This is a genomic window from Bacillus sp. 05T21 (assembly GCF_056396785.1).
Genome location: NZ_JBFTMD010000031.1, coordinates 1 through 46,389 on the forward strand (window position 1 = coordinate 1; position 46,389 = coordinate 46,389).

Annotated in this window: 43 protein-coding genes and 2 riboswitches; of the genes, 11 read left to right on the top strand and 32 right to left on the bottom strand. The window is 37.0% G+C overall.

Annotated features, from left to right (window positions below; translation table 11 throughout):
• The first annotated feature begins 13 nt into the window (after positions 1 to 13).
• Entirely contained in the window at positions 14 to 100 is an 87-nt protein-coding gene (locus AC1DKZ_RS28735) for an IS3 family transposase (protein WP_078030485.1), read from the top strand.
• Between the two features lie 80 nt (positions 101 to 180).
• Here AC1DKZ_RS28735 and AC1DKZ_RS28740 read toward each other — a convergent pair whose 3' ends face one another.
• Complete coding sequence (locus AC1DKZ_RS28740; protein WP_476997580.1) at positions 181 to 888, bottom strand: hypothetical protein; 708 nt, start codon at positions 886 to 888, stop codon at positions 181 to 183.
• Between the two features lie 504 nt (positions 889 to 1,392).
• On the opposite strand from AC1DKZ_RS28740, the gene AC1DKZ_RS28745 reads away from it, so the two are divergent.
• A complete protein-coding gene (locus AC1DKZ_RS28745) occupies positions 1,393 to 2,475 on the top strand; it encodes a polysaccharide deacetylase family protein (protein WP_476997581.1) in 1,083 nt (360 codons plus the stop codon).
• Positions 2,476 to 2,591: 116 nt separating this feature from the next.
• A complete protein-coding gene (locus AC1DKZ_RS28750) occupies positions 2,592 to 3,821 on the top strand; it encodes an aminopeptidase (protein WP_002169285.1) in 1,230 nt (409 codons plus the stop codon).
• A gap of 40 nt (positions 3,822 to 3,861) precedes the next feature.
• Here AC1DKZ_RS28750 and AC1DKZ_RS28755 read toward each other — a convergent pair whose 3' ends face one another.
• The 10 genes from AC1DKZ_RS28755 to AC1DKZ_RS28800 form a co-directional block, all read right to left on the bottom strand.
• Positions 3,862 to 4,185, bottom strand: coding sequence for a DMT family transporter (locus AC1DKZ_RS28755; RefSeq protein ID WP_000263259.1), 324 nt, complete (start codon positions 4,183 to 4,185; stop codon positions 3,862 to 3,864).
• Between the two features lie 47 nt (positions 4,186 to 4,232).
• Positions 4,233 to 5,684 (bottom strand): NADP-dependent succinate-semialdehyde dehydrogenase, encoded by a 1,452-nt coding sequence (gabD, locus tag AC1DKZ_RS28760; RefSeq protein WP_476997582.1) that lies wholly within the window; start codon positions 5,682 to 5,684, stop codon positions 4,233 to 4,235.
• A complete protein-coding gene (locus AC1DKZ_RS28765; protein ID WP_113938031.1) occupies positions 5,677 to 7,044 on the bottom strand; it encodes a sigma-54 interaction domain-containing protein in 1,368 nt (455 codons plus the stop codon). The genes gabD and AC1DKZ_RS28765 overlap by 8 nt, the downstream gene beginning before the upstream one ends.
• 306 nt (positions 7,045 to 7,350) lie before the next feature.
• A complete protein-coding gene (gabT, locus tag AC1DKZ_RS28770) occupies positions 7,351 to 8,715 on the bottom strand; it encodes a 4-aminobutyrate--2-oxoglutarate transaminase (RefSeq protein ID WP_002124901.1) in 1,365 nt (454 codons plus the stop codon).
• Between the two features lie 156 nt (positions 8,716 to 8,871).
• Complete coding sequence (locus AC1DKZ_RS28775) at positions 8,872 to 9,618, bottom strand: HAD family hydrolase (RefSeq protein ID WP_002010052.1); 747 nt, start codon at positions 9,616 to 9,618, stop codon at positions 8,872 to 8,874.
• A 194-nt stretch (positions 9,619 to 9,812) separates the two neighbouring features.
• The gene (locus tag AC1DKZ_RS28780; protein ID WP_002010051.1) at positions 9,813 to 10,718 is read right to left on the bottom strand and encodes a diacylglycerol kinase; all 906 of its coding nucleotides are present in this window, start codon (positions 10,716 to 10,718) and stop codon (positions 9,813 to 9,815) included.
• Between the two features lie 662 nt (positions 10,719 to 11,380).
• Entirely contained in the window at positions 11,381 to 12,808 is a 1,428-nt protein-coding gene (gene gatB, locus AC1DKZ_RS28785) for an Asp-tRNA(Asn)/Glu-tRNA(Gln) amidotransferase subunit GatB (protein ID WP_476997583.1), read from the bottom strand.
• A 14-nt stretch (positions 12,809 to 12,822) separates the two neighbouring features.
• On the bottom strand, positions 12,823 to 14,280 hold the full coding sequence (gatA, locus tag AC1DKZ_RS28790) for an Asp-tRNA(Asn)/Glu-tRNA(Gln) amidotransferase subunit GatA (protein WP_002010048.1): 1,458 nt from the start codon (positions 14,278 to 14,280) through the stop codon (positions 12,823 to 12,825).
• A 14-nt stretch (positions 14,281 to 14,294) separates the two neighbouring features.
• Positions 14,295 to 14,585: an Asp-tRNA(Asn)/Glu-tRNA(Gln) amidotransferase subunit GatC gene (gene gatC, locus AC1DKZ_RS28795; RefSeq protein WP_000086999.1), complete on the bottom strand. Its 291-nt coding sequence runs from the start codon at positions 14,583 to 14,585 to the stop codon at positions 14,295 to 14,297.
• 141 nt (positions 14,586 to 14,726) lie between these two features.
• Positions 14,727 to 14,963: a YiaA/YiaB family inner membrane protein gene (locus tag AC1DKZ_RS28800; protein WP_002029490.1), complete on the bottom strand. Its 237-nt coding sequence runs from the start codon at positions 14,961 to 14,963 to the stop codon at positions 14,727 to 14,729.
• 231 nt (positions 14,964 to 15,194) lie between these two features.
• On the opposite strand from AC1DKZ_RS28800, the gene AC1DKZ_RS28805 reads away from it, so the two are divergent.
• The 4 genes from AC1DKZ_RS28805 (at position 15,195) to AC1DKZ_RS28820 (ending at position 17,665) form a co-directional block, all read left to right on the top strand.
• A complete protein-coding gene (locus AC1DKZ_RS28805; RefSeq protein WP_000942491.1) occupies positions 15,195 to 15,677 on the top strand; it encodes a MarR family winged helix-turn-helix transcriptional regulator in 483 nt (160 codons plus the stop codon).
• Between the two features lie 76 nt (positions 15,678 to 15,753).
• A complete protein-coding gene (locus AC1DKZ_RS28810; protein WP_476997584.1) occupies positions 15,754 to 16,935 on the top strand; it encodes an ArsA family ATPase in 1,182 nt (393 codons plus the stop codon).
• Complete coding sequence (locus AC1DKZ_RS28815) at positions 16,928 to 17,119, top strand: DUF3926 domain-containing protein (RefSeq protein ID WP_002091335.1); 192 nt, start codon at positions 16,928 to 16,930, stop codon at positions 17,117 to 17,119. Before AC1DKZ_RS28810 ends, AC1DKZ_RS28815 begins: the two co-directional genes overlap by 8 nt.
• Before the next feature lie 63 nt (positions 17,120 to 17,182).
• Positions 17,183 to 17,665, top strand: coding sequence for an HXXEE domain-containing protein (locus AC1DKZ_RS28820; RefSeq protein ID WP_476997585.1), 483 nt, complete (start codon positions 17,183 to 17,185; stop codon positions 17,663 to 17,665).
• A 167-nt stretch (positions 17,666 to 17,832) separates the two neighbouring features.
• Here the strand turns inward: AC1DKZ_RS28820 and AC1DKZ_RS28825 are convergent, their stop codons facing one another.
• From AC1DKZ_RS28825 to AC1DKZ_RS28835, 3 genes are read right to left on the bottom strand one after another with little or no spacing between them, the layout of a single operon-like run.
• On the bottom strand, positions 17,833 to 18,687 hold the full coding sequence (locus tag AC1DKZ_RS28825) for a MetQ/NlpA family ABC transporter substrate-binding protein (protein ID WP_219300544.1): 855 nt from the start codon (positions 18,685 to 18,687) through the stop codon (positions 17,833 to 17,835).
• A gap of 21 nt (positions 18,688 to 18,708) precedes the next feature.
• Entirely contained in the window at positions 18,709 to 19,374 is a 666-nt protein-coding gene (locus AC1DKZ_RS28830) for a methionine ABC transporter permease (protein ID WP_002091343.1), read from the bottom strand.
• Positions 19,364 to 20,383: a methionine ABC transporter ATP-binding protein gene (locus AC1DKZ_RS28835; protein WP_002029486.1), complete on the bottom strand. Its 1,020-nt coding sequence runs from the start codon at positions 20,381 to 20,383 to the stop codon at positions 19,364 to 19,366. Before AC1DKZ_RS28835 ends, AC1DKZ_RS28830 begins: the two co-directional genes overlap by 11 nt.
• A 126-nt stretch (positions 20,384 to 20,509) precedes the next feature.
• A riboswitch (SAM riboswitch) is annotated at positions 20,510 to 20,614 on the bottom strand.
• Positions 20,615 to 20,856: 242 nt separating this feature from the next.
• Here AC1DKZ_RS28835 and AC1DKZ_RS28840 point away from each other — a divergent pair.
• Positions 20,857 to 21,402, top strand: a complete 546-nt coding sequence (locus AC1DKZ_RS28840) for a cysteine hydrolase family protein (RefSeq protein WP_002091344.1) — start codon at positions 20,857 to 20,859, stop codon at positions 21,400 to 21,402.
• Positions 21,403 to 21,715: 313 nt separating this feature from the next.
• Here AC1DKZ_RS28840 and pruA read toward each other — a convergent pair whose 3' ends face one another.
• From pruA to pcrB, 6 genes are all read right to left on the bottom strand, one after another.
• On the bottom strand, positions 21,716 to 23,263 hold the full coding sequence (gene pruA / locus AC1DKZ_RS28845) for an L-glutamate gamma-semialdehyde dehydrogenase (RefSeq protein WP_476997586.1): 1,548 nt from the start codon (positions 23,261 to 23,263) through the stop codon (positions 21,716 to 21,718).
• A gap of 153 nt (positions 23,264 to 23,416) precedes the next feature.
• Positions 23,417 to 24,187, bottom strand: coding sequence for a TSUP family transporter (locus tag AC1DKZ_RS28850; RefSeq protein WP_002029466.1), 771 nt, complete (start codon positions 24,185 to 24,187; stop codon positions 23,417 to 23,419).
• Positions 24,188 to 24,281: 94 nt separating this feature from the next.
• Complete coding sequence (locus AC1DKZ_RS28855; protein WP_476997587.1) at positions 24,282 to 25,478, bottom strand: CamS family sex pheromone protein; 1,197 nt, start codon at positions 25,476 to 25,478, stop codon at positions 24,282 to 24,284.
• A gap of 16 nt (positions 25,479 to 25,494) precedes the next feature.
• Positions 25,495 to 27,504 carry an NAD-dependent DNA ligase LigA gene (gene ligA / locus AC1DKZ_RS28860; RefSeq protein WP_476997588.1) on the bottom strand — a complete coding sequence of 670 codons (2,010 nt, stop codon included), beginning with the start codon at positions 27,502 to 27,504 and terminating at the stop codon, positions 25,495 to 25,497.
• A 15-nt stretch (positions 27,505 to 27,519) separates the two neighbouring features.
• A complete protein-coding gene (pcrA, locus tag AC1DKZ_RS28865) occupies positions 27,520 to 29,751 on the bottom strand; it encodes a DNA helicase PcrA (protein WP_219300552.1) in 2,232 nt (743 codons plus the stop codon).
• Positions 29,752 to 29,763: 12 nt separating this feature from the next.
• Complete coding sequence (pcrB, locus tag AC1DKZ_RS28870; RefSeq protein WP_113735433.1) at positions 29,764 to 30,453, bottom strand: heptaprenylglyceryl phosphate synthase; 690 nt, start codon at positions 30,451 to 30,453, stop codon at positions 29,764 to 29,766.
• Between the two features lie 325 nt (positions 30,454 to 30,778).
• On the opposite strand from pcrB, the gene AC1DKZ_RS28875 reads away from it, so the two are divergent.
• From AC1DKZ_RS28875 to AC1DKZ_RS28885, 3 genes are all read left to right on the top strand, one after another.
• Positions 30,779 to 31,162 carry a YgaP family membrane protein gene (locus AC1DKZ_RS28875; RefSeq protein ID WP_219300554.1) on the top strand — a complete coding sequence of 128 codons (384 nt, stop codon included), beginning with the start codon at positions 30,779 to 30,781 and terminating at the stop codon, positions 31,160 to 31,162.
• A 221-nt stretch (positions 31,163 to 31,383) separates the two neighbouring features.
• Complete coding sequence (locus tag AC1DKZ_RS28880) at positions 31,384 to 32,229, top strand: SPFH domain-containing protein (RefSeq protein ID WP_219300556.1); 846 nt, start codon at positions 31,384 to 31,386, stop codon at positions 32,227 to 32,229.
• A 15-nt stretch (positions 32,230 to 32,244) separates the two neighbouring features.
• Positions 32,245 to 32,409 (top strand): type II toxin-antitoxin system antitoxin, encoded by a 165-nt coding sequence (locus AC1DKZ_RS28885; RefSeq protein WP_001085171.1) that lies wholly within the window; start codon positions 32,245 to 32,247, stop codon positions 32,407 to 32,409.
• A gap of 36 nt (positions 32,410 to 32,445) precedes the next feature.
• On the opposite strand, the gene purD is transcribed toward AC1DKZ_RS28885, so the two are convergent.
• The 12 genes from purD to purE all read right to left on the bottom strand — a co-directional run bounded on the left by purD (position 32,446) and on the right by purE (position 45,656).
• A complete protein-coding gene (purD, locus tag AC1DKZ_RS28890) occupies positions 32,446 to 33,717 on the bottom strand; it encodes a phosphoribosylamine--glycine ligase (RefSeq protein WP_242310906.1) in 1,272 nt (423 codons plus the stop codon).
• Positions 33,718 to 34,095: 378 nt separating this feature from the next.
• A complete protein-coding gene (purH, locus tag AC1DKZ_RS28895; protein WP_476997589.1) occupies positions 34,096 to 35,631 on the bottom strand; it encodes a bifunctional phosphoribosylaminoimidazolecarboxamide formyltransferase/IMP cyclohydrolase in 1,536 nt (511 codons plus the stop codon).
• Between the two features lie 24 nt (positions 35,632 to 35,655).
• Positions 35,656 to 36,243: a phosphoribosylglycinamide formyltransferase gene (purN, locus tag AC1DKZ_RS28900; protein ID WP_002124872.1), complete on the bottom strand. Its 588-nt coding sequence runs from the start codon at positions 36,241 to 36,243 to the stop codon at positions 35,656 to 35,658.
• A complete protein-coding gene (purM, locus tag AC1DKZ_RS28905; protein ID WP_476997590.1) occupies positions 36,240 to 37,280 on the bottom strand; it encodes a phosphoribosylformylglycinamidine cyclo-ligase in 1,041 nt (346 codons plus the stop codon). Before purM ends, purN begins: the two co-directional genes overlap by 4 nt.
• 100 nt (positions 37,281 to 37,380) lie before the next feature.
• A complete protein-coding gene (purF, locus tag AC1DKZ_RS28910) occupies positions 37,381 to 38,796 on the bottom strand; it encodes an amidophosphoribosyltransferase (RefSeq protein ID WP_002091359.1) in 1,416 nt (471 codons plus the stop codon).
• Positions 38,781 to 41,000 (bottom strand): phosphoribosylformylglycinamidine synthase II, encoded by a 2,220-nt coding sequence (purL, locus tag AC1DKZ_RS28915; RefSeq protein WP_113938629.1) that lies wholly within the window; start codon positions 40,998 to 41,000, stop codon positions 38,781 to 38,783. Before purL ends, purF begins: the two co-directional genes overlap by 16 nt.
• Positions 40,984 to 41,667: a phosphoribosylformylglycinamidine synthase subunit PurQ gene (purQ, locus tag AC1DKZ_RS28920; protein ID WP_000666771.1), complete on the bottom strand. Its 684-nt coding sequence runs from the start codon at positions 41,665 to 41,667 to the stop codon at positions 40,984 to 40,986. The genes purL and purQ overlap by 17 nt, the downstream gene beginning before the upstream one ends.
• The gene (purS, locus tag AC1DKZ_RS28925) at positions 41,664 to 41,918 is read right to left on the bottom strand and encodes a phosphoribosylformylglycinamidine synthase subunit PurS (RefSeq protein ID WP_000278823.1); all 255 of its coding nucleotides are present in this window, start codon (positions 41,916 to 41,918) and stop codon (positions 41,664 to 41,666) included. Before purS ends, purQ begins: the two co-directional genes overlap by 4 nt.
• The gene (purC, locus tag AC1DKZ_RS28930) at positions 41,911 to 42,630 is read right to left on the bottom strand and encodes a phosphoribosylaminoimidazolesuccinocarboxamide synthase (RefSeq protein WP_002029482.1); all 720 of its coding nucleotides are present in this window, start codon (positions 42,628 to 42,630) and stop codon (positions 41,911 to 41,913) included. Before purC ends, purS begins: the two co-directional genes overlap by 8 nt.
• A gap of 88 nt (positions 42,631 to 42,718) precedes the next feature.
• Positions 42,719 to 44,026, bottom strand: coding sequence for an adenylosuccinate lyase (gene purB / locus AC1DKZ_RS28935; protein ID WP_476997591.1), 1,308 nt, complete (start codon positions 44,024 to 44,026; stop codon positions 42,719 to 42,721).
• Positions 44,023 to 45,174, bottom strand: coding sequence for a 5-(carboxyamino)imidazole ribonucleotide synthase (gene purK, locus AC1DKZ_RS28940; RefSeq protein ID WP_219300564.1), 1,152 nt, complete (start codon positions 45,172 to 45,174; stop codon positions 44,023 to 44,025). Before purK ends, purB begins: the two co-directional genes overlap by 4 nt.
• The gene (purE, locus tag AC1DKZ_RS28945; RefSeq protein WP_002010008.1) at positions 45,171 to 45,656 is read right to left on the bottom strand and encodes a 5-(carboxyamino)imidazole ribonucleotide mutase; all 486 of its coding nucleotides are present in this window, start codon (positions 45,654 to 45,656) and stop codon (positions 45,171 to 45,173) included. Before purE ends, purK begins: the two co-directional genes overlap by 4 nt.
• Before the next feature lie 110 nt (positions 45,657 to 45,766).
• Positions 45,767 to 45,868, bottom strand: a riboswitch (purine riboswitch).
• Between the last annotated feature and the right edge of the window lie 521 nt (positions 45,869 to 46,389).

The following is a 46,389-nucleotide window of genomic DNA, read 5'->3' on the forward strand; positions in this document are numbered from 1 at the left end:
CATAAAGGATTATATGGAGGAGTATAATTATAATCGTTATCAGTGGACATTAAAAAAGATGGCTCCGATCGAATATCGGAACCACCTTTTAAGTGCTTGATTTTTCAGGGCTTTTTTATTAAACTGTCCATTTTATAGGGTACAGTTCAGACAGCAAGGTGATTTTTTTATTATCATCATTTAAGAAACTGAAGAAAACTCTAATACCTCTTCCTTATTAATAATTTCTCCCTTATATTCACCTTTCACCGAAATATCAATAATTGATTTATTTCCTGTTTCCATTTTCCCTAAAGAGAACATATATATTAAGTCATCTTTTTTTAACATCCATTGTTTTCCGTGCCAAGGACCAGTTAACTTCTGTTCTGGCGATGCCAGTATTTCTCCAAAATATTCACATTCGCCTAGAGATGTTTTTACTGTATTCTTCTCCGTATCAATAACTATATATTTAAGAAATTTTATACTTTCACTTGAAAAAATCTCTACTTCATGGTCACTTTTTTTCTTGAATTTCAGCTTTCCATCCTTTGTATTAACCAATTTACTTTGATCAATTGCATTTAGTACAAACTCATACTCTTCTTTTGTAACACCGAAATTAGGATGATATGGAAAACTTTTTTTCTCTGCATGCTCTTCTACGTATTTTAAATACCATTCCATATTATTCACTAGATGCTCTCTCATTCTTTGACCAATATTCCCTACCTTTTTAAGAGCATCTGGATCCATCTCTAATGTCATAATATCCGCCGTCACTTCCGCATTCATAAGATGCGGCGGAATATACTCTTCCACACTATTCGCTTTACTCGTTTCACTTTGACAACCGACTATGAATAGCGATATGAGCAGGATATATACTAATTTTTTATACTTCATCTCTGTTCTCCACTCCGTACATCATTCTTGCTTACATTTATAGCGGTTCTTATTATAGTCCAAAGTCCTGATATTTCAATAGAAACTACTCTACATATGCAAAATTACATATTAATAAACCTTTCTCTTACTTTAAAATTAACTTAAATCATTTACAAAAATATACAAATTACAAATGAAAAATGTTATAATTTGTAAAAATATATTGGAGGATATTATGAAAGCCCACGCCCTTTTCGACTTCTTACATTTACTAGTCTTGACCATGAAAAGCTATTATTTATGGGGAATGCCTATCTATGTCTTCATTATTCCTCTTATCTTTGTAGTCGGTTATATCATTATCAATTCTAATAAAAAACGAAAGAATACATCTATTCAGAGTCACTAACCTATCCCATATCTAAAAATGATATGATGAACAAGGGTATATCCCCACCTCTCTTATAGCGGTGGGGATTTTAATGTAAGTATGCAACATAATACACAATAGAAGGTGATTTCATGAGAAAATATGCAGCAATTGCTTTATGTACGTCTGCCATTCTAGCAGGCTGTAACACAAATAATGCTAGCCCAGAACCTGCAAAAGAGAAAAAGGTACAAGAAGTAAAAAAACAAGAAGAGACTGTACAAACACAAGGTAAAATTTCTTATAATCCAATTACGCACGAATCTACAAACGTAAATATTCATATTACGGACATAAAGGATTCTTTAACCGAAGTACAATATAAAATTTGGCGCACAGCTGATGGAAAGGAACACGCTAAATCTTTTTCTTCTAAAGAAAAGGAGAAACAATTTACACTTCCTTTTGATATAAAAGAATTTGAAGGAAAACGCGGTGAATATCAAATTGAAGCAACAGGAATTAAAGAAGATGGGAAAACGATCCCGCTCACGAAATCTACCCTTACTTTCGAGCAAAAAGTTCCTGTTCTTATGTATCACGCAATTGATGATTATCATGGAAAAGGTATTAAAGATTTATTCGTATCGCCTGCTAACTTTGAAGCACAAATGAAATATTTAAAAGAAAACGGTTATACATTATTAACGTTTGAACGCTGGGGCGATATAAATAAAGTGAATAAGCCGATTTTCGTTACATTTGATGACGGTATGAAAAATAATATGAATGCATTTCACATTTTACAAAAGCTAAAAGATGATACTTTTAAACCAGCAGCAACAGAATATATGATTGCTGATAACGTTGATGTAGAAGGCGCCCTTTCTACATCTGAAATAAAAGAAATGGTTGATTCAGGTATTTTTTCTGTACAATCTCACACAGCATCACATGCAGACTTGCCGAAAATTACAAACTATGACGAAGAGTTAAAAGGATCAAAAGAAAAGCTAGAGAAAATAACAGGTAAGCCTGTTATCGCAATTGCTTATCCATTCGGTCATGTAGATGATAAAGTTGTCGCAGAAACAAAGAAACACTATCAATTTGCAACAACAACGAAGCCTGGACAATTCATTACGAAGGGTGAACCTGATGAGTTGTTAAAAATGAAGCGTGTTCGCATACACCATACAACGACTGTAGAACAATTTGCTTCTTCGATTAAATAACTATTAGAGCTCAATACATTTTGAGCTCTCTTTTTACGTTATATTTATATATATTTTTAGAATTTTCTTGTATTATATATAGTAAGAAATCTTTCAAACTAAAGGAGATTATACATATGTCATTTGAACAAACGTTAGAGAAATATGCTGCCCTTGCAGTCAATGTTGGTGTTAATATTCAACCCGGACAAACTTTATCAATCAGTGCACCTCTTGAGGCTGTACAGTTTGTACGCCTCGTTACAGAAAAAGCATATAAATCTGGTGCAAAACACGTATATGTTGATTGGAATGATGAGACGTTAACACGCTTAAAGTTCGATCTAGCTCCTGAAGAAGCTTTCTCTGAATTCCCTTCTTGGAAAGCACATGCTCGTGAAGAATTAGCAAAAGAAGGCGCTGCATTTATGTCCATCTATGCAGAGAATCCTGATCTATTAAAAGGTGTAGAACCAAAGAAAATTGCAACAGCTCATAAAGTAGCTGGAGAAGCGATGAAAGTATACCGTGATTATGTACAAGCAGATAAAGTAAGCTGGTGCGTAATTTCTGTTCCTACGAAAGAATGGGCTGCAAAAGTATTCCCTGACGTAGCGCCAGAAGAACAAGAAACAAAACTATGGGATGCTATCTTCAAAGCTACTCGTGCTGATTTAGAAAATCCTGTGGAAGCATGGAAAGAACATGATGAAACACTACATACAAAAGTAGATTACTTAAACGAAAAACATTATAAAGCTCTTCACTATACAGGCCCTGGAACAGACTTAACAATCGAACTTCCAGAGAAGCATGTATGGGCTGGTGCTGGTAGCTTAAATGAAAAGAACGTAGCATTTATGGCTAACATTCCAACTGAAGAGGTATTTACAATGCCTCTTAAAACAGGTGTGAACGGCCAAGTATCTAGCACAAAACCGTTAGCATTTGCAGGTAATATTATCGATAACTTTACATTAACATTCGAAAACGGACGTATCGTAGACTATAAAGCTGAATCTGGTGAAGAGGCTTTAAAACATTTAGTAGAAACAGATGAAGGTTCTCACTTCTTAGGCGAAGTAGCCTTAGTACCTCATGATTCACCAATTTCAAACACAAATATTTTATTCTACAATACGCTATTTGATGAAAATGCATCTTGCCACCTTGCAATCGGAAATGCTTATGCATTTAACTTAATTGGCGGAAAAACAATGTCTAAAGAAGAACTTGCTGAAAATGGCGCAAACGCTAGTATTACACACGAAGACTTCATGATTGGATCAGCTGAGCTTGATATCGACGGCATTACAGCTGATGGAAGACATGAGCCGATCTTCCGCAAAGGGAACTGGGCGTTTTAATAAAAATAAAAGGCTATCTTCCACGCCGGAAGATAGCCTTTTATGATGCCGATGACACTTTCAGTCCAATTACGCCTAAAACAATAAAGAGAATACAAAATGCTTGGAATAAATTAATATGCTCTTTAAAAAAGTACACACTAATGATTGTAATAAGTAGCGTTCCCACACCAGACCAAATTGCATAAGCAATGCTTAAATGAATCTTTTTAACAACGATAGCAAACACGCTGAAACAAATTCCATAGAATACGAAAATAAGTACACTTGGAACAAGCTTTGTTAAACCGTTCGATAACTTCATCGCAATCGTTCCAGCTACTTCAAAAATAATTGTTACGAGTAATAATAGCCAATATACCATACTAGAATCTCCTTCTCTGTTACCTTATAGAGATTCTAGTATACTACTTATAGTCCTAACGAAATATATTTAATTTCTAAATATTCCTCGATACCGAAATGGCCTCCCTCACGGCCGATACCACTTTCTTTAAAGCCACCAAATGGTGCTTGTGCAACTGATGGAAGTCCATCATTTAAACCGATAATACCGTACTCTAACGCTTCGCTAATTTGGAATGCTTGACTAATATCTTTTGTGAAAATATAAGCAGCCAAGCCATATGGTGTATTATTTGCTCGCTCGATTACTTCTTCAACCGTTTTAAATTTAGCAACTGGTGCAACCGGTCCAAATGTTTCTTCATTCATACAAAGCATCGTGTCATTTGCCAATCCAATTACTGTTGGCTGAATGAAATAACCATCTAACTCTGCAAATTTATGGCCACCGTATAAAACTTCTCCGCCCTTTTGAATTGCATCTTCAATATGTTCTTGTACTTTCGAAACTGCATTCGCATCAATAAGTGGACCTACAGTTGTTCCTTCGCCGAATCCATCTCCGACTTTAAGCTGTTCTACAGCTTTTGTGAACTTCCCTGCAAATTCTTCATACACTTCTTCTTGAACAAAGATGCGGTTTGTACATATACACGTTTGTCCTGCGTTACGGAATTTCGAACCAATTACCGCTTCTACCGCCTTATCTAAATCAGCATCATTCATAACAATAAATGGAGCGTGACCACCTAATTCAAGCGAAACCTTTTTCATCGTTTGCGCAGCGCTAGCCATTAATTCTTTTCCAATTTCAGTTGATCCTGTAAAGGAAACTTTTCGAACGCGCTCATCTTCCATCCACGTATCAGCAATTGCTTTTGCACTACCTGTTACAATATTTATTACACCTTTTGGAATGTCTGCTTCATGTGCTAATTCAACTAACTTCAATGCAGTTAATGGCGTTTGACTCGCTGGTTTCACAACTGCCGTACAGCCTGCTGCAAGTGCTGGAGCTACCTTTCTCGTAATCATAGCAGCCGGGAAATTCCAAGGCGTAATAGCTGCCATAACCCCAACTGGTTGCTTCATAACTAAAATACGCTTATTCGGATGAGAAGCAGGAATCATTTCACCGTATATTCTCTTTCCTTCTTCTGCGTACCATTCAACAAAACTATTTGCATAATTCACTTCACCAAGTGCTTCTGCAAACGGCTTCCCTTGCTCTCTCGTCATGATTGCTGCAATTTCTTCTTTATTTTCATCAATGAGTGTGAACCATTTTTTTAACTTTACTGCGCGATCCGCTGCCGTTAATTTTGACCATAATTTAAAAGCCTCATGTGCAGCATCAACTGCTTGCTTTGCCTCTGTAATCCCGCCCTTTGGTACAGTTGCAAATACTTCCTTTGTCGCTGGATTATTCACTTCGATTTGTTCTTGCAGTGTAATCCACTCACCATTTATATACATCGCCTTTTTCTCTAAGTTTACGAACGTCGCTTTTTTATCCAATGTTTTCTTCCTCCTCTATAAACTTCTTAATTTTCCTAGTAGCAGCAGATTGACTTATTTGCAAAAACTCAGCCACTTTATAACTTGATCCATACGTTTTATACGCTTTAAGAATAATATTTCTCTCTACCTCTTCCAGCATTCTATAAAGACTTTGTCCAGATTGTTCAACTGTTGCCTCTTGCATAGATAGTGGCAAATCTTCTACCGTTACAAAATCATCAACAGTGATAACAATTCGTTCAATTACATTTTCAATCTCTCTATTATTTCCTTCCCAAGGGTACCCTACAAACATTTGTAACGTACTAGGTGCTAACTTCACATCACGTCCGTACTTTTTATTAAAATGCTGTAAATAATGATAGATGAGCGGCAAAATGTCTTCTGTTCTCTCCCGAAGTGGCGGAATTGAAATTGGAATGACATTCAGACGATAGTATAAATCTTTCCGGAATGTTCCTTGTTTCACCATCGTACTTAAATCTCTATTTGTTGCCGCTACAATTCTAACGTCCACCTTTTTTAATTCTCTTCCGCCTATAGGACGAAACGTTTTTTCTTGCAATACTTGCAAAAGCTTCGCTTGAATTTCAAGCGGCATTTCACCAATTTCATCTAAGAAAAGAGTTCCTTTATGCGCTGATTCTAATAGTCCTTTTTTCCCTTCGCGATTTGCACCTGTAAAAGACCCACCTGAATATCCAAAAAGCTCAGATTCGATTAAATTCGTCGGCAATGCCGCACAATTAATTTCATAGAAACTTTCATTCTTCCGGTGACTCACTTCATGCAAATGGCGTACTAATCGGCTTTTCCCAACTCCAGTCTCACCTAATACGAGAACAGTACTATCTACTACAGATACTTTTTTTATTGTTTCGATTATTTTTTGCATAGCGATACTTTTAAAAATAAGTCCTTCGTGTTCATATGTTTCTCTTAATTCTTTTTTATATGTTTTTAACTGATTATCCATTTCCTCTACCTTTTGACGTAATTGATAGAGTTCTGTAAGATCACGAGAATAACTAATCACTCTTCTTAAATTTCCCTCATCATCAAAAACAGGCCTTGTACGAACATGCAAATACTCTCCTGATTTCGTTGTTTGAACAAGTTCAACTGGCCTTTTCTTTTCAATTACTTCTAACGTTGCAGATGGATAAAAAATCCCTTCTTTTTGTAGTTCTTTTACATGCTTTCCTACTAATTCCTTAGCAGAGAGCTGGTAATGTCTTTCACACATGCTATTTACACGTACAACGATTCCTTTATCATCCGTAACAAAAATTTCGTCAAATGCATATTCAAATACATCTTGTAAATCCATCAACACTCGTTCCTTTTCTGCAACCATCCTAGCCACCCCTTACTTCAAATCCATCGATTCACTTCACTACCTTTATTATAAAGTGAATTTTCTGCATTTTATATAGAGTAAGCTAGAATGTTTTCAATTTGTTATTTATACAAATCTATTTATATTTTTCAACACATAATTCGCTGCCTTGAAAAATACAGAATGCCATCGCAACCACACCCTCACTTTGTTTTAGCTTAGCATGGGGCAGGAAAAGGGGCTGACCGATTCTATGCATGGCCAGATGCTCTCTTCCGCCTAAAAAGAAAAGCTTTATGCCCTTTTTTAAGTTATCCCAATTCTTTAAACACGAGCGATATTTGCTTGCTCATAACAAGCTTGCAATGATTCTTCAATTATTGTTAAACCTTCCTCAAGTTGCTCATCCGTAATCACTAATGGCATTAACACACGAATAACATTTCCATATGTTCCTGCTGATAGTAGAAGTAATCCATGCTTATTTGCTTCTGCACATAAATTAGACGCTAATGTTTTATCAGGCGCTTTCGTCTTGCGATCTTGAACGAGCTCGAATGCACACATTGCCCCTAAGCCGCGCACATCACCGATGCAATTGTATTTGTTTTTCATCTCTTGGAATCGGTTCATTACAACTTTCCCTACTTCTATCGCTCTATCATTTAATTTCTCTTTTTCTATTACATCAAGCACAGCTAATGCAGCCGCACATCCTAGTGGGCTTCCTGCATACGTTCCGCCCAGTTCTCCCGGTGCAGACTCATTCATAATTTCTTTACGCCCAATCACGCCACTTATCGGTACACCAGCACCTAATGATTTAGATACCGTAATTAAGTCTGGAACGACATCATAATGATCAATTGCAAAGTATTTTCCAGTACGACTAAAGCCTGTTTGAATTTCATCAGCTACAAATAAAATACCGTGCTCTGAACAAATGCTGCGTACTTCTTGAACGAATTTCTTACTTGGAACGATAAATCCGCCTTCCCCTTGAACAGGTTCCATTACAACTGCTGCAATTGTTTCTGGTGCTACTTCTGATATGAAGAAGTTCTTAAACTCTTCAATGATAAAGTCATCATACTGCTCTTCTGTTAACCCTTCTGGGCGACGGTATTCATATGGGAATGGCGCTTTATATACTTCTGGAGCAAATGGGCCAAATCCAAATTTATATGGTTTTACTTTACTTGTCATCGTCATTGTCATTAATGTACGCCCATGAAATCCTTTAGAAAATGCGATAATTCCAGGTCTCTTCGTATATTTACGAGCAATCTTCACTGCATTTTCAACCGCTTCTGCCCCACTATTTAAAAACAGCACTTGTTTATCGAAATTACCTGGTGCTAATGCGGCAAGCTTTTCCGCTAATTCAATATACGGCTCATACATCATCACATTAAATCCAGTATGAATATATTGATCTACTTGTTTATGAAGCGCTTCTTTAACAGCTGGATGACAGTGTCCTACATTAATTGTCCCAATTGCTCCTGCGAAATCAATGTACTGATTTCCATCCACATCTGTTACGAGTGCACCATTTGCAGACTGTACAAATGTTGGAATACCATTACTTACTCCTTTTGGTACTATATTTTGGCGGCGTTCTAATAAAGACGCTGCTTTCGGTCCTGGAATTTGTTCATTTACTTTAGCAAATTTTTTTGTGTTCATTGTGTACCCCATCCTTTTCTATACAATGTTTTCTCTTTATATTGCAAGATGTATGCCAACTTCCTCTTTCTAGTATTCATCCCATTCTCTTACTATCTCGGCATAAAAAAAATAAGTCTATAAAGACTCGTATAGAGTCTTTATAGACTTATTCATTTATACATTAGACTTTCCTTGTTCCCAAATAAACTCACCTGAATGAGAAATTAAATCTTCAACAGATTGCAATACTAAATCTGCAAGTGGTTCTAACGTTTGACGATCACCCGTACCAGATAGTACGCCAATCGCATAACAGTCGCCACCATTTTTCGCTAAATGTAAATCCGTCGGTGTATCCCCGATGACTGCTACTTCACATGTCTCTAAATTAAATCTCTCACAAAACGATTCTACAATTTTTTTATCTGGCTTCTGTGCTGGAAATGTATCTGAAGCTATAACACAATCAAAAAAAGCTTCCAATTGATATTGCTTTAAAAATAATTCTGTCGGCGCGAAATCATCAGCTGTAACGACACCTAGAATAAACCCTCTATCCTTTAATGCTTGTAAAACTTTCGGTAAATCTGCCGTCATTCTCATATGTGAACGATGCTCGTACATAAGAGCAAACAACTTTTCACTCACCCATTGATGCATCTCTTCTTCTCTAGATGATGCAATATACTTACAAAGCCCCTTGGCCACATCAAGACTTGTTCCAGCAGCGAGCGCACTACGCGGATGAACAAATGCTCCATCTACGCCAATCTCTTTTAATAAAGCCTGCTGCATTGACTGTGGGAGTTGATATAATTTTATACATTCAGCGACAAGCTCTTCAGCTACTTTTATCCAAATTGAATGAAAATCCATTAATGTCCCATCTTTATCAAATAGTATTGCTTTTACCTTCTCCATAGCATCCTACCTCTCATTTCTTATCTCTTCCAGTGTATCAATAAAATATGGATATAAAATAAACGGATTGTAAAAATACCATAAAAATCAAACTAACTTACAATTTACAATTCATCTGCACATAGAGAAACTTTAATCAGTGGGGGAATCTTATTGCTCACAAATAGTGAGGTGAAAGCAAAAAAAGGATGCCTTTACAGGGCATCCTCTTGATGTTCAGGAACAAATAGTTCCAGACAATGATATATATTTTCAAATTCCATTGGTGCATCTCCGCCATATTCACCATCTAAGTTGATCATTAATTTATCAGGTGAATGCACTTTAATACGATTCGCTTGTGTATATAGTACTTTCGGATTGTTAATATGTTCCCCACGCTGCGCTTGTGTTGCTGCTTTAATTAAATCAGCGATAGAACCTTTTTTCAGTACTAATAAATCAAATAATCCATCGTTAATAGATGCATATGGTGCTACTTTTTCGAATCCACCAACTGAACGAGTATTCGTAATTAAAAACATCGTAATTTCTTCTTGTAGCAGTTTCCCATCATACTCAATTTCAACATATGTTGGATGTAATGATGGTAACATTTCGATTCCTTTTAAATAGTAAGCAAGTTGGCCTAATACCGTTTTTAGCTTGCTTGGTACTTCATATGTTAATTCTGTAATACGGCCGCCACCAGCGATATTAATGAAATATGTATCATTCGCTCTACCAAGATCTAACGGTACCGTTGTTCCTTCACAAATAATATCCGCAGCCTCTTCAATAACACGAGGTACACCGATCGCACGCGCAAAATCATTTGTCGTTCCAACTGGAATAATTCCAAACTTTGGACGATGCTCATGTCCTACTAAACCGTTCACTACTTCATTTAATGTACCATCACCACCAGCTGCGATAACAACATCAAACTTACGATCCGCAGCTTGCCTCGCTGCCACAGTCGCATCTCCAGGACCAGTTGTCGCATGACAAGACGCTTCATATCCAGCTTGTTCTAATTTTTGTAATACTTCTGGTAAGCTCTTCTTAAATAGCTCGCGCCCAGAAGTAGGATTATAAATAATTCTTGCTCGCTTCATCATTTATTAGCACAGGAAATTCCTTATTCATTGAAAAACGAATACACCGAACCCTTATCCAGTATCCCTATGCTTACCTCCTCTCATCTTCCTATCCTTCTTTAATTCCGCTCAAACAGGCAGTAAGAACCCGATTCGTGTAGCCCATCAAAAGTAACTATTCACTCCTGATAGTTTTGCTTTATTTAACCAAGAAATTTATCCCGCTATTTGCGGGCAGTAAAACTCCCACCTCAAAATTCGGCTGGGGCAAAGAAGTTATGTGGGAGTCGGGCTGCCCGTAAATGCCCGATTGGTGAAGGCTAATAATCAGTGGGGGATGAACACCCCCCCACTGATTAAAGTTTCACTTTATGTCTATCCATTCTCTCACATCAATTTACATATAATGAATAATAATTATCTATTATTTCATGAGATGAAAAAACTCTCTATGTCTAGATTTATCATTATTCCCACCTTTTTGCAACTATCATACCATAGTTGCTATACAAACATTTTTTCACTTTTGACAGTTAATCAAACGTTTGTTTAAATTATTTTTCACCATTTAAACAAACGTTTGATTAACTCAGAAAAAACACCCAAATACGGGTGTTTTTTCTGTTTAATCTTTAAGAATCTATAATATTTTAGCGTTCAAAAATAAGAATTCTTCTCTTTTTTTAGCGCTTATTAATCTCTTCAAGTAAGATTTTATTAACAAGCGGTGGATTTGCTTGTCCTTTTGTAGCTTTCATAATTTGACCAACTAAGAAGCCAATTGCACGGTCTTTACCGTTTTTAAAGTCTTCAATAGATTGCTCATTATTATCAAGAATTTCTGTTACAACCTTACGAAGTGTTCCTTCGTCAGAAATTTGAACCAGACCTTTCGCTTTAACGATTTCGTCTGGGTCTCCACCTTTTTCAATTAATTCATTAAATACTTTCTTCGCGATTTTAGAAGAGATTGTACCTTTTTCAATTAATTGAACCATTTTAGATAAACCAGCAGGCGTTAATGCAACGTCTTTTAATTCTTTTTGTTGTTTGTTTAAGTATGCAAGTACTTCACCCATTAACCAGTTTGATGCTAATTTCGCATCAGCACCGTCTGCAACTGTTGCTTCAAAGAAATCAGACATCTCTTTCGTTAATGTCAATACATGCGCATCATAAGCTGGTAAGCCAACTTCTTCAACATAGCGAGCTTTACGTGCATCTGGAAGTTCTGGAATAGAAGCACGAATTTCTTCTTTCCACTCATCGTCGATGTAAAGTTCAACTAAGTCTGGCTCTGGGAAGTAACGGTAATCGTCAGATCCTTCTTTTATACGCATTAAGATTGTTTTCTTCGTTGCTTCATCATAACGACGTGTTTCTTGTTGGATGATACCACCAGATAATAATTCTTTTTCTTGGCGCACTTGCTCATGCTCAAGACCTTTTTGCACGTAAGTGAAAGAGTTTAAGTTTTTCAGTTCTGCTTTTGTACCGAACTTCTCTTGTCCAACTGGACGAAGTGAAATATTCGCATCACAACGAAGAGAACCTTCTTCCATCTTACAATCAGATACACCTGTATATTGAATGATTGATTTTAACTTCTCTAAGTACGCATATGCTTCTTCTGGAGTACGCATATCTGGCTCAGATACGATCTCGATTAAAGGCATACCTTGACGGTTGTAGTCTACTAATGAACCGTCAGCTGCATGCGTTGATTTACCAGCATCTTCTTCTAAATGAAGACGTGTAATACCGATACGTTTCTTTTTACCGTCTACTTCGATTTCAATCCAACCATTTTCACCAATTGGCTTATCAAATTGAGAGATTTGGTAAGCTTTCGGATTATCTGGGTAGAAATAGTTTTTACGGTCGAACTTCGTTTCCGTTGCGATTTCACAGTTTAATGCCATTGCGGCTTTCATTGCAAAGTTAACTGCTTCCTTATTTAAAGTAGGAAGTACCCCTGGGTATCCTAAGTCAATTACACTTGTTTGTGTATTTGGCTCCGCTCCGAATTCTGTTGGACTCGCAGAGAAAATTTTCGAATTTGTTTTTAACTCAACGTGAACCTCTAACCCAATAATTGTTTCTAAATTCATCTATGCTCGCCTCCTTACAGACTTGCTTTTTTTGTATGATAGTCTGTTGCTTGCTCAAACGCATGTGCAACGCGGTAAATCGTCGTTTCATCGAAGTGTTTACCAATGATTTGTAGACCAAGTGGCATGTTGTTAGCACCGAATCCACATGGAACAGAAATCGCTGGAACACCCGCTAAGTTTACTGGAATTGTTAAAATGTCATTTGCATACATTGTCATTGGATCGTCCACTTTTTCGCCTACTTTAAATGCTGGAGTTGGCGTTGTTGGTCCAATAATAACATCGTAGTTAGCAAATACATTTTCAAAGTCATTTTTAATTAATGTACGTACTTGTTGTGCTTTTTTGTAATATGCATCATAGTAACCAGAGCTAAGAGCAAATGTACCAAGCATAATACGACGTTTTACTTCATCACCGAAACCTTCGCTACGTGTGTTTTTGTAAAGATCTAATAAGTTATTTACATTATCAGAACGAACACCGTAACGTACGCCATCAAAGCGTGAAAGGTTCGCAGATGCTTCAGAAGAAGATAATAAGTAATACGTTGCTAGAGCGTATTTAGAGTGTGGAAGAGATACTTCCTCCCAAGTTGCGCCCATACCTTCTAACACTTTTAAAGCAGCTAGCACTGACTCACGAGCTTCTTCGCCAACACCTTCGCCTAAGTATTCTTTCGGTACAGCAATACGTAAACCTTTAACATCGCCTGTTAAACCAGCTAAGTAGTTTCCTACTTCAACGTTTGCAGAAGTTGCATCCATACGGTCAATACCTGAAATAGCTTGTAATAAGTATGCATTGTCTTCTACTGTACGTGTAATCGGTCCGATTTGGTCAAGTGAAGATGCGAATGCTACTAATCCGTAACGAGATACGCGTCCGTAAGTTGGTTTTAAACCTACAACGCCGCAATATGCAGCTGGCTGACGGATAGAACCACCCGTATCAGAACCTAGAGAGAATAATACTTCTCCTGCTGCTACTGCTGCTGCAGAACCACCACTAGATCCGCCTGGAACGTAATCTAAGTTCCATGGATTTTTTGTAGCGTAGAAGCCTGAGTTTTCATTTGAAGAACCCATTGCGAACTCGTCCATATTTAATTTACCAATTGTAACTGTGTCAGCAGCTTTTAGCTTTTGTACAACTGTCGCATCGTAAATTGGATCGAAGTTTGCTAATATTTTGCTCGCACAAGTTGTACGAAGACCGTTAGTTACAATGTTATCTTTTACACCAATTGGCATACCGAATAATAAACCATTATCCTCAGCACCAATCTTTGCATCTAATTCTTTCGCTTTCGCGCGTGCATTTTCTTCATCTAATGTAAGAAAAGCTTTTACGTTATCTTCAACATCCGAAATACGTTTGTAAGATTCTTCTACTAAATCCGTAACGGAAATTTCTTTGTTGTTTAACTTCTTATGTAACTCTGATACAGAATGATCAAATAATGACATCGAAATTCCCTCCTCTATTCTAATACTGCTGGAACACGGATTTGATTATCTTTGTGATCCGGTGCATTTTTTAATACTTCTTCTACTGGTAAACCTTTTTCTGGCACATCTTCACGCATAACATTTTTCATAGTTAATACATGAGTTGTTGGTTTTACATCAGTTGTATCTAATTCATTTAACTGTTCTGCAAATGTAACAATTGCATCTAGTTGTTTTTGAAATTTTTCTGCTTCTTGATCAGTAATTGCAAGACGTGCTAAATGTGCTACGTGCTTTACATTCTCAACGGAAATTCTTGACACGGCTAGGCCACCTCCATAATATATCGTTCAATCTACAATACTATTGATGATACCAAATTTTCAGTACTTCAAGCAAGTCAACACACGGCACTTACGGTATTTTTACATAAAAAAAGAAAGGCAAGTGCCTTTCTTTACAATTTACTCTTTATCTAACGATTTATTTTTCGGAAATCTTTCATTATCTTCCTCATTATCACGAATTGTTTTTTGTAATACAAAACAAGACATCGTTAAAAATAATGTTCCAATTAAATAGTACCCTTTTACACTAAGCGTTTCATCTAACGTGTAAATCCCAATTAGCATTCCTGAAAGCGCACAAACAAATGAAGTCCATGCTAAAAACGTGAACGCTTGCGTATTTCGTCTTCTCATCGTTCTCCCCCTCGTTAGCTGTACACCTATTATAGATAAATATATTTATCACAATGGGTTTTTATGTAAAATCACTTTTCTATTTATTAATCTATCACAAAAAATTTCTATTTTGAAGGTATTTTTCTTTCTAATCTGAAAAAACAGTTAAAAACATTGACATTTATTTCAATTCCACATAAAATAAAAAACAAATATTACGAACCTCGAAATATACGGGAGTGGAAATAATTGTTGCAATATGAACATTTTTTAGACTTACTGCTAGATAACGCCAAGAAACTTTTCTATCCTGAAGAATGGGTAAGCCTTGATTTAACACTTTCCAAGACAGAAGTATTTTGTTTACTTTGGATGGAGCGAAATACGGATATTACAATGACAAAAATTGCTGATCTTCTTGATATACCGATGAGTACAACAACGGGCGTTGTAAATCGCCTTGTAAAAAAGGGATATATTGAACGCTACCGGAATGAAAGCGATCGACGTATTGTATTAATTCGTTTAACAGAAAACGGCGTAATGCTCGTTCAAGAAGTAAAACAAAATGCGGCCCATTACTTTAGCCTAGTGACAGACGCATTGTCAGAAGAAGAAAAAGCATTCTTACTACAAATATTCCAAAAGATCATGAATCACATTGCTACGTCACAGCAAAAAACAGAAGAAAAGGTTTCTACACCTAAAATGAAAAACATTCCGATTGAATAAGACCCTAGTTGGGTTTTTATTCAATTAAATATTTCGACACTCGTAATATTCGACATTCGAAACAAAGGGGATATTAATGATGAGAATTATTCTGTATACAGGTAAAGGCGGCGTAGGAAAAACTAGCATTTCAGCAGCAACAGCAATCCAAAGTGCAAAACAAGGATTAAAAACCTTAGTAATGAGCACAGATCCTGCTCATAGTTTAGGGGATTCATTTGGCATAAAACTATCTTCTGAGCCACTAGAAATTCGTGAAAACTTGTGGGCACAAGAAATTAACACTATTTATGAAATGGAAAAAGGCTGGGGGAAATTGCAGAAATATATTACACTACTCTTCACTTCCAAAGCAGCCGATGATATTACAACAGAAGAATTAACAATGTTTCCTGGTATGGAAGATTTAATTAGCTTACTTCGAGTACTCGATTATTATAAACACAACACTTACGACGTCATCATTATTGATTGCGCACCGACTGGAGAAACTTTAGCAATGCTTAGCTTTCCAGACATGCTCGGCTGGTGGATGGAAAAACTCTTTCCTATTAAAAGGAAGATTTTAAAAGTTGTTCGTCCTGTAGCTCAACCACTTCTTGGTGTCCCCCTTCCAACCGATGATATTATGGATGAATTAACAAATACACTTGAACAGCTTGGAGAAATGAGAGCTATTTTATCAAACCGAGAAGTAACGAGTATTCGCGTTGTTGTAAATCCTGAAAAAATGGTCATTAAAGAAGCTCAGCGCAGCTTTACGTATTTAAACTTATACGATTATAACGTAGATGCCATTATGATTAACCGCGTCATCCCTAACACTGTTACCGACCCTTACTTTCAGGCATGGAAAGATACACAAAAGAAATATAAGGCGTTAATTAAAGATAGTTTTCAGCCACTTCCTATTTACGAAGCTCCCATGTTTGAACAAGAAGTTGTTGGTTTACCTATGTTAGAGCGTGTAGGAAATACTTTATTCAAATCAGACCCTTCTCCTACTGAAGTGAAATTTAATGGCCGCACACAATATGTAAAAAAAGATGGCGATGAGTATATTTTCGTTCTGTCCATTCCCTTCTCAAACAAAAGTGAACTTTCATTAAATCAAAAAGGTGATGAACTTATTATTCGAGCCGGCTCTATGAAGCGAAATATCACCTTACCAAAAACATTAACACACCTTTCTATTCAAGGAGCTAAGTTTGAAGATGATGTACTAAACATTCGGTTTGGAGGTGTAGTACATGCATGATGAATTACTAAGAAAGGTAATTCGTACAAAAATAAAAATCGGTATGCGTATATTAGAAGAGCTACCGAATCCGATTCAGCAATCAGCTAAGCACGCACTAAATATTTTGCAAGAGGAGCTCTCCTCTTATGCTGAAGAACAACCGCAACCTGAGAGTAATTTAAAAAGCATCATAATTGAATAACTATACCCTTGTAGAAAGCCTTTTCTTATAGGCTTTCTATCCCTTTATTGGAGCTGATATAAGTTGATAAACACATCTTCAACAAGACATTTCACCACTAATATAATCTGGCTAATCCCCCTTCTATTCTTTTTTCATAACCTTGAAGAAGCTTTCCAAATGCCACAATATATCGCTAATCGATTTTCGATCCATTTTATAACTAACAAACAATTTTTCATTGCAATTTCCATATTAACAACCTTCGTCTTACTCATAGTCATTCTATATCAATTAAGCATCATATCTTCTATTTACTTGATCATTTTTATACAGGGCTGTATCTTCTTTAACACCGTTCAACATATTATCTTGTATTTCATTTATCGTTCTTATAATCCAGGAGTAATCTCAGCATCTATCATTATCCTATTTTCTCTTTTCTTATTTTCATCAAAGAAACTATTAATCCCTAAAAAGAAATTAGCAAGTACACTCATTTTTAGTTTAATCTCTTACCCAATCATAATTTGGATTTCCTTATTATTAGCCAGCTGCTTTAATTAAAAAAAGACCAGGAAAACTCCTGGTCCATCACTCTACTTAACAAACATTGGATTCTATGTTATACAAAATTGGAAGGTACAGAATTAGGGTTTTGTTTGTTAAGTAGATTATATGTTGAACGAGCTAACAGCGGAGGGGTTCCTACTGCTAGTCCGTTAAACTCAATATTATTTTGCGATTTTTGCAAGCTCATCAAGTGAAAGATCTACTGAAATTGAACCATCATTCGTTTCTTTCTTAATTGCATCTGTTACTTCTTTTGAATGATACAATTCAATTACTTTTTTCAGCGTTGGATCATCTTTGTCTTTCGTACGAGCTGCGAAAATATTAATATAGGCCTTTGCATTTTCATTCTTTGGATCTTCTAAGAAAATAGGATCCTTCGCTGGATCTAATCCAGCTTGACCAGCAACACCGTTATTAATAACTGAAGCTGCTACATCTTTTAATACACGAGGTGTTTGCTGTGCGATAACCGGTGTGATTTTTAACTTCTTCGGATTTTCAGCGATACCGCTTGGATCCCCAAATAGACCAAAATCTTTCTTAAGCTTTAATAATCCAGCTGCATCAAGAAGTTTTAATGCACGTGCTTGGTTCGTTGGATCATTCGGAATAGCAATTTCCGAACCATCTGGGATTTCATTTGCTTTCTTATATTTTTCAGAGTATAAGCCCATCGGTGCAATTTGCGTTGTACCAACAGCTGTAATATCTAACTTATGCTCCTTTTTAAATTGCTCTAAGAAAGCGATGTGCTGGAATGAGTTTAGTTCAATATCTCCATCAGCTAACGCTTTGTTGGGTGTTGTGTAATCAGAGAACTCAACCAGTTTAATTTTAATCCCTTCTTTTTCAGCTTTTTTCTTTAAAATTTCCCAAACGTCTCCATCTGTTCCAGTTACACCGACGCGAACTACTTTCTCTTTCGCTCCTGCACCTGTGTCTCCACCTGAGCAGCCGCTTAACGCTGTAATTCCTACGATCGCTGATAATGCAAATGCTAAAATTTTCTTCATTTTCTTTTCCCCTCTTCCTTTTTATGATCTGCGTAAAAAAACTTTCGCAAAGTAGTTCCCTAAATTTTGAGCTACCTGTACAAGAATAATAAGTAAAACGACCGTTACAAACATAACTGACGTATCAAAGCGTTGATAACCATATGTCATTGCTAAGTCACCAAGACCGCCACCACCGACAAGCCCAGCAACTGCAGAAAATTCAATTAAACCAACCGTCATAAACGTGACACCTAAGATCAATGGTGCTAAAGCTTCTGGTACGAGGATTTCAAAAACAATTCTAAGTGGTGAAGCGCCCATTGCTTGTGCTGCTTCAATTACCCCTTTCGGAACGGAAACAAGATTTGTTTCAACCATTCTAGCAATACCAATTGATGCAACTAACGTCATTGGGAAGATTGCTGCAGCCGTTCCAATCGTCGTTCCAATAACACTTCTTGTTAGTGGGCTTAAAGCTACTAAAAAGATAATGAATGGAACCGGACGAATTGTATTAATTATGATATTAAGAATAGAAAAGACCCATTTATTTTCTAAAAAATTTCCTTTTCTCGTTACATACAATAGTAAACCTAGAGGTATACCAAGAATTGTAGCGAATATAAGGGTTACAATTACCATTAAAAGGGTATCCCCCGTCGCATCTAATATGCGAGGCCAAAATATACTCCAATCAACTCGCATGAGCTTCTACCTCCTTCAGCTGCACTTGCAGTCTTAGATGTTGTAATGCTTTTTGAATTTCTTTCTGTTCACCTTGTAGCTCTACAAGAAGATTTCCAAATAGCACATTTTGGAGTTCAATAATATTTCCATAAAGAACATTTACATCGACGTTATAGTTTTTCGCAATATATGATAGTACAGGCTGCCCTGTCTCTTCCCCAGTAAAAGTCAGGCGATAAATCTGACCTCCGTTTTGAATTTTCGCTAGAACACTTTCTGGTAAGTGATCATTAATAACAGAGCGTACAAAATTTTGAGTGGTCTTTGTTTTTGGTTGTGTGAAAACGTCAAACAGTTTTCCTTCTTCAATTACTTTTCCTTTTTCCATAACGGCTACACGGTGACAAATCTCTTTCACAACGTGCATTTCATGTGTAATAAGTAGAATCGTTAAATTGTACTCTCTATTTACCTTCTTTAATAAATTTAAGATTTCTGTCGTTGTTTCCGGATCTAAAGCTGATGTTGCCTCATCACATATGAGAATATCCGGTGATGTCGCAAGTGCTCTTGCAATCCCAACACGCTGCTTTTGCCCACCTGATAACTGTTCTGGATAATAGTTCGCTTTATCTTCTAAACCAACAAATTTTAGTAGTTCATTCACTCTTTCTTTTATCTCATTCTTCGGCAATTTCGCTAACCTTAATGGATAAGCAATGTTCCCAAACACCGTTCTTGAATTAAATAGATTAAAACTTTGGAAAATCATCCCAATTCTTTGTCTTAGTTTCCGTAATTCTTTCGCCGATAATGATGTAATATCTTTATCATCTATTGAAATTGTTCCTGCAGTTGGTCTTTCTAACATATTTACTAAACGTAATAACGTACTCTTTCCAGCACCACTAAATCCGATAATGCCAAAAATTTCGCCCTTTTCAACTGACAGCGTTACATCCTCAACCGCATGAACAGATTGCCCACCTGATTCATATACTTTACTTACATTGTTAAAAGAAATCATTTTCTTCCCTCCTATATGCTGTAAAAACTTGAAGTAGAGCTTTCGAGGTAAAATAAAAAGTGCTCTCCTTCTTATCAGTAATAAAAGATAAGAAGGAGAGCACTTTTATATGTACTCATTCACATCTTCTCATCTTCCAAGCCTTTATAGGCTTGCTGGAGTTAGCACGGTATTAAAAAATCCGTTGCTGAGGTATCGTAGGGCCAGTCCCTCCACCTCTCTGGATAAGAGTGTATCGATTTAATTGTCGTTTAATTAAGTCTTATTATAGAACTCAGAATAATGAGAGTCAATACAATTTTTAGAAAAAACATTAATTATTTCTCTATTTAAATTTTTAAATAAGAAGTAACAATACAATAGTGATTTTTAAAGTTATGTAAAATCCTTCTCACTCATACTTTTAAAAAGGAGAATCTTCTCTACTCATTGAATAACATTATTTGAATATGAAATCGGAGGAAGATAGATATATGAAAACAGCTCTTTTGCTCGTCGACATTCAAAATGATTATTTTCCAAGCGGAATGATGGAATTACGTAATCCAGTAGAAGCAAGTGAATATGCTAGTCAGCTACTACAACATTTTAGAATAAGAAACGAACCTATTTTTCATATCCAACATGTAGCTATAAAAGATAGCGCTACCTTTTTCCTACCCAATACAGAAGGTGTCCATATTCACGAAAATGTCCGTCCACTTAGAGAGGAAACCGTTATCCTTAAACATTATCCAAATAGCTTCCGAGAAACTGATCTTCTAGAACAATTACAACGTTCAGGAATTGAGCACGTCGTAATATGCGGGATGATGACCCATATGTGTATTGATGCTACAGTAAGAGCTGCTTTTGATTTTGGCCTTCACTGTACCGTAATACACGATGCTTGTGCTACAAAAGATCTTTCATTTAAGAATGCTACTATACCAGCTGTTTATATTCATAATACAATTTTGGCGAGTTTAAATGGAGTATACGCAAATATAATGAGTACAGAAGAGTTTTTAGCGACCTAAAAAAAAACACTCCTTTCAGTTAGCAAAGCCGAAAGGAGTGTTCTCTTGTCTAACCATAGATTTTCTTTCAAATTGTATTATACAGGAAATCCTCAAAATGAATACTAAAAAATATGACTAATAAGTCAATTTTTCTCGTTGTTTTGTTTCTATTTACATGTTTATCCCGATATTAATAGGGTTTAGCTAGTTCTAACCACCAAATAGTAATATATGGTAATACCTTTCGATTCAAATTAACTAACTCCTATTATAGAGAGTTTCTCAAAAAGAAGAGATCTTCACAGACTGTGAAGATCTCTTCTACTATTTCTTATAAAGTTTCAGAAGTAGTTTTTGCTTGCATGTGAAGTGCTAAGTAGTCAGGACCACCAGCTTTAGAGTCTGTACCAGACATGTTAAAGCCACCGAATGGTTGGTAACCTACGATTGCACCAGTACATCCACGGTTGAAGTATAAGTTACCAACGTGGAAGTCTTCACGTGCTTTTTCAATATGGTCACGGTTGTTAGTAACAACTGCTCCTGTTAAACCGTATTCTGTATTGTTTGCAATTGCAAGTGCATGATCAAAGTCTTTTGCTTTACAGAATGCTACTACTGGTCCGAAGATTTCTTCTTTCATTAAGCGAGCATCTTCTGCAACGTCAGCAACGATTGTTGGTTGGATGAACCAGCCTTTAGAATCGTCTCCTTCGCCACCTGATACGATTTTACCTTCTTCTTTACCAATTGCAACATAGCTCATTACTTTATCGAATGCAGCTTGGTCATTAACAGGTCCCATGTTAATATCTTTTGCATCTGGGTTACCTACTGTTAATTCTTTTGTTAATTCAACAGCACGATTTAATACATGATCGTATACATCTTCATGGATTACTGCACGAGAACATGCAGAACATTTTTGTCCTGAGAATCCGAATGCTGATGCAACTATAGATTTAGCTGCTAATTCAAGATCTGCCTCTTTATCAACAACGATTGTATCTTTACCGCCCATTTCAGCGATAACACGTTTTAACCAAATTTGTCCCGGGTTTACTTTTGCTGCACGTTCGTAAATACGAATACCTACATCGCGAGATCCAGTAAAGCTAACGAAACGTGTACGAGGGTGATCTACTAAGTAGTCACCAACTTCAGAGCCATTACCTGGAACGAAGTTTACTACGCCAGCTGGTAAACCAGCTTCTTCTAATACTTCCATAAATTTCGCTGCTACTACAGGAGTTGTACTAGCTGGTTTTAGTAATACTGTGTTACCAGAAACTACAGCAGCTGTTGTCATACCTGCCATAATTGCGAATGGGAAGTTCCAAGGAGAAATAATAACACCTACTCCTAATGGAATGTAAGAGAAACGATTATATTCAATTGGACGGCTTTCTACTGGAATACCGTCTTTTAATTTCAACATTTGACGAGCATAATATTCCATAAAGTCGATTGCTTCTGCTGTATCAGCATCTGCCTCATTCCATGGTTTACCTGCTTCTTTTACAAGAATAGCAGAGAACTCATGTTTTCTACGACGAACGATTGCTGCAGCACGGAATAAAATATCTGCACGCATTTCTGGTTTTGACTTTCTCCAAGTTTGGAATGTTGCATCCGCTACTTGCATTGCTTTTTCAGCTAATTCACGGTTTGCTTTTGAAACACGACCAACAAGTTCCTCTTTATTTGCAGGGTTTACAGAAACAATTTTGTCTTCTGTAGTGATTTTTTCTCCCCCGATAATTAATGGATAGTCTTGTCCAAGATAAGATTCTACTTTCTTTAAACCCTCTTCAAACGCTAATTTGTTAGCCTCTACTGAAAAATCTGTAAATGGCTCATGTTTGTATGCTACTACCATCTTTTTAGCCTCCCCTTAGAAAAACGTTTACATTTTACAACATTATTCTACACGATAATTTAGATTTATTCAAATATTCCTAGACTTATATTTTAAAAATTAATAAATTTTTAAAATATAATAAAAAAAAGAGATTCATACATACGTATGAATCTACAAAATATGAGTATATTCCAAAACATTTTTCCCGATTAATAAAATAGTAACTAATAAAAATAAAGTCCTTACATATCCAACACCTTTTTGAACCGCAAACTTCGATCCAAAATAAGCACCTAAAATCATTGATAAGCCCATAATTATACCGTATTCAAAATGAATCACATCTAAAAATAAAAAAGTAATTAAAGATACGATATTACTAACGAAGTTCAAAAGTTTTCCAGATGCTGCCGCTTGAATAAAATCCAAACCAATTAATAAAAATGCAAAAATTAAAAAGGATCCTGTCCCTGGTCCAAAAAATCCATCATAAAATCCTATCATTAAAATAACAAAGAAAAACATTAATGTTTTTCCTTTTGTCATCTTTTTATAGGTAGATGCACTTCCCCAATCTTTTTTCGCAATAATATAAATGGCAATAAAAACCAACATTACGAGCACTAGTGGACGCAAAATATCAGGCGGAATAAACTTTACTACTAAAGCCCCTGCGACTGCTCCAATAATAGTTAACGGGATTAACTTTCCTACAATCCGAAAATTCACCTTACCTGATCGAATAAAATAAATTGTGCTCGTAAGCGTCCCCATCGTTGCAGCTAATTTATTCGTTGCGATTGCCGAAGCTGGTGATAAACCAACAAACATAAGTGCAGGAAGCGAAATTAACCCTCCCCCTCCAACAACCGAATCAATAAAAGCAGCTAAAAATCCGAATGCAATTAATAAAATAATGACTTGAAAGCTTAGTTCTTCCATGAATTTGCCCCTTACCCCTTTATTTGTAACATTTAAAATTATAACAAAATTTTTCAAGAAAAAGAGCTGTTCCTTTATGGAACAGCTCTCATCTTTAATCTAAAATTTTCACAAACGGTTCATCTTGCTTCGCTTCACGTATAATAATTGCTTCTGGGCGTTCTACAGATTTAATTGTTACTTGTACTTTCATATAATTCGGGAAGTATTCCATAACAAGTCCAGCTACATATTGTGTAAAACCAATCACTTCAGCTTTCCCATTGAATTGGACAGGAATATCGAGCTTCATTTCTCTTAATTCATCATCTCTATACATTCCAGTACCGATAACAGCTGTATAATCTCCTTGGAAATACTCACTTAATTTTGCTTTAAAGTTTGACACCCTCGCAAGATCTTCACGTTTATTATCCGATTTCGCTTGTTCAGACGGGAATAAATAGTATTTCTCATTGATCGGCTTCCAATCCTCAACCGTTTCACTGCCTTTTTCTACCTTAGCATAAGAAACAAAATTCCCTGGTACAAGCGAAGACTTTGGACCTTGACGATAAATCGCAAATGTAACCGGAATATTTTTTATTTCAGGCTTTTTTTGCTGCATTACTTTCAAGATTTCTTGGGCCATCCTTTTCCCTTCAGCTAACATTTTTACATCTGGAATTGCAGCCTCACGCGGATAACCATGCTCTTCCTCATAATATTGAACAGAATTCATCGCTAATCCAACTACAATGCCACCACGTTCAACATCGTTCTCACCTTTTCTTACATAATAATCATGCTCTAAAATATTTGAGATATACATTGGACTTTTTTTATTCTTTACTTCTAGCGATTCTGATCCTTCACTTAAGGCTGGATTCAACCCTACATTCGGAAATTTAACCGCATCTTTTTTCAACTTATCCTCTAGCTCTTTTTGTTCAGCATCTGTACGCTTTCTTTTCACAAGCATTTGAATCGTTTGTGTGTCTAAAACGTCTCCACCTTTAAAGAAATAATCTTTCGTGCTAAATGATTCTTTCGCAATGCGCATTAGTCCCGTTTCAAATTCATCTATATCTAGACGATTATTCAAACTTTGTCCAACTAAACCACGTGCATGACCTGGATCAAATGGAACCGTTGTCTTATAATATTCATCCGAAATCGAGTATTTCGGGATAACAGCTTGCCCTTTCGCTTTCCCCGATTTCTCAACTGCTTTTTCATCTTTATTGGAACCCATACTACACCCACTTACAAGTAGGCTAAGACTTAATACCGCTAACGCTATTTTTTTCATCGTAAGTTTGCACCTCTTACTTATTCAGCTCTTGTAAGAACCTCTCTTCATTCCAAACTTCAACATTGTGCTTCTCTGCTTGCGCTAATTTCGAACCAGCAGCTTCACCAGCAACAACTAAATCCGTACTTTTACTAACACTTCCTGTTACTTTTCCACCTAATGCCTCAATATTCTTCTTTGCTTCACTGCGTCCCATAACTTCTAATTTCCCTGTTAAGACGACAGTTTTTCCTGCAAAGTACGATTCAACATTTTGTAAATCAGCAATTTTCATACCTTTGTATGCCATGTTCATGCCATACTCTTTAAATTGTTGTAATAGCTCTAATACGTCTTCATTATCGAAATACGTTACAACGGATTGAGCCATTTTTTCACCAATCTCGTTAATTGTTTTTAGTTCTTCTTCCGTCGCTTTCACAAGCTCATCCATCGTTTCGAAATGCTCAGCAAATGTACGTGCGGCTTTCGCACCGACGTGGCGAATACCAAGACCGAATAATAATCGCTCTAATGAGTTTTCCTTAGAATTCTCAATTGCTTGGACTAAATTTGTTGCTGATTTTTCACCGAAACGTTCTAGTTCTAATAATTGCTCTTTCGTCAATGAATATAAATCAGCAAACGTACGAATATAATCCGCATCAAAGAGTTGTGTAATTACACGTTCTCCAAGTCCATCAATATTCATTGCATTTCTTGAAACGAAATGGATTAATCCTTCACGAATTTGAGCTGGACAAGTCGGATTTATACATCGAAGTGCTACTTCTTCTTCTAAACGAACAAGTTCACTCTCACATGCTGGACAATGCGTTGGCATATGATATTCTTCTTCCTCACCAGTACGCTTATCAAAAATAACGTTCACAACTTCAGGAATAATATCTCCAGCCTTTTTCACAACAACGTAGTCACCAATTCGAATATCCTTTTCACGAATTAAATCTTCGTTATGTAAAGAAGCACGACGGACAATAGTTCCGGCTACTCGCACTGGCTCCAGCTCTGCAGTTGGTGTTACAACTCCTGTACGACCGACACTTAATTCAATCCCTGTTAATCTCGTCACAACTTCTTCAGCTGGGAATTTATAAGCTATTGCCCATCTTGGACTCTTTGCTGTAGTTCCTAAGCTTTCTTGAATAGCAACATCGTCTACTTTTATAACAATTCCGTCAATCTCATAATCAAGATGCGGGCGTTTTTCTTGCCACTCTTCTACATAGGCTATTACGTCTTCAATTGTTTCACATGTACGACGATTTGGATTCGTCTTAAATCCAAGCTCACCTAAGAAATCCAGTGATTCACTGTGGGATGGAATTGTTTTTTCTTCTACATTAGCAAGACCATACACAAACATAGATAAGTTACGCTTCGCTGCAATTTTCGGATCAAGTTGGCGTATCGATCCTGCTGCCGCGTTACGTGGATTCGCAAATACATCTTCACCATTTTGCTCTTTTTCCTCATTTAATTTAACGAATGAACGCTTCGGCATATAAGCCTCGCCTCGTGCTTCTAACGTTACTTCTTCATTTAAACGCAGCGGGATAGCTTTAATCGTTTTTAAGTTTTGGGTAATATCTTCACCCGTTATACCATCACCACGTGTTGCTCCTTGAATGAAGCGTCCTTTTTCATAATGAAGTGAAACAGCAAGTCCGTCAATTTTTAATTCGCATATATATCTTACATTCGCATCATCAATTCCCTGATGTACTCTTCGATCAAAATCACGCAAATCTCCTTCATTAAACGCGTTTCCTAAACTTAACATTGGTGATTTATGCGTTACCTTTTCAAATATATCAAGAACAGTCCCCCCAACGCGAATGGAGGGAGAGTCTTCACTCATAAACTCTGGGTTCTCTGCTTCTAATTTTATAAGCTCCTGCATATCACGGTCATATTCCGCATCAGAAACAGAAGGATTGTCTAATACGTGATATTGATAGTTAAATGTATTTAACAAATCACGCAGTTCTTCTATACGTTTTTTGGCTATCTCTTTTGACATATCCTCAGTCCTTTCCTATTGTTTCGTCACAGGTGCAAATTTTGCTAATAAACGTTTAATACCAATTGGGCTTGGGAACGCAATATCTAATTCTTTTGAATCTCCTTCACCCTTTACACTTACAACTGTACCGACTCCCCACTTCTGGTGAGCAGCTTTATCGCCTATTCCCCAGCCAATTTGCTCGCCACCTGTCGTCTTAACAGCCGGACGCGCGAAAGCTGAACGAGAACGTGTTGTAGTTGCGCTTGTCGTTCTTCCTTTTGCACCAAACGAAGTTTCACGCTTCGGTGCTGTTTCGTTTAATGGTTCTACTAATTCTGTCGGAATTTCTGTAATAAATCGAGATGCTGCATTCATACTTGTTCTACCAAATAAAGTACGCATTTGAGCATTGGATAAGTATAGCTCTTCTTCTGCACGAGTAATACCTACATAGGCAAGACGACGCTCTTCTTGCATTTCATCCTCTTCCATAAGAGAACGAGTATGCGGGAATATCCCTTCCTCTAAGCCAACAATAAAGACAACTGGGAACTCTAATCCTTTTGCTGAGTGCATCGTCATTAAAATAACTTCTTCACCAGCAGTTGGATCTTCATCTACACGATCAATATCCGCAACAAGAGCTAAGTCTGTTAAGAATGCAACAAGGCTCTTATCTTCGCTTTGGGATTCAAATGTTTGTGTAACAGATAAAAACTCGTCTAAGTTTTCTAAACGACCTTCTGCTTCTAAAGAACGCTCATTTTTCAACATATCGCGATAGCCTGTCTTCTCAATAACTTCTTCTACTAATTCTGTAACAGATAAATACTCTTGCATATTTACCCAGTTGTGTAATAAACTTGCGAATTCTTTTACTGCTTTTGTTATTTTTGCACTTACACCAACATGCTCAATCTCATCAAATACAGCAGTTAATGAGATTCCGTTTTGCACACCATAATTAATAATTTTATCGATAGAAGTCGCACCAATCCCACGCTTTGGCATGTTTATAATACGTGCAAAACTAATCTCATCATCTGGATTCCCAATTAAACGTAAGTACGCCAAAATGTCTTTAATCTCTTTACGGTCGTAGAACTTAGTACCTCCGACGATTTTGTAAGGGATATTAGATTTCAGGAAAATCTCCTCAATCATACGAGACTGGGCATTTGTACGATATAACACTGCAAAATCAGTATATTTTCGGTTCCCCATTTGAATATCATCACGAATTTTTTTCGCAACAAAATACGCTTCGTCCTTTTCGGTTGCAGCACGATAATACGAGATTTTGCTTCCAATTTGATTGTCTGTCCATAATTTCTTCGGTTTACGGTTTGAATTTTTTTCAATTACAGCATTAGCTGCATTTAAAATATTTTGTGATGAACGATAATTTTGTTCTAACAAGATAACTTGCGCATTCTCATAGTCTTTTTCGAATGACAAAATGTTAGAAATGTCAGCCCCGCGCCAGCGGTAAATAGACTGATCCGAATCACCAACAACACAAAGGTTTTTAAAACGTGATGCCAAATGTTTAACAAGAAGGTACTGAGCTTTGTTCGTATCTTGATACTCATCAACGTGAATATATTGGAATTTACGCTGATAAAACTCTAGTACTTCTGGAACACGTTCAAATAGCTGAATCGTCGTCATAATTAAATCATCAAAGTCTAATGAGTTATTTTTCAAAAGACGTTTTTGATATTCTGTATATACATCGCTCGTTAATTTTTCATATGGATCAGCGGTTGTAATTTTTTTTGCATATTTATCTGCAGATAACAGTTCATTTTTCGCATTGCTAATACCCGCTAAAATAGAGCGCGGCTCAAACTTCTTCGGGTCAATATTGCGCTCCTTCATAATTTTTTTTACTACAGTTAACTGATCACCTGAATCTAAGATTGTAAAGTTACGATTAATACCAATGCGGTCAATATCACGTCGTAAAATACGTACGCACATAGAGTGGAACGTAGAAATCCAAATATCTTCTGCTTCTGGTCCAACAAGTTTATCAATACGCTCACGCATTTCACGAGCAGCTTTATTTGTAAAGGTAATTGCTAGTACATTCCATGGCGCCACACCTTTTTCACCAAGTAAATATGCAATACGGTGTGTTAACACACGTGTTTTCCCACTACCTGCGCCTGCCATTAATAGAAGTGCTCCATTTGTTGTTTGTACTGCTTTTTGTTGCTGCGGATTTAAACCATTTAATAACTTATCTGTCGTACTCATATGTGCCTGCACCTACTCTCCTTTTACTGCTTTAACTGTTTTTAATGCCGATTTTATATCATCATAAATAATATTTCCAACAACTACTGTATCAGCATACTGTGCCATTTCTTTCGCTTGTTCTGCATTAGAAATACCACCGCCATAATATAGCTTAGCTTGTTTCAATTCTGCTTTTACATTTTTAACAAGCTCAATATCTCCATACGTCCCGCTATATTCTAAATAGAATATAGGTAAATGTAATAACTTGTCTGCTAAACGTGCATATGCAATAACATCATCTTCTGTTAAATCACATTTTGCATCTGTAAGCTGGGCTACTTTCGCTTCAGGGTTTAAAACACAATACCCTTCCATGAAAATTTCGTCCCAGTCCATAATATCCCCAAATTCTTTCAATGCCTCATGATGAACACCTGTTACCCATTCTACTTTTCGGCTATTTAAAACGCTTGGGATATAATAAAAATCAAATCCTGGTGTAATTGCCTCCACATCAGAAACCTCTAACACACAAGGAACTGCATATCTACGAATGCTAACTAGCATGTGTAATACGTTATCAATTGTCACTCCATCACTTCCGCCTACAATAACAGCATCCGTTCCAGATTCACAAATCATTTCTAAATGTTCGTCACTTAACTCCTTATTTGGATCAAGCTTAAATACATGTTTCCATTTGGAAATATCGTACATGAAAACACCCTTTCTTTTCTCTAGTTATATAATTTCTGTTCAAAATAACAGTTAATTTTTATCAAGATTTTTTACATTCCTTACTATATCTTTACCGGACTGGCGTATGCAACGATGAAATGCGACAGCTATCTTTACCGGACTTTTTGAACTTCCTTTTACGCATTCTTTCATTATAACAAAAAAAGCTACCTACACACACGCCCAATCCAACATCTTTTTCAACGTCAAATGTTGGATTACATATCAAAAAACTTATACGGAATACTAACAAATGAAATAGTATTTTCTATTTCGAAGTTAATTAAAAAGGAGTGTTTTTCTAATGAAGCAAAACATCGGCACAATTAGTGCTCTAATTCGAATTACACTCGGACTCATCCTCTTCGGTTGTAGTACAGCTAAACTCGTACGTAAACCTTGGTGCACTTGGTCTAAAGTTTTGCTATGGGTTGGTGCCATGAAAATTGCGGAGGGAATCGTTCGTTTCTGCCCTATTGTTGAAGCCTGTAAGTTTGGAAAATATATGAATATGAGCGCATTTAAAATGCCTAGCATGAATTTCACTGAAAAAGGACATAATAAAGAAGAAGTTAATTCAGCTTCCAGTCATGACAAGCCAAAGTCAAAGTCAGATGGAAGTTATGACACTTCTGACAAAGAGATTGAGTCAGCGATTGAAGAATTAATCCTGGCAAAACCGCTTTGAATCATTTGTCACGATGCAAGATGCTCTCAAAGGGACTTAGCTGCTGCAGTGGGCAGCTAAGTCTTCTTTATTTTACCACGAAACAGAACGTACATTCTCGTTTTTCACCCTTAAAACGTACATAAAAGATATCAAACAATAAAATTCAGAAAATTAGGTGTAACCCTCTTGCATGTAATGATATAAAAGTGATATCATTTTTATATCAAGGAGGCGATCATATGAAAGAAAAACAAGTATTTTATGTTAATGGATTTCTCGGCGTTATTGGAATTTTAGTTTTAGCCGCTATCGGTGTATTTTGCCTTGTACAAGAAATGTTTGTAATAGCTATTTTAGCTCTCATATTAGCATCTGTTTTAGCTACAGGTATCGGTATCGTTCAACCGAATCAAGCGAAAGTTATTACGTTCTTCGGTAGTTATTTAGGAACAATTCGTCAAAATGGTTTATTTTTAACAATTCCATTCGCGTTTCGTCAAACTGTATCTTTACGTGTTGAAAACTTTAACAGTAAGAAATTAAAAGTAAACGATGTTGAGGGAAATCCAATTGAAATTGCAGCCGTTATCGTATATAAAGTTGTTGATTCCGCAAAAGCAATTTTCGGTGTTGAGCATTATGATCGATTCGTAGAAATTCAAAGTGAAACAGCAATCCGCCACGTTGCTACAAAATATCCTTATGATAATTTCCAAGATGAAACTTGCATCACGTTACGAGGAAATACTGAAGAAATCTCTGAAGAATTAAAGCGTGAGTTAGAAGCACGACTTGAAATCGCTGGCGTAGAAGTATTAGAAACTCGTTTAACACATTTAGCTTACGCAACAGAAATTGCCCATGCAATGCTTCAACGTCAACAAGCGAAAGCGGTATTAGCTGCTCGAAAAGAGATTGTTGAAGGTGCTGTGAAAATGGCTAAAGATTCAATCCTCATGCTAGATGAAGAAGGCGTACTTGATTTAGATGACGAGCGTAAAGCAAATATGGTAAACAACTTATTAGTTGCCATTGTTTCAGATAAAGGTGCACAACCAGTTATTAATACAGGAAGCCTATATTAAAGGTTGTAAATGATTATGGCCAAAAAGAAAAGCTTTCCATTACGTATTGATCCTGAATTACACGCAGTCATCGAAAAATGGGCGAATGATGAGTTTCGTAGCGTCAATGCACACATCGAGTATTTACTTCGAGAAATGGCAAAGCAAAAAGGGAAATTGAAAAAAGATAAAGATGCATAAAAATCCCGCTGAGAAATCAGCGGGATTTTTTATACATTAGCTTCTCGTCATCTCATGACCAATTGCACGATATCCTATATCACTTCGGTAAAATAAACCATCACTCTCAATTTTACCGATTTCTTTATAGACCTTATCTTTCGCTTCTTGTAAACTATTCGCCTTACAAGCAACAAATAATACACGGCCACCGTTTGTTACAAAGTCACCATGTTTCATCGCTGTACCCGCATGGAAAACAATCACATCTTGCAGTGCATCTAATCCGTTAATAATTTCACCTTTTTTATATGCTTCTGGATATCCTTTCGAAGCAAGTACGACACCAATAACTGCTTCCTTTGACCATTGTAACGTTAATTCACTTTCATCTAATACAGCGTTACATACATCAACTAAATCATTTTCTAAGCGTGGTAATACAACTTCCGTTTCAGGATCACCAAAGCGTGCATTGAACTCAATTACCTTTGGACCATCATTCGTTAAAATAAGCCCCGCATATAAAATTCCTGTAAACGAACGATTTTCTTGGATCATCGCTTTAGCAGTTGGATGTAATACTGTTTGAATCGCTTCTTGAACCGCTGACTCCGGAATTTGTGGTACTGGAGAATATGCGCCCATTCCGCCTGTATTAGGACCTTTATCGCCGTCAAAAGCTCGTTTATGATCTTGAGCAATTACCATCGGATGTACAGTTGTTCCATTTACAAATGCCATTAATGAAAATTCTTGTCCATCTAAAAACTCTTCAATAACGACCTTCTTGCTTGCTGCGCCGAATTTCACATCTTGTAGCATTTCTTTCACAGCTTGCAATGCATCTTCAAGCGTCATTGCTACCGTTACACCTTTACCAGCAGCTAACCCATCTGCCTTAATTACAATCGGCGCACCAACTTTTTGAATGTACTTTACTGCCTCTTCATAGTCTGTAAAAGTTTCATATGCCGCAGTTGGGATATCATACTTTTTCATCAATTCTTTTGTAAAAGCTTTACTACCTTCAATAACAGCAGCCGCTTTATTAGGACCAAATACACGAAGTCCCTCTTCCTTAAAACGATCCACGATTCCGTTCATAAGTGGAATCTCTGGTCCAACGAAAGTTAATTCAACATTCTTCTCTTTTGCAAATAAGACTAATGCATCAAAATCATTTTCATCAATATCAACTGGTGTTGCAACATCTCGCATACCTTCATTACCTGGCGCTACATATACTTTTTCTACCTTTTCAGATTGCGCAAACTTCCAAGCTAAAGCATGCTCACGTCCACCACGGCCAATTACTAAAACATTCATATTTCATCCCCCAATAATTAAATAAGTACAAACTAGAAGCTATGCTCCTAGTTTGTTTTCATATCAATAAAAGTTTAAAAAGGAGGATCAAGAGAACCGAGCAGGTCGAGGCGCATTTGCCAGGAGGACACAGAGTGTAGCTTTCCTACATGAATACCGCACTGGCATTGCAACGACGACATGCGACAGTTATCTTGACCGGACTTTTTAAACATCCCTAACAATAACAGTTTAAAAGGGAGGATCAAGAGAACCGAGTAGGTCGAGGCGCATTTGCCAGGAGGACACGGAGTGTAGCTTTCCTACATGAGTACCGCACTGGCATTGCAACGACGACATGCGACAGTTATCTTGACCGGACTTTTTAAACATCCTCTATTAATGTTTGAAATGACGTACGCCAGTGAACACCATCGTAATCCCATACGCATCTGCCATTTTAATAGAATCTTCATCACGAATCGATCCGCCTGGTTGGATGATTGCTGTAATTCCAGCTTTTGCTGCTTCTTCTACTGTATCTGGCATTGGGAAGAAAGCATCAGATGCAAGTGCGCTACCTTGTGCTTTTTCGCCAGCTTGTGTAATTGCGATTTTTGCAGAACCTACACGGTTCATCTGTCCCGCGCCTACACCAACTGTCATGTTATCATTCGCTAAAACAATTGCATTTGATTTCACATGTTTTACAACTTTCCAAGCTAGTTTTAAATCTTTCCATTCTTGTTCTGATGGTTCACGTTTCGTTGGAATTGAAATTGCGTCCTCATCTAATGATAACGTATCTTCTTCTTGAACAAGAAGACCACCTTGTACAGAAGTTAGTTTTTTACTTGCACTTGTCGCTTTTTCAATATTTACAGTTAGTAAGCGTAAGTTTTTCTTACTTTGCAACACTTCTAAAGCTTCTTGCGAGAACGAAGGAGCGATAACAATTTCTAAGAAAATTTCGTGTAACTTTTCTGCTGTAGCTTTATCAATTTCACGATTTGCTGCAATAATACCGCCGAAGATTGATACTGGATCCGCTTCATAAGCACGTCTGTATGCTTCGTGAATATCAGTTCCTACTCCAACACCACATGGATTCATATGTTTTACCGCTACTACTGCTGGTTCTGTAAATTCTTTCACGATGCTAAGTGCTGCATCCGCATCGTTGATATTGTTATAAGATAATTCTTTACCGTGTAATTGTTCTGCGTATGCAACAGAAGAAGTTGCTGCGAATGGCGCTTTATAGAATGTCGCTTTTTGATGTGGATTTTCGCCATAGCGTAAATCTTGTTTTTTCTCAAATGTCACCGTTACTGTTTCAGGGCTTTCTTCGCCCATTTGCTTTGTTAAGTAGTTAGAAATTAACGCATCATATGCCGCTGTATGACGGAATACTTTCGCTGCTAATTTACGTTTCGTTTCCTCTATTACTTCACCGTTCTCTTTCAGTTCTGCTAATACAACATCATAATCTACTGGATCTACAATTACCGATACAAATTTATGATTTTTCGCAGCAGAGCGAATCATTGTTGGGCCACCGATATCAATATTTTCAATTGCATCAGCAAATGTTACATCAGGCTTAGCGATTGTTTCTTTAAATGGGTATAAGTTAACAACAACAAAGTCAATTGGTTGAATACCTAATTCATTCATTTGCGCTACATGCATTTCATTATCACGAACTGCTAATAGACCACCATGAATATTTGGATGTAATGTTTTTACACGACCATCCATAATTTCTGGGAAACCAGTTACTTCAGAAATACCAATTACTTGCAAGCCGTTTTCTTCTAATAATTTTTTCGTACCACCTGTTGAAATAACTTCAATCCCTTGTTCAAGTAAACCTTTAACAAATTCTACTACTCCTGTTTTATCTGAAACACTTACTAATGCACGCTTTTTCATTTATCCTTCACCCCTGGTTGTATGTTAGTTAACAGTTGGTTTTTTCACAGACTGAACAATTTGATTCACTGTATTTACGTATAATTTATGTTCAACTTGTTGAATTTTCTTTTGTAAGCTTTCTCTCGTATCCCCTTCAGAAACAACTACTGCTTCTTGCGCAATAATTGGACCTGTATCCATACCTGCATCTACATAGTGAATCGTTACTCCGGTTACTTTCACACCCGCTTCTAACGCTTGACCAACAGCATCTTTCCCTGGAAAACTCGGTAGTAGTGATGGATGAATATTAATAATTTTCCCGCCGTACGCTTCTAGTAAAGTCGTTCCAATTAAACGCATATATCCAGCTAAAATAACATAATCAATTTCATACTCTTCTAGCTTTTTTAATATCTCTTTTTCAAATGCTTCTTTTGACTCATATGCTTTCGCTGAAAAGGAAAAACACGGAATATGGTGATAATGTGCCCGTCCAATAGCGCGTGCCTCTGGTTTATCACATACTAATAAACTAATATCTGCATCCAATATTTTGTCTTCTACCGCATTAATGAGAGATTGAAAGTTAGAGCCGCTCCCAGAAGCAAAAACTGCTAATCTACTCATACTTCTGTTCCCTCAATAAAGGTAACACCAGACCCTTGTACAGTGTGTCCAATAATACGAGCTTTCTCGCCTTGTTCCTCAAGAAGACGAACAATATCTCTTGCCTCTTCTTCCTTTACTGCTACTACCATACCAATACCCATGTTAAAAATATTGAACATTTCTTTCTCTTCTAGTTTTCCAACCTCTTGAAGTAAACTAAAAATCGGTTGAACTTGCCAAGATCCTAATTCAATTTCCGCACCGATTCCTTCTGGCAACATACGTGGAATATTTTCAATGAATCCACCACCTGTAATATGTGCCATACCGTATACTTCATGTTTCTTCAATAGTTCTAAAATAGGTTTGACATAAATTTTCGTTGGTTTTAATAATTCTTCACCAAGAGGTAGTTCTAAGCGTCCGTAAATACGATTTAAAGATAGTTCTCCATCTTCTAGTAGCACTTTTCTTACTAAAGAATAACCGTTACTATGAATACCGCTAGATGCTAAGCCAATTAATACGTGACCAGCTTCAATTTTTTCACCTGTTACAATTTTCTTTTTATCAACAATTCCAACTGTAAAACCAGCTAAATCGTATTCTTCCGTAGAATACATTCCTGGCATTTCAGCTGTTTCTCCACCAATTAATGCACAACCAGCTTGGCGACAGCCCTCTGATATACCTTTGACGATGTTTTCAATTTTACTAGGTTCAGCTTTACCACAAGMAATATAATCAAGGAAGAAAAGCGGCTCTGCTCCTTGGACAACAATATCATTTACACACATCGCTACTGCATCAATACCAATTGTGTCATGTTTATCTCCCATAAAAGCGAGCATCAATTTCGTTCCCACGCCATCTGTTCCAGATACTAATACAGGTTCTTCTAATGCAAATTTCGATAGATCAAACATACCTCCAAAACCGCCTAAACCGCCTAGCACTTCTTTTCTCATTGTTGTTTGTACGTGTTTTTTCATGCGAGATACCGCTTCATATCCAGCTTCAATATCTACTCCTGCTTGCTTATATGCATTCGCCATCGTTTTTTACACCTCGTCTTTTAATTTCTCCCCATCCAGGGCGGCCGTTTTAAGAAAGAAGCTAGCTTCTACATCAAAAGAAGTAGAAGCTTTTTTCTTCTTATTTCATACTTTCTAAAAGCTCTTGCTCATAATCATAAAGAGCTGTTGGATAGTCTCCATTGAAGTAAGCCATACATAGACCACCGTATTTCCCTTCATATGGGCGTCCAATTGCATCTACTAATCCATCTTCACTTAAAAATGTTAGTGAATCTGCTCCGATGATTTGACGGATTTCTTCTATTGAATTATTTGCTGCGATTAATTCTTTTCTCGTTTGAATATCAATGCCATAGAAGCATGGATACTTAAGAGGTGGTGAAGCAATTCTTACATGGACTTCTGTCGCTCCAGCCTCGCGAAGCATACGAACAATTCGTTTACTTGTCGTTCCTCTTACGATAGAATCGTCAATCATAACAACTCGTTTTCCTTCAACTACGCCTCTTACTGCTGAAAGCTTCATCTTAACCCCTTGCTCACGCAGTTCTTGAGAAGGTTGAATAAACGTACGTCCAACGTAACGATTTTTAATTAACCCTAACTCATACGGAATTCCTGTCGCCTCCGCATAACCAATTGCTGCTGAAATACTAGAGTCTGGTACACCAGTAACAACATCAGCTTCAATAGGAGCTTCCGCCGCTAAACGTTTCCCCATGTTTTTACGAGCTGCATGAACATTAATACCAGCGATATTAGAATCTGGACGTGCAAAGTAAATGTATTCCATACTGCAAATCGCATGGTCTACTTCATTTGTAAAACGATCTACGTGAATTCCTTCATCATTGATAATAAGCAATTCACCAGGTTCTACATCACGAATGTATGTTGCACCAACTACATCGAAAGCACATGTTTCCGATGCTACAACGTAAGCATCCCCCATCTTTCCGATTGAAAGAGGACGGAATCCATTTGGATCTAGCGCAACGATCATTTCATTTCCAGTTAGTAAAAGATATGCAAACGCACCTTTCACTTTATTTAGAGCCTCTTTTACACTATCAATTAAAGAATCTTTTGTACTACGCTTAATAAGGTGTAAAAGTACTTCTGTATCTGAACTTGTTTGAAAAATACTTCCCTCTGCCTCTAATTCACGACGAAGCATTTTTGCGTTAATTAAATTTCCGTTATGAGCTAACGCCATGCTATGATCGGAAAAACGGAATAATAATGGTTGAACGTTAGCAACTTCACTTCCACCCGCTGTTGCATATCGTACGTGTCCAATTGCTGATTTCCCGTTTAATCCCTCTAGCTCACCTCTTGAAAACACTTCTGATATTAAACCTAACCCCTTGTGACCGATGATTTTTTCTCCATTATTTACAACAATGCCTGCGCCTTCTTGCCCACGGTGCTGCAAACTGTGCAATCCGTAGTACGAAACTTGTGCTGCATTTTCATGCCCCCAAATTCCGAAAACGCCACATTCTTCATTTAACCCCTTTATTTCAGTAAGCATGGGATTGCCCCTTTCCAAGCCTTTCTCATTTCATCTACATTTGCTGTAAGTAATACTTCATTTTCTTCATTATGAATTGTTACTTCATTTGTATTTGTCACTTCTCCAACTTGAATTGCTTCAACCGCTTTCTCAAATGCTTCTTTATTTTCACGTTTTACAGTTATAACGAAGCGCGATTGTGATTCTGCAAATAATACTGTTGTTGCTTCCCCATCTAATTTCACAGTAGCACCTAAACCGTTAGCACCAATTGCACTTTCAGTAATTGCAACTGCTAAACCACCTTCTGCAACATCATGTGCAGATTGAACAAGGCCAGCTTGAATTGCTGCTAGTACTTGCTTTTGGCGTTTTAATTCTACATCTAGATCGATGCTTGGTGATTGACCGAAAATTTTCCCGTAGATCATTTTCTGTAATTCACTTCCACCAAACTCAGCTTTCGTCTCTCCAATTACATAAACTAAATCGCCAGCTTGTTTAAATTCTTGTGTTGTTACGTGTTTTAAATCGTGTACAAGTCCAACCATCCCAACAGTTGGTGTTGGATATACAGCTTCACCACTACGCTCGTTATACATTGATACATTCCCGCCGATAACTGGCGTTTGTAACTTGCGGCAAGCTTCACTCATACCGTCTACTGATTTCTCAATTTGCCAGAAGATTTCTGGTTTTTCTGGGTTACCGAAGTTTAAGCAATCTGTAATTGCAAGTGGCTCCCCGCCAGAACATACGATATTACGTGCTGCCTCTGCTACTGCAATTTTACCGCCCACTTCTGGATCTAAATAAATGTAGCGAGAGTTACAATCTGTCGTCATTGCTAATCCTTTTTCTGTGCCGCGTACACGTATAACCGCTGCATCTGAACCTGGTGTAACGATTGTGCTAGTGCGCACTTGATAATCATATTGATCATATACCCACTCTTTACTTGCAATCGTTGGTTGTTGTAATAAAGATAATAACGTTGCTTTATAATCTTCTACTTTTGGTGTTTCCATTTTCATCTGCTGGAACTCAGCAAAGTATGCTGCTTCTTTTGACGGTTTATGATAAATTGGTGCTTCTTCTGCAAGAGCATCCGCCGGTACTTCAGCTACCATTTCGTCTTTATGGAATAGACGAAGCATTTTATCTTCAGTTACTTTCCCCATCGTAACTGCTGCAAGACCATATTTTTCAAATAAATCTACTATTTCTTGCTCTCTACCTTTTTTCACAACGATTAACATACGTTCTTGTGATTCAGATAACATCATTTCATATGGAGTCATTCCAGTTTCACGCTGTGGTACATCATCTAAGTACATTTCAATACCCATACCTGCTTTACTTGCCATTTCTGCAGAAGATGATGTTAAACCAGCAGCTCCCATATCTTGAATTCCAACAAGTGCATCAGACTGAATAAGTTCTAAACATGCTTCAATAAGAAGTTTCTCCATAAATGGATCCCCTACTTGAACTGCCGGACGCTTCGCTTCTGAGCTTTCAGATAGCTCTTCAGATGCGAACGTTGCACCGTGAATACCATCACGACCAGTTGATGCTCCTACGTACATTACTGTATTACCAGCACCATGCGCTTGCCCTTTTTTAATATCTTCATGATTAATTAGGCCTACACACATTGCATTTACAAGTGGATTTCCTTCATAGCATGGATCAAACTGTACTTCTCCACCAACAGTAGGAATACCGATGCAGTTACCGTATCCTGCGATTCCTGCTACTACTTCTTCGAATAAATATTTCACACGTGGTGATTGTAATTCACCGAAACGAAGTGAGTTTAATAGAGCTACCGGACGTGCGCCCATAGAGAATACATCGCGAATAATACCACCGACACCTGTTGCTGCCCCTTGATATGGCTCAATTGCAGAAGGATGGTTATGACTTTCCATTTTAAATACCACCGCTTGGTTATCACCGATATCTACAATTCCAGCGCCTTCTCCAGGTCCTTGTAAAACACGCTCACCTGTCGTTGGAAACTTACGAAGAACTGGCTTTGAATTTTTATAACTACAATGTTCAGACCACATAACAGAAAATAGTCCCGTTTCTGTATAATTCGGCAAACGGCCTAAAATCTTTTCAACCATGGCAAACTCTTCGTCTGTTAGCCCCATTTCCGCATATATACGCTCTTCTTTAATTTGTGTTGGATTTGGCTCAAGCATTAACGACATATGTTTCCCTCCACTGTTTTAAGATAGATTGAAAGACTTTTAACCCTTCAGCACCGCCAAGTAATTCATCTACAGCACGCTCTGGGTGTGGCATCATACCAAGAACATTTCCTTTTTCATTTACAATACCTGCAATATCTGAAACGCTTCCATTCGGATTTTCTACGTAACGGAATGCGATTTGATTATTCTCTTCTAATTGTTTAAGAGTCGCTTCATCACAATAGTAATTTCCTTCGCCATGTGCAATTGGAATATTAATTACTTCATCTTTTTCATATTGTGATGTAAACATCGTTTCATTATTTTCAACACGTAACTGAACAGTACGGCACATAAACTTTAAGTTTTCGTTTCTCATTAATGCTCCTGGTAGTAATCCTGATTCAACAAGAATCTGGAATCCATTACACACTCCTAAAATCGGCTTTCCTTGCTCAGCAGCTTTTTGCACTGCTTTCATTGCGTTAGCAAAGCGAGAAATAGCCCCGCATCGTAAATAGTCACCGTAAGAGAATCCACCTGGTAGTAAAATTGCATCATATTCATCTAAATTCTCTCTATCGTGCCAAACGTAATCTACTTCTTCACCAAGCTCATCTTTAATTGCATGGAACATATCGACATCACAGTTCGAACCTGGAAATACTATGACTGCAAATTTCACTGTGCGACAACCTCCTCAACTTCATAACGGAAGTCTTCCATTACAACGTTTGCTAATAATTTTTCACACATTTCTTTTACCTTGCTATCCAGATCAGATACTGATTTATCAATTGTTAATTCCATATATTTTCCGATTCGAACGTCTTGTACTTCTGTAAATGAAAGACTATGAAGTGCTCCCTTTACCGCAGTTCCTTGTGGATCTAATACACTTTCTCTTAACGTTACATATACCTTAACTTTATACATGTGAAGCTCCCCCTAAACGTTTTAAAATTTCTTCATATGCTTCTGTTAAATTCCCAAGATCACGACGGAATACATCTTTATCAAATTTTTCGTTGCTCGTTTCATCCCATAAACGGCAAGTATCTGGTGAAATTTCATCTGCTAATATGATTTCCCCTTCTTCTGTTACGCCAAACTCTAATTTAAAATCTACTAATCTTACACGACAGCTTGCGAAATGCTCAATCATCACTTGATTGATTTGTAGAGCTGCATCTCGTAATACGCTTACTTGCTCTGGTGTTGCAACATTTAACAAACGAATATGATCTTCCGTTACAAGTGGATCTCCTAAATCATCATCTTTGTAGTAAAATTCTACGATTGGTGTTGTAAGAGCAGTTCCTTCTTCCATTCCTAGTCTTTTTGAAAGACTACCTGCAATTACGTTTCTTGTGACAACTTCTAATGGAATAATACTCACCTTTTTGACAAGTTGTTCTGTATCAGATAACTTCTCCACAAAGTGTGTTTTAATTCCAACTTCTTGTAACTTTCTGAACAATAAAGTTGTAATCTCATTGTTCAAACGACCTTTTCCTGTAATTGTCGCTTTTTTCTCCCCATTGAAAGCAGTCGCACTATCTTTGTACTCTACCCAAACCATATCTGCTGCTTCTGTACGATAAATTCTTTTTGCCTTACCTTCATACAGCAATTCTAGCTTTTGCATTTCGCAAGCCCCCTGTAGTTTGAAAAATATGAATAATGTTTTTATAAAGAATGGCACAGAATGACTCTATTCTGTGCCATATGAAATTTTACGCTTCGTTTAATCCAAGGCGTTCAAAGATTGTATCAACGTGTTGCATATGATGTTCATAATTGAAACATTCGTTAATTTCTTCTTGCGTTAACTTACTTGTAATACGCTCGTCAGCTTCTACAAGCTCTTTAAATTGTACTTGTGTTTCCCAAGCTTCCATTGCTTTAGGCTGTACGATATCATAAGCTTCTTCACGTACCAGACCTTTGTCAATTAGTGTAAGCATTATGCGCTGAGAGTAAATTAAGCCGTATGTTCTTGTCATATTGCGTTTCATATTCTCTGGGAATACAGTTAAGTTTTTAACGATATTACCAAAGCGATTTAACATGTAATTTAACGCGATTGTAGCATCTGGTAAAATTACGCGTTCTGCAGAAGAGTGAGAGATATCACGCTCATGCCATAACGGAACATTCTCGTAAGCTGTCATCATATAACCGCGGATAACACGAGCTAAACCAGTCATATTTTCAGATCCAATTGGATTACGTTTATGCGGCATTGCAGAAGAACCTTTTTGACCTTTTGCGAAAGCCTCTTCAACTTCACGTGTTTCACTCTTTTGTAAACCACGAATCTCAACTGCCATCTTTTCAACAGATGTTGCGATTAGTGCAAGTGTTGACATGTAATGTGCATGACGATCACGTTGCAATGTTTGTGTTGAAATTGGTGCTGCTTCTAATCCTAAGTTTTCACAAACATACTTTTCTACGAATGGATCAATATTTGCATATGTACCAACCGCACCAGATAATTTACCAACGCGAACTGTATCAGCAGCTTGTTTGAAACGCTCTACGTTACGTTTCATTTCTTCATACCAAAGACCAAGTTTTAAACCAAATGTTGTTGGCTCTGCATGTACACCATGTGTTCTTCCCATCATGATCGTGTATTTATGCTCTTTCGCTTTATTAGCTAAAATGCTAACAAAGTTTTCTAAGTCTTTTAACAAGATTTCATTTGCTTGTTTTAAGATATAAGATAACGCTGTATCTACTACGTCTGTAGATGTTAAACCGTAATGAACCCATTTACGTTCCTCGCCTAATGTTGGTGTTTCTGATACAGCACGAGTGAAAGCAACTACGTCATGACGTGTTTCTTTTTCAATTTCATAAATACGATCAATATCAAATGATGCATGTTCACGAATTTTTTTAACATCTTCTTTTGGAATGTCGCCAAGCTCTGCCCATGCTTCACAAGCTAAAATCTCAACTTCTAACCATGCCTTAAATTTGTTTTCTTCCGTCCAAATTGCACCCATTTCAGGGCGTGTATAACGATTAATCATCTTTTTCCCTCCAACAGTTGTTCTTGATGGTCCCAAATATGCAAACTCTTCGCTTTTTCTAGAGCGACTTCAATATTATCATTTAAAATATTAACATGCCCCATTTTTCGCTGCGCTTTTGCTTCTTCTTTTCCATACAAGTGTAAATAGCACCCGGTTAGTCTATTCACTTGTCCTAGGACCCCTTCTATATGTTCGCCTAAAATGTTTACCATGACAACTGGTTTTAACAAATTTGTTTCTCCAAGAGGTAAATTACAGATTGCTCGAATATGTTGACCAAATTGACTCGTTTCACATGCATCCTGTGTATAGTGTCCTGAATTGTGAGGTCTTGGTGCTAATTCATTAATGTAAATCTCACCGTCAGCTGTAGCAAACATCTCTACCGCTAGTGTTCCCACAAGTTCTAGTTCATCCGCAAGTACCTTTGCGTAAGCAATTGCTTTTTGAGAAAGTTCTTCTGTAATGCGAGCTGGAACGATAGATTCATGTAAAATGTTATTTACATGAATATTTTCCGCTACCGGAAATACTTTCGTTTCACCACTTACACTACGAATTACAATAACTGATACTTCTTTTTCAAAAGGCACCCATTTTTCTAGAATGCACTCTGCTTCATCCGCAAGCTCTCGTGCCTTCTCAACATCAGTTTCACTTCTTAAAACAACTTGCCCTTTCCCATCATATCCACCTGTCGTCGTTTTTAAGACGGAAGGAAATGATAATTCAGCAATCGCTTCAGTAAGCTGATTTTGATTTTGAACTAATCTATACATTGCTACTGGTAACCCAGCTTTCTCAATTGCATTCTTTTCTGTAAAACGATTTTGCGTTTTATTTAACAACTGACTACCTTGTGGTAAGTAAGCATGTTTTTCAAGCCATTGTAAACATCTATAATCAATATTCTCAAATTCATATGTGACAACGTCGCTTATCTCTGCTAAATGCTGAATTGCTTTTAGATCGTCATATGGTGCAACGACTTCAACATCAGCAACTTGTGCACATGGTGAATGCTTTGTAGGATCTAAAACAGCAATTTTATAACCCATTTCCTTAGCTGCCAACGCCATCATTCTTCCAAGCTGGCCGCCTCCAATAATGCCGATTGTTTTTCCAGGTAAAATGATTCTCGTCATACTAGCTCACTACCTTCACGCACAGTTTTCTCAATAGCTTCTCGTCTCAACTCTAATGCATCATGTATATCATCATGAAATGATCCAAGTATTTGTGCAGCAAGTAATCCAGCATTCGTTGAACCAGCCTTACCAATTGCAACAGTTGCAACTGGAACCCCTCCTGGCATTTGGACAATGGATAATAATGAATCTAGACCGTTTAACGCTTTTGATTGAACTGGGACACCGATTACAGGAAGATTTGTCTTCGCTGCAACCATTCCTGGTAAATGTGCTGCTCCACCGGCCCCAGCAATAATAACTTTTAATCCACGTTCACGAGCTGTTTCTGCATATTCAAACATATAATCCGGAGTCCGATGAGCGGATACAACTTTTTTCTCATACGGTATATTTAATTCATCTAAAATGTCACAAGCATATTTCATTGTTTCCCAGTCTGACGTGCTTCCCATTATAACTCCAACTAGTGATTTCATATTAGAATCCCCCCGATTCAAATAAAAAAAGCCTGAAATAGAACAGTTTCTCTTTTACTATGAGAGAAAGCGCTCTACTCAGGCATACGTATCCCTTGTGAATAGAAAAATACCGAGTGACTTTCCCTCATAGTCTAACGAATAACGGTCGTTAGGTAGAGACTTGCAGGCCATATCCCCGCGATTATATGAGGTCTTATATATTATTGTTTCTATGGCTATATTAACAATATTTCATAAACAATGTCAATAAATAATCGAATGTTTTTTTATTAGTCATCGATAACGTTCGTGTTTTAGTTATATTCAAAAGAAGAACTGCAACTATATACAAGAAGAAAAGGGAATTAGAATATATATTTCTAGAGATCTATTTTATACATAACTGTTCATATATACTGTTGTGTCTACAAATCAATATAATTTATATGGTGGTGATTTTATTTATAAGGAGGATAACCGTGAAAAAATAACTATGCTATTATCATATATGATAGAAATAATGTTTCCTATCTTAGGGATTATTTTAGGGGAATTTGGAAAATTAGGAGCACAAAAAATCATTGCCATTATTTTAAATAGTCTCTATTTCATTCTTTTTTCGTCTTTAGGATTATTAAATTTATGAATTTTAACCTTCAGTAAATAAAAATAAACACAAAAAAACCTAAGTCGAAACGACTTAGGTTTTTGCTTGGCGACGTCCTACTCTCACAGGGACAAGGTCCCAACT

Coding starts and splice junctions, on each gene's coding strand:
- AC1DKZ_RS28735 (WP_078030485.1), top strand. CDS start 14: ATGGAGGAGTATAATTATAATCGTTATCAGTGGACATTAAAAAAGATG.
- AC1DKZ_RS28740 (WP_476997580.1), bottom strand. CDS start 888: ATGAAGTATAAAAAATTAGTATATATCCTGCTCATATCGCTATTCATA.
- AC1DKZ_RS28745 (WP_476997581.1), top strand. CDS start 1,393: ATGAGAAAATATGCAGCAATTGCTTTATGTACGTCTGCCATTCTAGCA.
- AC1DKZ_RS28750 (WP_002169285.1), top strand. CDS start 2,592: ATGTCATTTGAACAAACGTTAGAGAAATATGCTGCCCTTGCAGTCAAT.
- AC1DKZ_RS28755 (WP_000263259.1), bottom strand. CDS start 4,185: ATGGTATATTGGCTATTATTACTCGTAACAATTATTTTTGAAGTAGCT.
- AC1DKZ_RS28765 (WP_113938031.1), bottom strand. CDS start 7,044: ATGGTTGCAGAAAAGGAACGAGTGTTGATGGATTTACAAGATGTATTT.
- gabT (WP_002124901.1), bottom strand. CDS start 8,715: ATGAACACAAAAAAATTTGCTAAAGTAAATGAACAAATTCCAGGACCG.
- AC1DKZ_RS28775 (WP_002010052.1), bottom strand. CDS start 9,618: ATGGAGAAGGTAAAAGCAATACTATTTGATAAAGATGGGACATTAATG.
- AC1DKZ_RS28780 (WP_002010051.1), bottom strand. CDS start 10,718: ATGATGAAGCGAGCAAGAATTATTTATAATCCTACTTCTGGGCGCGAG.
- gatB (WP_476997583.1), bottom strand. CDS start 12,808: ATGAATTTAGAAACAATTATTGGGTTAGAGGTTCACGTTGAGTTAAAA.
- gatA (WP_002010048.1), bottom strand. CDS start 14,280: ATGTCATTATTTGATCATTCTGTATCAGAGTTACATAAGAAGTTAAAC.
- AC1DKZ_RS28800 (WP_002029490.1), bottom strand. CDS start 14,963: ATGAGAAGACGAAATACGCAAGCGTTCACGTTTTTAGCATGGACTTCA.
- AC1DKZ_RS28810 (WP_476997584.1), top strand. CDS start 15,754: ATGATGAGAATTATTCTGTATACAGGTAAAGGCGGCGTAGGAAAAACT.
- AC1DKZ_RS28815 (WP_002091335.1), top strand. CDS start 16,928: ATGCATGATGAATTACTAAGAAAGGTAATTCGTACAAAAATAAAAATC.
- AC1DKZ_RS28825 (WP_219300544.1), bottom strand. CDS start 18,687: ATGAAGAAAATTTTAGCATTTGCATTATCAGCGATCGTAGGAATTACA.
- AC1DKZ_RS28830 (WP_002091343.1), bottom strand. CDS start 19,374: ATGCGAGTTGATTGGAGTATATTTTGGCCTCGCATATTAGATGCGACG.
- AC1DKZ_RS28835 (WP_002029486.1), bottom strand. CDS start 20,383: ATGATTTCTTTTAACAATGTAAGTAAAGTATATGAATCAGGTGGGCAA.
- AC1DKZ_RS28840 (WP_002091344.1), top strand. CDS start 20,857: ATGAAAACAGCTCTTTTGCTCGTCGACATTCAAAATGATTATTTTCCA.
- pruA (WP_476997586.1), bottom strand. CDS start 23,263: ATGGTAGTAGCATACAAACATGAGCCATTTACAGATTTTTCAGTAGAG.
- AC1DKZ_RS28850 (WP_002029466.1), bottom strand. CDS start 24,187: ATGGAAGAACTAAGCTTTCAAGTCATTATTTTATTAATTGCATTCGGA.
- AC1DKZ_RS28855 (WP_476997587.1), bottom strand. CDS start 25,478: ATGAAAAAAATAGCGTTAGCGGTATTAAGTCTTAGCCTACTTGTAAGT.
- ligA (WP_476997588.1), bottom strand. CDS start 27,504: ATGTCAAAAGAGATAGCCAAAAAACGTATAGAAGAACTGCGTGATTTG.
- pcrA (WP_219300552.1), bottom strand. CDS start 29,751: ATGAGTACGACAGATAAGTTATTAAATGGTTTAAATCCGCAGCAACAA.
- pcrB (WP_113735433.1), bottom strand. CDS start 30,453: ATGTACGATATTTCCAAATGGAAACATGTATTTAAGCTTGATCCAAAT.
- AC1DKZ_RS28875 (WP_219300554.1), top strand. CDS start 30,779: ATGAAGCAAAACATCGGCACAATTAGTGCTCTAATTCGAATTACACTC.
- AC1DKZ_RS28880 (WP_219300556.1), top strand. CDS start 31,384: ATGAAAGAAAAACAAGTATTTTATGTTAATGGATTTCTCGGCGTTATT.
- AC1DKZ_RS28885 (WP_001085171.1), top strand. CDS start 32,245: ATGGCCAAAAAGAAAAGCTTTCCATTACGTATTGATCCTGAATTACAC.
- purD (WP_242310906.1), bottom strand. CDS start 33,717: ATGAATGTTTTAGTAATTGGCCGTGGTGGACGTGAGCATGCTTTAGCT.
- purH (WP_476997589.1), bottom strand. CDS start 35,631: ATGAAAAAGCGTGCATTAGTAAGTGTTTCAGATAAAACAGGAGTAGTA.
- purN (WP_002124872.1), bottom strand. CDS start 36,243: ATGAGTAGATTAGCAGTTTTTGCTTCTGGGAGCGGCTCTAACTTTCAA.
- purF (WP_002091359.1), bottom strand. CDS start 38,796: ATGCTTACTGAAATAAAGGGGTTAAATGAAGAATGTGGCGTTTTCGGA.
- purL (WP_113938629.1), bottom strand. CDS start 41,000: ATGTCGTTAATGCTTGAGCCAAATCCAACACAAATTAAAGAAGAGCGT.
- purS (WP_000278823.1), bottom strand. CDS start 41,918: ATGTATAAAGTTAAGGTATATGTAACGTTAAGAGAAAGTGTATTAGAT.
- purC (WP_002029482.1), bottom strand. CDS start 42,630: ATGCAAAAGCTAGAATTGCTGTATGAAGGTAAGGCAAAAAGAATTTAT.
- purB (WP_476997591.1), bottom strand. CDS start 44,026: ATGATTAATCGTTATACACGCCCTGAAATGGGTGCAATTTGGACGGAA.
- purK (WP_219300564.1), bottom strand. CDS start 45,174: ATGACGAGAATCATTTTACCTGGAAAAACAATCGGCATTATTGGAGGC.
- purE (WP_002010008.1), bottom strand. CDS start 45,656: ATGAAATCACTAGTTGGAGTTATAATGGGAAGCACGTCAGACTGGGAA.